The organism is Nonomuraea phyllanthi (genome assembly GCF_006334985.2).
Lineage (GTDB): Bacteria > Actinomycetota > Actinomycetes > Streptosporangiales > Streptosporangiaceae > Nonomuraea > Nonomuraea phyllanthi.
Genome location: NZ_VDLX02000040.1, coordinates 1 through 44,390, shown reverse-complemented (window position 1 = coordinate 44,390; position 44,390 = coordinate 1). Strand labels below are relative to the sequence as shown.

Genomic DNA, 44,390 nt, shown 5'->3' with positions numbered 1-44,390 from the left:
GCATACGTCATCACACTCCGACCCACAACGAAGGACACCAGCAAGGCAGCACTCGCCACTCCCCACCACGCCCCCACAGGATCACGCAGCTCGGAGCTGATCACGTTCTGAAGATCAACCTAAGAAAATCCGACGATCCCGACAAGGCGACCAATCATCACAAATCAGAAACTACGCCTATTCGTCATGTAACGCTCCGTTATAGGCCAATGGTTTTGAGGCCTACGCTGACTGGAGAATCAGTAGCTCTGCCTTATCCGGTGCAGTGCCAACGATGGGAGGTAGGGCTCAGACTTCTTGATGGCCTTCATCACCGTCCCGGTAGGCTCTGCCGATCAAGAAGCAGAGACAGGAGGCGCAGCAGACGCGCGAATGGCGACTCCAGTGGACCGGGCCGTAGTACCGCCACACCAACCACCACGAGTGCCGCCGTCACCGCGACGGCGAGCACACCGGCGATCAGCCAACCGACAGCAGGATGAATGAACACCCCGCCCACCCCAGCACCGGCAAGGGAGACTCTGCCCATCCAAGGCCAGGTGGGTCTATGCCTCGCCTTGAGCCGGCGGGCCGAAGCCCGCGGCTCACCAGAGGGGGCGTTCATGATGGGCGGCGGGCACGACACCGTGCCCGTCAGGATGGGGATGATCTTCGAACGCCTCGGGTACCCTCTCCAATGCTGGGCTCTCTTCCGGTAGAAGGGCAGTTCATGCAGCACCGACGGCCTCCTGTTGGCGCAGGGGGCCGTCCGCGTTCCCAGGGAGAAATAAAGACTGCCCACAGCCGTCCCCGTCGTATATACCTGGGCCGCGGCGATCAGTGAGCAACTCCGTGAAGATGTACATCCCGGGTTCCGCAGTTGGTAGTCACACGTGAGCGTGAAATTGGGGGTTGACCTGGGGGAACGCGTGCAGGGCCGTAGAGGGTCGTGTGCTTACGCCCTCCGCAGTCGGGTGCCGGTCGGGTCAGGCGGGTTCGAAGACGGAGACCCGGGCCGGTGGCGTGATGGAAAGTGCCTGGTAGATGGCTCGTTGTGCGGGTCGTAGCGGGGTGGTGTGGATGACGGTTCCAGCCGGTCCGGCGAGGGTGACCTGGGACAGACGGGACAATTCGCGGTTGATCGGGGGCCATCTTTGCCCGCATCCGCGTTCGGCTACCCGGGTCAGCAGCAGGGCCAGCCAGCAGATCAGCACGTGCGCGCGGATGCGGTGTTCGAGCCGGTGGAAGACCGGGCGCAGAAGCAGTTCGGACTTCATATCCCGGAAGCCTCGCTCGGCTTCGAGGAGGTTCTTGTAGCCGAATGCGGCGTCTTCGGTGCTGATGTCGGGATCGCTGGTGGCCAGCAGGTACTTGCCGTCCAGTCGTTCTTCGGCCTTGACCTTGGCCCGGTCGATGACCAGGCGTCCGTTCTTCTGCTGGCGGATCCACCGCTTGAGGGTGGGATGGTCGCGTAGCGCGCACTCGGCGCGGACGTGGGCGGCCTCGGCCTTGTCGCGGGCCTTGGCGTTCAGCTCGCGCCCGGCTTCCCGCGCGCGCTGAGCCTTGATCCGCTCCAGTTCGGCCTCGATCCGGGCGATGGCCTGCTCGCGGTGCTGCCGGTCGCGCTGTTCCTGGTCGGGGTTGTGGCAGATGATGAACCTGACGTCGCCGGCGCCGTCGAGGCGGACCTCCTTGATGCGCAGGTTGTCGCGCACCTGCTGGTAGCGGCCCTGACGCGAGAGTGCCTGCTCGACCAGGGCGCCGCCGTCGCGCATGCGCATCCCGGCGATGTAGTGGCCGCCCGCGCGGCGCAGGTATGCCAGGTTGTCGGCGCTGGAGAAGCCGCGGTCGACCACGGTGATCACGCGGCCTAGCTTCCAGGCGCGCATGTCGTCCTTGATCTCGGCCAGCACGCTCTGGTCGTTGGTGTGGCCGGGCCAGCACCACACCCGCACCGGGATGCCCTCGCGGGTGACTGCCAGCCCGATGACGATCTGCGGTAGGTCGTCGCGATGGTCTTTGGACTTGCCGTAGGTGCGGAACGCCTGCTCGCCGTCCTCTTGCTCATCGCGTTCGAAGTAGGTGGAGGTGGTGTCGAAAAACAGCAGGTCGACTTCGAGGTTGAGCAGGTGGGCGACGGCGAAGAACACGGCCTCTTGAACCTCGCCCTGGGTGTCGGCCTCCACCAGCAGGTCCATCGCCCGATAGGCCTGATCGTCGTCCATCGCCGCCAGGTGGGGGATGATCACGTCCTGGCTGGCCCATTCGGCGGCCGACAGCTTGCTCATCGGCGCGATCGCACGGTTGGCGACCAGGGCGAACAGCACCCGTTCCATGTTGGTGGTGAAGCGCCGGCCGTCGGCCGCCTTCTTGATCGCCGAGGCGACGGCCAGCTGCCGCCACAGGCCCTCCAGCAGCCAGACGGCGCCGACCGGGCGGGAATCGACCACCTCGATCGGCGCGCTGCCCGCATGCCGGCCGACCTCGACGGCGTCATCGGCCGCGTCATCGATCTGGCCGGAGTCGTCCAGACCGCCACCGAAGTGCTTACGGATGGAGGCCGCCAGCCCGAGTAGCCCGGTCACGTCCAGGCGGTCCACCCGGCCCAGGTTCATCAGCACGTCCGGCTTGATCTTGCCGTCCACGCGCCGGTTGTGCGCCAGGGCGACGTATCGGACGACGCTGCCGTCGGCGTTGGCTCGCTGCGTGAACCGCAAGTACATGACTACACACAACCACGACCCCTGAGCTCACGTACCAGAAATATTCAAAGTCGTGTTACTACACTCTCAGTCCTTCGCGGTACCTCGACGCTCGCTACAGGTCATCTACCTGGAGATTCTCGCTGCCCACTCGCTTCGTGTGACTACGAACTGCGGAACCCGGGTACATGATCGCTACCCCAGGGCAACAAACACCTACCACCTCACTCCGGGGTTCCGCACAATTCGCGCGCCCTAGAGGCTCAAAACGGCGCTTGAGCTGGGAAAACGCGCATGGCTACCGGGTGTGTCCAGTCAGTGGTGTATCTCGATCTTGTTTGATTAGCGGGTGGTCGGGGTCAGGCGGCCTTCGAAGGTGATGGCGAAGGCGTTCAGAGCGGCTTTCCAGCGCGTGACCCAGCGTTTGCGGCCCTTGCCGGTCGGGTCCAAGCTCATGATCGCCATGTAGACGCACTTGAGCGCGGCCTGCTCGTTCGGGAAGTGGCCACGGGCCTTGACCGCCCGCCGGATCCGGGCGTTGACCGACTCGATGGCGTTGGTCGAGCAGATCACCCGGCGGATCTCGGCATCGAAGTTGAGGAAGGGCACGAACTCGGCCCAGGCGTCCTCCCACAACTTCACGATCGCCGGATACCTGCCGCCCCACAGTTCGGCGAACTCGTAGAACCGTTCCAGGGCGGCGGCCTCGGTCGGCGCGGTGTAGACCGGCTTGAGCGCCTTGGCGATGGCGTCCCAGTGCTGGCGGGCCGCGTACCGGAACGACGCGCGCAGCAGATGCACCACACATGTTTGAACGACAGCCTGCGGCCAGACGCTTTCGATGGCCTGCGGCAGCCCCTTCAGGCCGTCGCAGACCACCATCAGCGCATCAGTGGCGCCGCGGTTCTTGATCTCGGTCAGCACATGCAGCCAGAACTTCGCGCCCTCGCCACCGTCGCCGGCCCACAGCCCGAGGATGTCGCGCTCGCCATCGACGGTGACGGCCATCGCCACGTAGATGGGCCGATTGGCGACCTGGCCCTCGCGCAGCTTCACGTGGATGGCGTCGACAAAGATCACCGGATAAACCGCATCCAGAGGCCGGTTCTGCCATTCGGCCATGCCCTCCAGCACCTTGTCGGTGATGGTGGAGATGGTCTGCTTGGAAACCTCGGCGCCGTAGACCTCGGCCAGGTGCGCGGAGATCTCCCCGGTGGTCAAGCCTTTGGCGGCCAGCGAGATGACCATCTCATCGACGCCGGACAGGCGGCGTTGCCGCTTACGCACGATCTTCGGTTCGAAGCTGCCGTCCCGATCGCGTGGCACAGTGATCTCGACCGGCCCAACATCGGTGATCACCGTTTTGGACCGGGCACCGTTGCGGCTGTTGGTCGTCTCGCCACCGGAGCGCTGGTGCTTGTCGTAGCCCAGATGGTCGGTGATCTCGCCTTCCAGCGCGGACTCCAGCACCAGCTTGGTCAGCCGGCCCAGCAGTCCGTTCTCGCCGACCAGTTCCACGCCCTCGGCGCGGGCCTGGTCGACCAGCCGCTCCACCAGCTCCCTATCCGACTCCTTGGCCTTGGTCTCCTTGGGCTGCTTGCGCGCCACGCCGGCGTCCTCCAGGTCGATCTCCGTCGATGCCTGGATCACAGTACTCATCAGGTGCGTTCTCCTTGATCAGGAGTTACACCAGTGACCGTACAGACCCTGGCTACCCGGCGAGGCGTTTCTCTAGGGCAGGGTTTATGCAGCTCAGCGGCTGCCGCCATCACGCCGGAACTCCGATGCACATGCGAGCTGCCCTGGTCAGGGGGCCAGCGGTCGACTCCTTCGGAAGAACCACTGGTCAGCATGCAGTTCTCCAGAGGTTACACCAGCGCCAGCAGCTCCGTCGGCAGTCCGCCTGCAAGGCGTTTCCCTAGACGAGTAAGTCCTATGTCCTGGGCCTGATGATCAGGCATGAGAGGGCGGTTCGCGAGCTGATGTCCCTTTGATCGCTTGTGCTGTATGTGGAGGGCTGGTCACGGGCTTGTTGCCGGGCTATGGACGCGGCTGGGCGAACAATCCTGGCTCGATCTCCATGAGAATGCCCAGGCTGACCAGGCGCTTGAGCTTGGCGCGGGTGTTTTCGATGTTCTTACGCGCCAGGGGCAGGTCCAGGGCCAGGCAGAGGTCACGCGCTCGTGAGGGCTGACCGATGTCGGCCATGAGGGTGAGAATCTGCTGGTAGGCGGGATGGCCGGGCACTGCGGGAGCCGGTGGTGGCGGGGATGCCGGAGCCGGCTCGCCGGCCAGGACGAGCAAGGTCTTGCGGGTGATCCGCAGATGATCGAGGTCCTGGTCGAGGTCCCGCAGGCGGGCGGTCAACTCCGCGATCTGAGCTTGGATCTGTTCGATGTGGCTGGTCAGCGTCTTCTCGCGGGCGTCGATCCGGTCCAGCAGCCACGCGCCGGGGTCCGGGGTGCTCACGTGTCGCGCCAGGCAGGGGTGGAAGGGCTGGTCAGCCGGCGGGTCATCACGTCGGTCATCGCCCAGTACACCCGTGACTCGGAACTGGCCGGATCGTGTTCGTAGTCGCGTACCAGGCGCCGGTGCAGGGACATCGTGCCGTAGGTCTGCTCCACCACCCACCGCTTGGGCTGAGGGACGAACCCGGCCTCGGCGGCGTTACGTTCGACGATCTTCACGTTGATGCCGTGAGTGGCGCCGTGGGCGACCACCGCGTTCTTGAATCCTTGGTCGACCAGGGCAGTGCGGACGCTGCCGGGCGCAGTGGCGGCGGCGACTCGGTCCAGCAGAGCGTTACCGATGGCGTTGTCGTGGATCGAGGCTGCCGCGACCACCACCGCGATGACCAGGCCCAGCACGTCCACGGCCATCCCGCGCTTGCGACCCGGTACCTTCTTGGCCGCATCCCGTCCGGTCGTGGCCTTGGGGACGCCGGCTGCGGCGCGCACGCTCTGGGTGTCGAGCACCACCAGGCTGGGGTCGGCTAATACTCCAGTGACACTTCGCGATCTTGAGGGTTCGGGGTCACATGGCAACGGCCACCGCGTGATCATTCGGAGTTTGTGAAGACAACCAAAGATCGTGCGGTGGCCGCGGACCACAGCGTAGACCCTGACGGCTGGATGGTCATCTTCAACGAGTTGATGGCCCGGATCGCCGGCCGATTCGGCCGCGTCGAACCACGCCGCGCTGCCGGCGCCTACGTGCGCGGGCTGCTGGCCGACATCGACCGCAAGAACTGCTGGAACCTGGCCGAACACGCCGGACTGCTTGGCCCGCAGGCCCTGCAGCGGCTGCTACGCACCTCCCGCTGGGACGCCGACGCCGTACGCGATGACGTGCGCGCCTTCGTCGTTGACCGGCTCGGCCCGGGCGGCGTGCTGATCGCCGATGAGACCGGCTTCGTCAAGAAAGGCACCCGCTCGGCCGGGGTGCAGCGGCAATACAGCGGCACCGCAGGCCGGATCGAGAACTGCCAGATCGGGGTGTTCCTCGCCTAGGCCACCCCACGCGGCCGGGCCCTGCTGGATCGGCGGCTCTACCTCCCGAACACACCTGGCTGGCCGACCCCGACCGGTGCCAGGCAGCCGGCGTCCCGGACGAGATCGCTTTCGCCACCAAGCCCGCGCTGGCCACGCAGATGATCCTGGCCGCGCTGGACGCGGGCGTGCCCGCCTGCTGGGTGACCGGCGATGAGGTCTACGGGCAAGACCCGTGCCTGCGCGCCGCCCTGGAAGCGCGCCGCATCGGGTACGTGCTGGCCATCGCGGGCAACCGGCGGGTCGATCTCGAAGGCGTCCAGGTCAGCGCGGCCGAGGTCGCAACAAGGGTGGCCGATCGGCACTGGCACCGCTACTGCGCCGGTCAGGGGGGCAAGGGGCCGCGCTGGTATGCCTGGGCCTGGGCACGCATCGACGAGAGTGAGATGGAGGGATATCGGTGGCTGCTGATCCGGCGCAACCTGACCACCGGCGAGCTGGCCTTCTACCGCTGCTACGCGCCCACCCGGCAGCCCCTGATGACCCTGGTCAAGATCGCCGGAAGCCGCTGGGCGGTGGAGGAGTCTTTCCAAGCTGCAAAGAGCCAGGTCGGGCTGGACCACTACCAGGTGCGCGGTTGGACGGCCTGGCACCGGCACATCGTGCGCCACGAGGCGCTGAGGGATCGAGTGGAGGTGGGAGACCTTCGCCGCTGCGCTGTCGCAGCAGCGTAGTGAAGCTGGGGGTAGCCCGAGCCGGGAGACGCCGGTGAGGGTGGCAAGCGGCCCCGACAACGACGGAACGTATCGGTACTGCCAGACGGTGCGGGTCCGGCAAGCGAGACAGGACGGTGTACGTGAGGAACCGGCGTGTAAAGCTTCTCAAGAGTGCCACCAGCTCGAACCTGGCGGATAGGGGCTGGATCGCGGTGCGCACCTGCCGGGTGATCCGGCGGGGAACTTCTGGGCCGGTTGATGTGGCCGGTCGGGAGGCCACGGGGAATGCCTGCGGCGTACTCGTGGCGAGACCGCAGGGGCATAGCCGGGCACCACGCCTGTTGATCGATTCCTTGGTGAACGTGGGAACCACCCGGGTGCCTCCCTCTCCTCCGGCCGGCCAGGTCGGTGGTGGGCAGGTGCGTCGTCCACTAGCAGCATCCGGGCGGGGCGGAGCCGTCGTAGTAGTCCGAGATCGGGAGAGCCGGTCGCATGGCGAAGGACGGCAGCGAATCCGCAGACGGAGGACTGGAAGACCAGGAGCGCAATGGTGAATACCGTTGATCCGGACGCCCGGCTGGTTCGAGCCGAGCGGCGGGTACTGGAGATCCAGACGAAACTGCACCGCTGGTCGGGCGAGGATCCCGGCCGCCGGTTCGACGATCTGTTCAACCTCGTGCACGATCCCGCCTTCCTGTTGGTCGCGTGGGACCGGGTACGCGGCAACCGGGGTGCCCGCAGCCCAGGGGTGGACGACATCACCGCCCACGCCGTGCGACTGTCGGGCCGGGAAGAGACATTCCTGGAACGGCTGTGCCTGCAGATCAAGACGCAGACGTTCTCCCCGCAACCAGTGCGGGAGGCGAAGATACCCAAGGCGAACGGGAAACTCCGCCGTCTGGGCATCCCGACCGTGGCCGACCGGGTCGTGCAAGCGGCCCTGAAACTGGTTTTGGAGCCGATCTTTGAGGCGGATTTCGTCCCGTGTTCCTACGGGTTCCGCCCCCAAGCGCCGGGCTCAGGACGCCATCGCCGAGATCCACCTGCTGGGAACTAGCTCTTATGAGTGGGTCCTGGAGGCGGATATCGAGGCGTGCTTCGATGAGATCTCGCACTCAGCCCTGATGGAGCGGGTGCGCGGGCGCATCGCGGACAAGCGTGTCCTGGCCCTGGTGAAGGCGTTCCTCAGAGCCGGTGTCATGCGCACCGACGGCAGCGAGGAGCACACCTTGACCGGCACGCCGCAAGGGGGCATTCTCTCCCCGCTCTTGGCCAACATCGCGCTTTCGGTGCTCGATGAGCACTTCGAGCAGCACTGGCAGCGCGAGATGGCCACGAACGCGCAGCGCAAGAAACGACGCCGCAACGGGCTCGGAAACTGGCGCCTGGTCCGCTACGCGGACGACTGGGTGATCATGGTCTCCGGCGCCCAGGCGCACGCCGAAGCACTGCGCGATGAGGCGGCCTTAGAGGTCCTAACAAAGGACTTATCGGATGAGGCGTCGCCAGCAGATGATCGCGGCGGCGAGGGTCATGAACGCCTCGTGGATGTCGTCGCGGATCTCCCAGCGGATGCGCAGGCGGCGGAACCAGTGCAGCAGCGCGATCGTCTGCTCGATCACCCACCGGTGGACGCCCAGGCCAGAGCCGTGCTCGGTACCCCGGCGGGCGATGACCGGCTTGACGCCGGTGGCCCAGACCATGCGCCGGTACTTGTCATGGTCATATCCCCTGTCGGCGTACAACATCTTGGGTCGCCGGCGGGGTCGGCCACGCCGCCCTCGCACCGGCGGGATCGAGCGGAGCAGCGGCATGACCTGGGTGACGTCGTTGCGGTTGCCGCCGGTCAGGCTGAGGGCGAGAGGGATGCCGTTGCCGTCGGCGATGACATGATGCTTTGAGCCCGTCTTTGCTCGATCGACCGGGCTCGGACCCGTTTTGGGCCGCCCTTCAGCGCCCGGACGTGGGAACTGTCCATCACCGCCTTGGACCAGTCCAGCCGACCGGCGGCGTGCAACTCCGCCAGCAGCAGTTCGTGCAGCTTCTGCCACACCCCGGCGGCGTGCCAGTCCCGCAGTCGGCGCCAGCAGGTCATCCCCGAGCCGAAGCCCAGCTCCTGCGGCAGGAACTCCCAGGCGATCCCGGTGTAGAGCACGAACAAGATTCCTGACAGCACCTTACGGTCATCCAGCCGCTTACGTCCTGGGTGATCGGCCCGGCGGGGCACCACCGGCAACAGCGGTTGGATCCGCGCCCACAACTCATCCGGGACGATCCACGGTGGCTGCTCGCCCTTCCTCACGCCGTGATCAACTCGGAACCGATCACCAGTATTCCTAGATCATTTTGTTAGGACTTCTTAGCCTTGGCGCCGATGGGCCTGCGCCTGTCAGCGTCCAAGACACACGTGGTCCACCTCGATGAGGGCTTCGATTTCCTGGGCTGGCGCATCCAGCGTCGACGGAAGCGAGGCACCAATCGTCACTACGTCTACACCTATCCGTCGAAGAAGGCGCTGGCCTCCATCGTGGACAAGGTGCGGGCGTTAACCGGCAGATCCAAACACCGGCACCTGTCCAACCTGCTGCGCCAGCTCAACTCAACGCTGCGGGGATGGTGCGCCTACTTCCGGCATGGAGTGTCCGCCGCGACCTTCCGCTATGTGGAGGAATACGCCTGGCGGCGAGTCGCCGCCTGGCTTCGCAAACGACACCCCGGCATCTCGTGGGCACGGCTGCGCCGCCGACACCTCTCAGGAGGACGACCGGCGCAGAGCGGGATCACCATGTTCGACCCCAACACGGTCGCGATCACACGCTACCGCTACCGAGGCCGACAGATCCCCACACCATGGACAACCTCGGCATACGCCTGATCCAGCGGCATGGCTTCGTGGAGAGCCCGCTGCGGTGAGAGTCGCACGGCGGGTTCGGCGGGCGGGCCGGGGAAACGGATCCTCAGAAACGAAGACACCGCGCCCCGGCTCGACCCAACACCCTGGCCATGCTCGCGCTGGCCCTGCTGGCCGCGATCGCCGCGGCCCAGCCAACCAGCACCCCTGACGACCGCATCCCCCTGACGCTGCCCGAGATCCGCCGGTTACTGGCCACGCTCGCGCTGACCACAGCCCACACGGTCACGGCCATCATGCGCTGGTCGGACTGGCGCCGCCGTCACCAAGCGAGAGCCCGACACTGCCACTACCAGCGCAGATCCGAACCATGATCGAGAAGTGTCACTGGAGTACTAATCGTGCCTTCTTCTCCCGCACCTGGAAGCGCAGCAGGTCGTGGATGGCCTGGTCGGTGCCGTCCTTACGCCAGGCGTTGTAGTAGCACATGACCGCGCTGCGAGGTGGCAGGTCATGGGGCAGCAAGTTCCACTGGCAGCCGGTCCGGCTCTGGTACAGGATCGCGTTGACGATCTCCCGCATCTCGTATTTGCCCTGGTGGCCGCTGACCGAGGGGTGCGCGGCCTTCCATGCCGTGATCACCGGCTCGATCAGGGACCACCGCTCATCGGATAAGTCCGTCGCGTACGGCTTGCGTTCGCTCACCCGGCCATCTCAGCATGTCCACGCCCACCAGCAGGGCATAACGCTACAGATTCACTCGATCACACTGCGACATCAACGACATAGACCCACGGACCGCCCTCTGAAAGGTGCAGTCGATCCGCCCCTGCTTCCTTTGCCGGATCACATCGCGGATCTTCTGTCGGATCTGGGCAGCCCGCAGCGGCTTGCGGCGCACCTGCGGGCCGTTCACGATGTCGCGCACGAGTTGGTCGAGTGGGTGGAGGGGCGCTACCTGGCCTTGTCCTTCGACCGCGAGGCGGTGTTGTTCGGGGCGGCGACGCACGATGTCGGGCAGGCCGTCCATGTTTCCGAGCTTTCCGGTCCCGGATCGGCTCATGAGGACACCGGTCAGGCCCTCCTGCTGTCCCGCGGCGTCTGCCCGGACCTCGCCCGCTTCGCCGCCACACACGCATCATGGACACGATCCGATGCCGGCCTGGAAGATCTCTTGGTGAGCCTCGCCGACAAGATCTGGAAGAACAAGCGCGTGCCGGATCTCGAGGATCTGATCGTGGCTCGGCTGTCCGAGGCGACCGGTCAGCCGGCGTGGGAGGAGTTCATCGCGCTCGATGAGGTGCTGTCCCGTATCGGTGACCGGGCCGATGAACGCCTGGCGTTCCAGGCGTCTTTCCCCATCCATAGCTGAAGAAGCCGGCGACGCACGATGACGATGAACTCCGACGCCTCCAGCCAGATGCCGAGCATTCCGCCGAGGCCGCAGCTTCCCAACCTTGCCGCTGCGCGTCTGCGCGGCCCGACCGAAGCCGTTGCGACCCGCTGGCAGCAGCTGCTGCTCGTCTGGCGGTGGGATCGCGAGCGGCACCAGGCCGTACATCCCGGCAGGGCCTATCCGGACGTGGTGGCTTTGATCGAGGCTGCCGGAGCGAACCGACACTCCGGCAGCTCTACCCCTTCACCAGCCATTTCCGGCTGTGCTTCAGCAGCCGCGCGAGCCATCCCTGGTCGGTCCGGGCGCCTTCGATCGAACCCCTTCGTGACGGCCGGTTCCGCGTTCTTCATCCTCGAAGTCCCGAGGTCATCGGGGTCACCGACACCGCGGACGCCGCTGTGGCCTTGGCCGTCGCCAACCTTCCGGCCGGGCTCGGCCCAGCGGTCGACAGCGTGGAAGAAGGCGCTCGTGATCAGTAAGGGCGGCTCCACAAAACAGCGGTTCCTGATCTTGCACGACTACGGCATGGGCGGTTCGTGGTGGTGGGTCCGCGCGCGATCAGCTCGTGAGGTGCTGGGGACGTTCGCGGAAGTGGAGGTGATCGAGACCTCTGAAGCGATCGAGCAAGCCGCGGCCTGGAACCTCGAAGAAGCCGATGTCGATGCGCCGAGCATGCCCGCGGGCCTGGACGACCTGCACGCCAAGCGGCAGAAGCAACGGCATCTGCCCGGCTTCGGCGCGTTGGCCGACCGCACCATCGTGTACCTGCGGCGCCGATGGGACGGCGATGACGGTGTAGATCCGGCCGTCTACCTGATGGAGATCGGATCCGACGGGCGCCGGCTGAGACAGGTCGAACTGACCGAAGACGGGGACACCCTCAAGAGCGATCCGGATGACTGGACCTTCAACCCGCCCGTCGTGGACCTCTTCGACCCCGAGCTGAAGGACCTGGAGATCAGCAGAGACGAATTTGAGGCCGCGTGGCACCGCGCCAGCAAGGACGGCCGCGACCTCTGAGTTGTCCATCGCAGACCGGACGTCGAGCACCAACCGCCGTTGACCTGCTGCTAACCCGACTCGCGGCCCGTTTCTGCCGTATTCCGGTGGCACCTGTAGACGATCCGCACCGGCACTCCTCGGGGAAGGGACGGAACCCCCTTCTATCTGTTGGGAAATCCTGTCGTCAATCAGCGCTCGAAATCAGCCACCCGGAGCGAGATTTCATCCCGTAGTGTCCTGTTTCCGGGGCCTCGGGAGCCGGTCGAGCGGCCTGTCGGAAAACCTTCATTTGAGGACACCGAAGGCTTCGGCCCGTGTGCACTTGGCTAGGGCCGCGACCTCCAGGTGTAGGGCGCAATGGTCGCAGTGTCCACGTCGGTGTCGGGCCAGCAGCGGCGCAGCACCTCGGCCGTCGACCGGCACCAGGCGGCGAAGTGGGGCAAGACCCCGTAGGCGTCCGCGGTGCGCGCCCCGGCTTCCAGGCCCGCCACCAGCTGGATCCGGGAGTCGTCGCCGGGCTCGCGCGCTTCCCGCTTGCGCAGGTCGTTGGAGCGGATCGCCGTCCAGACCGCAGCCGCCGAGGCGAGGCCGAACCCGAACCGCCGGTCGTCCTCGGCTTCGGGGATGCCGCGCGCCAGGGCAGTGCGGAACGCGGCGATCTGGCGCTCCCCGCAGACCGCCATCCACAGTGAGCCGGGGACGGCGAACCCGGCCGCGGCAGTGAGCGCATGGCGGAAGCCCGCCCCCTCAAAGTCGATCAGCCGACCGTCGCCGTCCGGCATGGTGAGATAGTTGTTCGCCTCGGGGTCGCCGTTGGTGAAGGCCAGGAACGGCCCGGGCTCGGCGAGTTCGGCCCCAGCGGCCCGCAGGTCGCGCTCCGCGGCGTCCGGCATCGGGACGCCGAACTCCGCGGCCCGCTCGGGCGCGGTGCGCCACAGCCCGGTCCAGGCGTGCTCTCCGTCGTCGAGTCCCTGCGCCGGGGTGCCCAGCTCGGCGCGGCGCGTGGCGAAGTCCGCGGCGCGGCTGGCGGAGGCGGCGGCGATCTCGCCCTCGGCGGCGGCGAAATCGGTGAGCCGGTCGTCCAGCTCCGGGGTGAGGCCGTTGTGGCGCAGCAGCCGGGCAAGCTCGGTGCGTGGGCCGAGGTCCTCGATCACCAGCATCTGGGTGTCGGGCTCCGCCGCGAGCAGCCGCGGCCCCAGGTGGGCGAGGCCCAAGTCCTTGTCGAGCAGCTCCAGCGCGGCGCGCTCGCAGCGCATCAACTCCGCGGCGGAACGCAGGCCGTAGCCGCCGGGACGCAGGCGCTTGACGATGATAGGGGAGCCGTCGGCGAGGTGGGCGCGGAGCACCCAGGGGTGCCCATCCAGCTCCTCCAAGCGGGCGACGGGGACGGCGAGCAGATCCTCGATCTCGGCGGCGACGACGGCATCCACGGGTGAAGGCATCGGCGGATTATCGCACGCTTGCGTCATATTCAAGATCACCCACGCTAACCTGCTGGGCCTTCGTGAGCGGAGGGCCGATCAGAACCTACTTTGGGGCTGGGGCCATATTCGGGAGTGGAGGGCCGACACGATCCTCCACGACCTCTAACCCGACGCTGGCGGCGTTGGCCGCATATCCCGCGCGCGGGCTGAGCGTGCGCTTCAGCGGTGCGGATGAGGGTCCGGAATCGTGGCTTTTGCCGGGATGGCCGGGTTTGCTGACGACCTTCAGACTGCGGGGTGCAGCCAACCGCGGGGAGGTCCCGTTGAGCGAGACGCCGCCGAACGAGCCGCGAGGTTCGCGGTTACTGCTGGCCCTGCAAGGCGCGGGCGCCGTGATGGGCACGGTGCTGATCGTGTGGCTGTCGTTCCCCGACGTGCTGGCGTGGGCGCGCTCCCCCGAGGGCCTGGACCAGTCGACGTTCTGGGCATGGCTAACCGCGGTCTGGGTGGCCGCCAGCCCCGCCATGCTAGCGATCTCGGCGTGGCTGGCCTGGCGGGACGGCCGAAGCGCCCGCGCCCTGATCGCCGTGGCGTTCATCCCATGACTGCTCGATGGTTGCTCGTCCGTGTTCAGCTGCGGTGAGGGTCGAGGCATGGTCACGGCACATGGCCGTGACGAGAAAGGGACAAACGGCACATAATGGTGATGGTCAAGAACACATGGTTGCTCGGTGGTTGCTCGCCTGTACGCGATACAGCACGGCATCCATCATTACTTCCCGACACGACGGCGGGGAGAATTCCGTCCACAGCGATAGAAAATGTCACTCCGCGACACTGAGCGACATCGAGGGAACCGACTCATAATCCGTGGGTCGTGGGTTCAAGTCCCACCCGCCCTACTCTTCAATACCGCGTTCGACCTGGGGTTTCTCGGTTCTCACCGGCCTCCAATCTCGTTGTTGATCACGGTTGGTTGCTCGGTGGTTGCTCTTGTGTACGAACCGTGTAACGCGGTAGATCATTAAGACCCGTCACTGTCAACTCAGGCCCCAAAGACCACCATACGAAGGTCAAGCCAGAAGGCCTGCACAGCACCGCTGGTCAACGGGGTCCCATGCCCGGTCAAGCCTTGTCCAAGCCGGCTCGTCGTGCCGGCCAGGCCGCTGCTGACCAGCAGATAAAAGATCCGCTGCATCTCGTAGCGAACCGCATCGGCGAACTCGACGCCCGGATCGCGCAGGTCAGCAGCCGCGTCGACGAGTGCATCCCGCCGTTCACCGACCAAGCCCGCGGTTCCACCGGGAAGGGTAACCCGTGGCTGGCCGCCACGCTCGGCGAGGTCGTGGCCGCGATCTCCCATACCGCAGCTTCCTAGGTGAACGCTGCCGGCGACTGTCCAAACGCCGGGCCCTGCACGCGTTCCTCCAGGTCAACCCTCAATTTCGGGCTCACGTGTGACTACCAACTGCGGAACCCGGGAAGAACCACGCCTTGACAGCACCGCGAAAGCCTTAACTACCTGGCCTTGGTGGAAGCCCCACCAGCCGACCGACCGGATCGGCCAGGACCTGCACGTTCACGCCGTGGCGTCGGTGTTTGCCGGAGTGGTACGGCCGTTCTTCGGCCAGCCGGTCGATCGGTATCAGGGTGCCGTCCAAGATGGCGTAGGCCAGCAGGCGCGCGCGTAGGTGTCGCCATTGCTCAGGTGGGTCAGGACCAGCAGGGCTTGCCGAGACGGATTCAGGCGCCGCCACCGGCAGCGGCGCTCGGCCCGCTGGGCGCGGATCAGCGCGGCCAGACGGATCAGGGCTTGGTTGGACAGCGGAATCGCAGCACGGTCTGACAGCAACGAGGCTCTCCGGTAGAGGCATCGGATCTTGGTCGACTGCTGTCTTATCGACAGCCTCTTCTCATGCCGACCGGTCCCGGCGTCGCCCCTGCTGACCTGCACACTGATCACGAGATGGTGGCTTCGAGGACGGCCCAGCCTGGTTCGGCACGGTGATACTTCGGGTTCTGAAGGCCGAGGCAGCCGGCGCCCTGTGGGACGCCTTCCCTGCGGTGGCGGACACGCCCAGCTTCCACGAGGTCAAAGGCCCGGGTCGCTCACTTCCGCTCCGTCCACGGCTCGTACGCGTCGTCGTCCGGGAGCACCCAGACCGCCGCCTTGGGCCGCTCGATCTCCTTCAGCAGCTTCACCGCACCCGTCTTCGGCGAGAGCTGGTAGACCGCCACTCCCGTCGCGGTCTTCGATCGCACGACCAGCCGCCCGGACCGGTCGAAGTCAATGTCGTCGATGTACTGCCCGCGCGGCAGCTTCACACTCACCACGGCACCCGTGCGGCCAGTGTGCAGGTTCAGCAGGCGCACCTTGCGGTACTCGCCCCCCTTGCCGACCAGCACGGCCGAGGTGGTGTAGTCCCCCGCCAGCGCGCTCGGCGCCAGCCGCGTCTTCAGCCACAGGCGAGACCGCAGCGCCCGGTCGAACACGACCATCCGCTCCCCGTTCAGCAGCAGCCGCTTGCTGTCCGGGCTGAACCCGGCCAGGCCCCATGCGTCTGTCTTCTCCGGCGTCCCCATCGCCTTGCGCTTGCGCAGGTCCACGAAGGCGCCTAGGCCCGGCCCCGAGGTCCCGGTGACCACATAGCTGCCGTCATAGGACACGAACGGCCACTCCTCACCGATGGCGTACGCCGTGATGCCCTTGGCAACCACCCGCTCCTTGCCGTGCACGGTCCGCTCCACGAACAGGCCGTCCTTCTTCCGGTAGTAGAAGATGTGCCGCCCGTCCCCGCTGATCAGGAACGGCGCGCGCTCCCCACCGTTGACCGCGTCCTTGGGCGCTACGGCGAGCGCCTCCGGCACCTCTACCACCTTCCCACTGGTCAGCACCACTTCCCAGGTCTGCGTCCGCTGCGCGTAAGCGATTGTGGCCGGTGTTTCAGCGGCCGCGGGCTGGGCGGTCGCCGTTAAGCCGGTCAGGGTGAGTGCCGCGAGTGACGTACGAAATCTCATGGTTCATGGGATGCCGCCAGCGCGGGGAAAGTTGTCCACGCGGACCAGACTCGGGAGAAGGTCCGTCGATCGGCGCCATCGTTGCCTTGGGTTACTGAGGTGCCTCCGCAGGTCAGCGCGTTGTTGATCAGTAAGGCCTGTCATCCTCGGGCCAACTCGTAGTTCTGCAGGACGGCGATCGCCTTGCAAAGCCAGTGGCTCGTCACCGAACGTTGGTCGGGTAATCGATTCTCCCGAACCAGACGCAGAATGAGGGCACGGATGGAGCCGACCGTGGGTGGGCGCCCACGTCGCTTTGGCCGGCAGATATGGGCGTGACGTCGTTTCATCCGATCGCGGTGCCAGCGCAGGACGGTGTCCGACCGGAGGAGGAGCCGCAGCCGACGAAAGACCTCGCGCGGCAGCGAGGTCAGGAGCGCGGCGAACGCGTTCGTGACGGTCAGATAGGCCAGGCGAAGGAGCACGGCGGATCATCCTGCCGTACGCGCTTCCGCCTCCCAGGTGACCAGAGCTCGCGAACGCCACGCGAAGCCCTCACAGGGCCATGACCTGGGCGGATGTAATTATCGGCAGGCGCAGGACGCAGAGCCCGTAGTACTTGCTGGCGCAGAGCGCTTTGTAGTGCAAAGCGCTCTGCGCTACCGTGGAGGTCGATGGCGTCAAGAACGGAGGCACGCGTGCAGAACCACCCCGTGCGCGATCTAGAACGAGTCCGCTTCGTCACTGCGCATTACGAGATGCTCCAAGGACTCGTCGTCCTGCCCTTGCTGACGGTGCTCGGCGTCCTGTTCGTAGTGGACCCCCGCTCCGGCAGCCAAGGCGATGCGGTGATCTGGTGGGGCATGGCCACGGTGGGGCTGATGGCGGCACTCGCCGCCATACCGGTGCTGAGCGGTTACTACCGGCGCAGGTACGGCGCGGTCCGGGCTCAGCGGCAGCAGGGGCGCTCGGCTTTGGTGGCCACGGGCGTGGTGTTCGCCACGGTCGCCGCCTTGCACACGTTCACGCCCGCCTTGCCGTTCAGCCCGGAGGCGGTAGCCGTGGGGGCGGGAGTACTGGTGGCGGGCTGGCGGCTGCGCCCGCTCGCACCTCCGTTCCTCCTGACGGGCGTCGCCCTCATCGTGGGTGGGCTACTGCCCTTCCAAGGCGTCGGCCATCCCCTGTCCGATTTGTCGATCTTGCTGGGAGTGTGTTGTGGCGCTGCCGTTCTGCTGGGGATTTGGAGCCACCTGCTGCTCAGACGAGTGCTAGGCGGGAATGAGTCCGGTGAGTGAGCCCTATCAGGAGTTGGCCAACCTGGACAAGCTCGTCCATGAACCTGCCAGGCTGGCCATCACCGCCGCCCTGGAATCCTGCAGGGAGGCCGATTTCCTCTACCTGCAGCGTGTCACGGGCCTGTCACCGGGCAATCTCTCCTCCCATCTGACCAAGCTCGAGAACGGCGGGATCGTCCAGGTGCGCAAGGAACTTGCAGGCAAGCGGACTGAGACCTGGATCCAGCTGACCACGAAGGGAAGAGCAGCGGTGATGGAGCACTGGCGCCGCCTGGAACGGTTGCGCCCCAGAGGCGGCCCGGGCCGGCCTTCCAGGTATTCCGTCGACTGAACGTCTCTTCGGCGGACACCGCGCGCTGGGTGGTCCGATCGGTGCCGGTGAACCCGAGCACGACCAGGCGCTTGCGCACCTGGTCGGCGCCGATCTTCTCCTGCGACTGCTCAACGAGCTCTTCGATCTTGGGCACGAAACCCTCGTTCAGCTTGGCACGCCGGGCGAAGCTGACGTAACGGGGCACGGTGTGCTGATCGCAGCCGACCAGGACCGCGGCTCTGCGGTAACTGCCGGTCAGATCGAAGGCGGCCAGAATCTCCACGATCTCCTCATCCGTCTTCACCACGAGTCGCCGACCGGCCTGGCCACCTCCGCAGGGCGTTACTTCTCCAGTTGCACTTGGAAGATCGCTCGGTTGAAGGAGGCCCCCGGCCTCGCGGATGAGCCCGTCCTGGTCCAGGCCGTAGATGTTGATACCGGACCAATTGACCGAAGTGCCGTCGGCGGCGATGGCGCCGCCGCTCCAGGCAACGGCAAGCCGATGGGGTTTCGGGTTCAGTCCCGCAGAGCGGCGATGGCCTTCTCGATGCGCCGCCAGCGTGTTTCGGGCTTCTTCGCGCTCTCGATGGCGCGCACATGTTCACGCTTGCGGCTGTCGGTGAGATCGTCGTAGGCAGCACGGGCGGCCGGGTCGTCGTCGAGGGCTCGGGCGAAGTCCACGGGTTCGACGACGGTGCGCGGCTCGGTGTCGAGTTCCAGCTCGACCTCGACCTCCTCACCTGTCACGACACCGGCGGCCTGCCGGTTGCCCTTGCTGAGGCCGAGCAGATGACGGCCGCGCAAGATGGCGACGCGACTCTTCCAGCAATGCTCGTTGACGGTGATCGTCACCAGCGGTCGCGCGCCCCCGCCGAGCGCCTCGACCACCTCGGGCGGAACTTCCAATCCCCGCATGGGCTCGGGAGGCTCGACAATGGTGCGAAACTTCACAACGTGCTCCTCTACTCCGCGTAGGGCTGGTCCGTGGCCTGCTCGCTGTAGCCGAGACTCCAGATGTAGCCGTCCGGGTCGGCGAACGTGCCGCCGTACCCGCCCCACGGCAGGGCGCCGGCGGGCTTGAGGATCGTGGCGCCGGCCTTCTCCGCCTCCGCCATCACCTCGTCCACCCGCGCCTCACTCCGCACGACGTAGGTGAGCACCAGCCCGCTGAAGCCGCTGCCCTCCGGGCTCGTGCCCGCCAGGCCGGCCAGACCCTCGCGGCCGTAGAAGCCGACGGGCGAGGCGCCGTCCGACTCAAAGAACACCGAGATGCCGAAGTCCTGCCCGACCTTCCAGCCGAGCCCCTCGGTGTAGAACTGCTTGGCCCGGTCCATGTCCCGGACGCCAAGAAGGATCGAGCTGACATGTGCCTTCATGTCTTACTCCTTATGTAGGGATGGTTATGCGGTGCATGGGTGATCATGTGCCCGGCCGGCCATCCAGGCAGGGCTCGGACGCCGCGCGGGCACGGGTGTGCGCCGCTGAAACCGGTCGCGAGCGCGATGCTCATTACTCCTCGCCCTGCCTGAGGACGGTCCTAGCCCCATCTCTGGCCGGCCGGCTCCTTGACGGTGACGTTGAGGCGGTTGAAGAGGTTGGTGATGCCAATGCTCATGAGGAGGCCGGAGATCTCCGCCTCGGAGAAGTGGTCGGCGATCTCGTCCCAAAGGGTGTCGGGGATGGCCTCGCCGGAGCGATCGGCGACCCGGGTGACGTGCTCGGCCAAGGACAGGGCGGCCCGCTCGGCGCTGGAGAAGTACGGGGCCTCTTGCCAGGCGGCCACGGCCGCGATCTTGTCCTCGTCGGCGCCGGTCCTCCGCATGCTCTTGGCGTGGTTGACCACGCAGGCGCTGCAGCCGTTGATCTGGCTCGTGCGCAGGCCGACGATCTCCTGCAGTTCCTGGGAGATCCCGCTGCTGTTGATGCCCTTGAAGATCGCCTGAATGCCGGTCATGACATCGGGGAGGACGTAGGCCGGGTTCGTCATGCGAGCTTCCATCGTTCTTCCTCTTTCTCGTCGTTTCTGCTGGCGGTCTGGTCTGAGGTATGAGACGGATGTCGAGGTTCAGTCGCCGGGCCGCACGAGGGCCAGGTAGGCCTGGCGTATCGGGTTCGGGGCGTTGAGCGAGGATCGTGGTGATGACCTGTTCGCTCGCACCATCCAGGAGCCACGGCAGGATCCGGGACGCATCGCGGCCGATCCACTGGGTGTGGATCTGCCCGAAGTGTGCACACGACTCTTGGGTGATGACTGCCTGGATCGCCGGCAGCGTCTGGTCCTCCTCGTGTCCGAGGCGGCCAGCGAGGCCGGTAACCAGGGAGTCGGTGAGGTCGCCGAGCTGTTCCATGCCGATCTCGGAGTGGGCCAGTGCCGCGCCGATCGCCTCGATGACCTGGTTGATGGCGACGTGCAGGAATGCCTTGAACAGGTCCCAGCCAGCCGTGGTGCGCAGGAGGGCGCGGGGGTCGCCGTCGACCCGAGCGGTGATCCTGGCTAGGTACTCGGCCTCGCGACGCAGCGCGTCATGCATCGCCTACATCGTCGTCATGTCGAGCGTCGTGCTCACGGCCTTCTCCTTCGAGCGGTCAGCTCCGGCACCGCCCTCGCGTGCGGTTTTGGACGTCTCCTACCTTGGAGCGGTCGCGCGTCTACATCAACGCGAGATTCCGTATGATTCGATAACTTGGAACTTATGACGCAAATGAGGATAAAGTGGAGATTCGGGATATCGAGATCTTCCTGACTCTGGCCGAGGAGTTGCACTTCGGCCGGACCGCCACCCGGCTCCACGTGTCCCAGGCCAGGGTCAGCCAGGCCATCAGCCAGCAGGAACGTCGCATCGGCAGCCCGTTGTTCGACCGCTCCAACCGCCGCCAGGTCCGCCTGACCTCAGTCGGACGGCAGTTGCGCGACGACCTACGACCGGTCTACTCGGGGCTGCAGCAAAGCCTTGAACGCGCCCGGATGGCCTCCCGAGGCATCACAGCGCGCCTGCGTGTGGGCATGCTGCCCTTCAACGTCCACGACTTCCACCCGTACTGGCAGGCATTCCGTGCGCGGCACCCGCAATGGGAACTACAGCTACGCCGCGCCCCCTTCGTCGACCCGTTCGCCGCCCTCCGCGACGGTGAGATGGACGTCCTGATCGCCTGGCTACCCGTGGAAGAGCCCGACCTGACCGTAGGCCCGTCGTTGCTCACCGACCGCCGGGTGCTCGCCGTCTCCGGCGCCCGCGAACCGGCCGGACGGTCCTCAATTCCGCTGGAAGCGCTCGGTGACTTCCAGCACGCCATCGCAACCGACATGCCGGACTACTGGCAGGATAGCTACCTGCCCTTCCACACCCCGCGCGGGCAGACGATCGAACGCATCGCCTCCATCACCAACACCGACGAACTGATCGATCTCGTCGGCACCGGCGAGATCGTCCACACCTTTCCCGCCCACGTCACCCGGTATTGGTCGATGCCCCACCTCTGCTGGCTGCCCATCCCCGACATGCCGCCCCTGACGTACGCCCTGGTGTGGCAGACCGACACCGACAATGACCTTGTCCGCGCCCTCGCCCAGACCGTCCACGACCTAGGCGCCACCACCGGATGAGCAACGCCCGCAACCGCGAGCTCGGCGAGACACCCTGGTCAGCCCTCTATCAGCGCTGACGGCAGGGTCCCTGACCGTCATCTTCGCGCAGGCTGAGGTCCTGGTCGCGGGTCCTCCCACGGCAGCAACGACCGCGCCTTCGCCAACGTCCTCGAACAGATTCAGGTCTCGGCAGAACCGGCAGCGGGGCCGCCACCCAACTCGACGGGTCACCCACCACAGCGCGGCCGATATCACCGTGTTCGAGTTCGACGCCGCCGTCCTCAAGCAGCCGGGAATGAGAACTGGTCATGTCTGCGAGTACGAACCGCAGCCATTGTTACGCAGAGCTACATTGGGGCTGGTGGCATGAACCCGAGCGGGGAGCCGTGCAGCCTGACCGTCATGAGCTGGATCGCGACTGGCCTGAGACTGGCACGATTCACCGAGGCGTGGAGGGCGCCGCCATCCGTGTCGACCTCGAGCCATCGCCGCTGGGCATCAGCCCCGCCCAACGTCGTCGGCGTTATGGACTGAACGGCCTGCCAGGCACGCCACGACCTCATCCGGATCGGCGACCATCACGCCTACGACCGACTGCTGCACCGGTACGGCAGCCAGTTTCGGCCGATCCCGCTCCAGGCCGCCTGGAGCGGGTTCTGGATCAACCACCGGCGTCGCGCCCGGCCTGCCCCGAACCGGAATGGATCCCCACACGTCGGCGGCTGATGGCTCACGCCATGCGCGCGAACTGGCCCTCCTGGCGTCGGAGGTTCCCTGTCGATGGCGTCACGTTCACCAGTGAGCCACTGCCGGAAGTGGCAGCATGGCCGCCGCCCTTGACGCCGCACGCGCCTACCTGCGCGCTCCGCCGCCCTACGGCCGGATCCGCAGCTACCCTGCTGATGCCGAACGGTCGGAACTGGTGCGTGCTGAAGGCCGAGGGTGGAGTCTGATCGGCGAGTTGAGACGCGATCCGGTGGCCTTTGTCCTCCTTGACGGGAGGTGGTGAGGTTTCCCGTAAGCGTCACAGCCGGGCGACCCACTCGGCGCCCGTGAGGATGTCGGCTCCCCGGGCCGGGAAGACGCGGTTGACCAGGAAGTCGTGCACGTCGGGTTCAGCGTCGGCGCAGGCGTCGCTGAGCACGGTCAGGCGGTAGTCGCGGTCGGCGGCGTCGTAGAACGTGGCGGCGACCATGGCCCCGGTCGCGACACCGGCCAGCACGAGCGAGTCGATGCCCTGGGCGTGCAGGATCCGGTCGAGGTCGGTCCCCGCGAACGCGCTGGCGCGGCGCTTGAGGACGACCGCCTCGCCCGGCAACGGCTCGATTCGCGGGTGTACGAGCGTCTCGGCGGAATCTTCGTGGAACAGCGTCCCGGCGCCGTGCAGGGCGTGGATCACCTGGTTGCCCGCTGCCACGTCAAGGCCGGAGGCCCGGAGCCCGAACCGGATGAAGATCACCGGGATTCCGGCGGCCCTGGCCGCGGGGACGACCTTTTCCACGACGGGTAGCACGCCGGCGGCGAAGGGGTAGTTGTCCACGATGCCCGCCTGCAGGTCACCGACGATCAGGGCGGTGGTGGTCATGCGGACTCTCTCACTGTACGACGTACCATCGGCCATCCTCACGCTCGTGTTGTCGATCTAGTACGACGATAGTGGGACATATCCGTACCTGCGGCGTCAGTCACGTTCGCCATCGGCCGAACGGCGAATCGCCGGCTCACTCGGTGGAACGGTTCTCCGCGGGCTGCCCGCCAGGGCGCGCCGACTGTCCTCCACGCGCTCGGTCAGTTCGTGACCGGCCGGGGCCACGTACACGTCGACGCCCCAGCCGTCGTCGAGGTTCTTGCCGGGCGTCAGCAACCCCTGCGCTGGGTGCGGTCAATGAAGCCGGACATCGTGGATTGTCCAGGCCGAGGTAAGCGGCCAGCTCGGTCATGCGGAAGCAAAGCCAACGAATGTTCCCGTCCGAGCCATGACGGTCGCATCGAGCGCACGGGCGATCCCGAAATCGACAAGCTTCGGGCCTGTCGGCGACAGCGTTGCGCGCCCGCAGCGCCACAACCGGCGCGGATGTGATGGCCGCGCGGATCAGGGAGGCCGCGGCCGACGCCTATCACTTCATGGAGGCACTCATGAAATCCCTCAATCGCGTGGCCATCGCCCTCGCGGCGGCGCGCTGCTGACCGCCGCGCTGGCGGCGCCCGCAGCCGCCGGCCCCGCGCCGGCCGCTCTCACCGGCCCGCTGGTCGCCCGGCTGACCACCATCAGCGCCTCGCTCCTGAGCGGAGGCGGCCCCTCCACACCATCCTCCCGAACGGTGTGGTCGGCGACTAAAGACGCGGCCCAACTCCCCCCGCTTCACGCGGCCGGCGGGACGGCATCTCCATGCTCTCCGGCCCGCTAAGCGCCCGTCATGGGAGCTTCAGCACCAGTCGCGCGGTCGCCTTGTCGCTGTCGTGATACAGCTGCGGCAGCACCGAGACGTAGGTGTCGGCGGTCAGCACGATGCCGGCATGCCCCAGCGTGCCCTCACCACCTTCAACTCCGTGCCCGACGCCAGCGCCAACGTCGCAGCTCCACGACGCAGGTCGTGCAACCGCACCGGCGGCAGCCCGCTCGCGGCGACCAGCTTGCGGAAGCGGTGGGTGAGGTAGCTCCGCTGCACCGGCGCTCCGCTGCCCAGGGTGAAGAGCGGGCTGGTCGGTAACCACCGCTCCCCCGGTAGACGGCGCTGCGCACGCTCGTGCCGGCGCAGCAGCCGCACGGTCTCCGGATCAAGTGCCAAGGTCCGCCGGCTGGCCGCGCTCTTCGGCTCGCACAAGACCAGCCCCTCGTCGGTGTGCACCAGCTGATGGGCGATGGTGAGCTCGCGCCGCTCCAGATCGACATCCACCCAGCGCAGGCCCGCAACCTCCCCGCGCCGCAGCCCGCGCAAGGCCACCAGCCACCAGCCACCAGCCACCACAGCACGAACAGCGAATCCTCACGCGCGAAGCGCAGAAAGGCGGCCAGCTGCTCGACGGTCCACACCGCCACCGCCGGCCGCTCTCCCCCGCGCCGCCAGGCCGCCTCCCGACGCGCCGTCCACACCACCGGATGCATCCGCACCGGCACCGGCTACCGGACGCCCTGCGCGGGGTTACTCGGGATCAGGTCCTCACGCACCGCGTGATTCAGCGCCGCCCGCAACGTCGCCCGAATCCGCTCCAAGGTGGAGGCGCTGATCGGCTGGCCGTACCGATTCCGCCGCCGCCCCAACGCCACGAACATCCGCGTCACGTCCTGCCGCGACAACTCCGCCAGCTTGACCCGGCCCAGATACGACACCAGATGCAACCGCACATGATCCCGATAGGCCCGGTGCGTGGTCGGCCGCAACCGCACCCCCACCACCGACAACCAGTACCGCAACCACTGCCCCACCGTGCACCCGGCAGACAGCGGCCCATCCACCTCTGCAATCAGCAGTTCACGGCCCGCACACCGCGCCGCCTCAGCGCTCGCGAAGCCACCGCGCCGAACCCGCTCCGGCCGACCCGACGCCTCCACAACCTGAACCGCGAAATACCAGCTCCCATGCCCCACCTCGGTCAAACGGCCACAACGACCACCCAGTCGCCTGCCGCTGACCTCGTCGCTGCACCCGCACCGCATGGACGCCACCGGCAAGACGTTGACCTTCACTCCCGGTCAGCTCTTGAAGGCCGGTGACACGTACAAGGCCGAGGTCCGTGACGGAAGAGACGCCTCTCACAACCGCATGGACGAGTACCCGTGGTCTTTCACCGTCGGCGGCCTGGTGGCGAACTGGACGTTCGACGAAGAACCGGAACCTCAGCTGCCGACTCTTCCGGCAGCGGCCACACCGCGACGCTCAACAAGACGGCGTCCTGGATCACTGGAAAGAACGGCAACGGCATCTCCAATACGCCTGCCCAGGCGCTCGCCGCCGCCTCGCGCGAGGCGGAACGCCAAGGAAAGGCCGTCGAGGTTGCTGACGCGACAATCGCGACGAGCATTACGTATGCCCAGCCGGACGGGAGGACGTTCAAGACCGAGGTCACGGCGGGTCCGGTGCGGACCAGGCAGGGCGGCAGGTGGGTGCCGATCGACACCACCTTGGCCGAACAGGGCGGCAAGCTGCGGCCCAAGGCCCTTGCCGAGGGCGCGGCCGTGGAGCTCTCCACCGGCGGCACGGACCCGTTCGTAACCATGCGGGCTGCCGGCGGGTCCCACGCGCTGCGCTGGCCGACACCGCTGCCCAAGCCGACCGTCAAGGGCAGTGTGGCCACCTACACCGACGCCGCCGGAATCGGGGCTGACCTGGTGGTGACGGCGTTGCCGGCCGGGTTCCGGCACGAGGTGGTGCTGCGCCAACGGCCGTCCAAGCCGCTGAAGCTGCGGATAGGCGTAGACGACGAAGGCCTGGCCCTGTCGGAGGGCAAGGGCGGTCGGCTGCTGCTGAATGGCAAGGAGCTGCGTTAAGGACCGGGAGTAGAACGCCGATATGCGTGGTCGGTCGATGTAGACGCCGGGGAAGAGGGCCAGCTCGCCATGAGGCCGCCTCTGGCACCTCCGGTCGCATGACCCAGGGGTTGGTGCTGGTCATGAGAAGTGCATGGCGACGGCCAGCCCGACCGTGTGCATCAGCACCATCACGGCGATCAGTGAGATGAAGACGAACTTGGCGGGGCCGTGCTCGAAGTGCTTGCCCTCCTTTAGAGGCTGCATCTGGGCCTGGCGCTCGGCGATGCGCTCCTCCAGCGGCTTGCGATGAAACACGGCGAGACTCCTTCGCATCGTTTGCGCACCGTATGTTTGCGCCATAATAGTTTGTACACCAAGTAAGTTAACATGCGCGCACGGAGGAGCCCACCGATGGAGCCTGTGACAGAAACCACAGACCTGCTGGCATTGGACCGGCAGGTGTGCTTCGCCCTCAGCATCGCCTCGCGCAGCGTGATCGCCCTCTACCGGCCCCTGCTCCAGCCCATGGGCCTGACCCATCCGCAGTACCTGGCCATGCTCGCGCTCTGGCAGTACGAACCCTTGTCGGTCAAGGAACTGGGCGAGCTGCTCCAACTCGACCCGGGTACCCTGTCGCCCCTACTCAAACGGCTGCAGGCGCTCGGCTACATCAACCGTGAACGTGACAGCAAGGACGAGCGGGCACTGTGTGTGACCCTCACTCCGGCCGGCCGGGCGTTGCGGGCTGAAGCCGAGAAGATCCCTCCGGCCATCGTGGCCCGTCTCGGCATGAGCCTGGAAGAGCTACAGGACCTGCACCGGTCGCTGACGCGGGTGATCGCGGCGGCCCGAGGTACCGCAGGAGTGCACGCAGGCTGAAGACGTGTCCTGCACGCGATGGTGTTGAGTCGTCAGGAGGCCGGCGTGGCGAGGTGGTCGCCGTGCTGCGGTCGATGCCGAGCACGGCGGCGGCCTTGGCGCCGGCCACGTTCCGGGCGGTGATGCCGCCCAAGAAGCCGAATACTTCCACCTCGATCACCCCGTCCGGGCCCTGCAGACTCCACTCCCCATCCTCACGCCACCGGCACAGGTCGCTCTCGTCCCAGTCCCGCCCCGCGAGCCCGGGGACGGCTGCGCCGGCGGGGACTACCAGCCGGTACGCGCAACCAAGACCAGCTCGTTCTGCTCCCGTCTACTCGCGGACCCGATGCCCCTCCGCGCGCGCCGGCTCTTGGAGGCTTAGCGGGACTTTCCGGCCCGATATGGCCAGTACAGGACCCGGACGTGTACGCCACCGGCCTCACGCCCGGGTCACGCGCGGCATCGGTTCCTTCTGCCACGTCAAGCACGATGAGGGCCGCACCGGCGTCGATCACTGCCTGGGAGGAGCGGAGGTCGAGGCCGGTGAGGGCTTCGATGCGGCGCAGGCGCTGGCTCACCGTGTTCGGGTGCAGAGTGAGGGCGCGGGCCGCGCGGTGGCGGTCCATACCGGAGTCGAGGTAGGTGCGTAGGGTCCGCAGCAGAGCGGCTCCGTGGTCGCGGTCGTACCTGATCAGGGTGCCGAGCGTACGGTCGGCGTACGCGCGCAGCCGCACGGGATCCCCGAGCTGCAGGAGAAGCCCCGCGACGCCGAGATCGTCGAGGGTGATCGTGCTGCCGCTCCGCCCGGCATGGCCGGCGACAGTGAGCGCGCCGCGTGCCGTGCGGTAAGCGTTCAGGAGGTCGCGCTGGGCCGGGTCGGACACGGCGACGATGACGTCGCGGTAAACCGCGACGAGCTGTCGGGGACGCACGCCGGACGCGAGCGCGACGGCCTCGGTCAGCGCGCCGCTGGACGGCGCCCGCCGGAGCCGGGCCCCGCCCGTGGTCACTAGGAGTTCCGGGCCGTGACCAGCGCTGTCCTGCCGTCGAGGTCTCCTACCTCCACTCAAAGCACAGCGCCTCACGGCGCACGCCACTGACTGGACACACCCGCTCAGCGGTAGTACCGAGGCAGTGCACCTGACATGCCTGACATGCCTGAGAACCCTGGATATCACTGAGGCAAGTACGCGATAACGTTACTCAACGAATATGCCTTACTGCGAAAAGTCACCTAAGGTAGCGTTCGCCGCCCGGCCAGGGCGCGACGGTCCGGCGTCCGCGCGAACGGGTCCCCTCCTCAGCGGGGCGAGGCCGACGAGGTTGAGCAGGGCGCTGAGCGGAAGGAGATCCCTGTCGACGACCACGGCGCCGACGCCGAGGGCGATGAGCGCCGGGCTCCACCATCCGATCCGCCCGGCAACGGCCTGCATGGCGACCAGGGTGATCAGGCCGGCGTAGAAGAATGTCGGTACCACGGCGTAGACCACGAGTTCCACCCCGGGGACCTGCTGGACCTGGTCGAAGAGCCGCCCCATCTCCGCCCTGTCCGCGGCGATGAACCCGACGACCAGGTCGATGACGAACTGGACGCCGCCGGCCGCCACACCGATCAGGCTGAACACCGCGATCGCGGTGGCGGCCCGCCGGTTCGCCGCCCGGTGGGCGAGCTCCAGGACGAGCGGTACGAACAGCGCCAGGGCGGCCAGGAAGGCGAGGTGACCCGCCGTCCACGCGAGGCCGGGCCCGTGGCTGCCGTCGAGCCCGTCGAGCAGGTGGATGGCGCCGTAGGCCAGTGCGAGGAGCGGAGCGAGGACGAACGACGTGGGAGTGAGGTTCATGGTGACCAGGGTCGCGTCCCGGCCGTGAAATGTGATCACCGGCGCGGGGGATTCTCCCTCTCGGTCCCCAAGGCGAGTGTCGTCCAGGGAAGTCCCTCTCGCCGGTGATGTGCTCGGGTGGCGGCTGTGGTTATTTGTCCATATGGCGCTTCTGGACAGACTTCGTGTGCTGCCACCGGCCCTGGTGAACGTGGCGCTGACCGTCGGCGTGCTCGCCGCTCAGCTCGCGCCGTTCACGCTGGCCGACGGGGAGTGGTCGCTCGTGCTCCTGCTGCCTGTGCTGGCGGCCTCGCTGCCACTTCTGCTGCGGCGCCGGATTCCGCTGACAGTGATGTTCGCCGTACTGAGCGCGATCCCGTTCTACGACATCATCGGGAACGGGCCGGATCAGCCGATCTGGTACGGCTGGTTGGTCGCCGTCTACACCGTCGCCTATCGGTCGCCACCACCACATCGGCTGGTGGCGATCGTGCTCACCGCGGTGGGGACGCTGTTCTTCGCGGGATCGGTGGACACCTACGTACGGACGCTGGCGGTGTGGGTGGCGGCTTACGCTCTGGGGCGGGTGGCGGTCTTGACCCGGCAGCAGTCGCTCGCGCTGCGGGAGCGGGCGATGCGGGTCGAAAGGGAGCGTGAGCTGGCTGGGGAGCGGGCGGCCCAGCAGGAGCGTGACCGGATCGCCAGGGACATGCATGACATCCTGGCCCACGCAGTCAGCCTCATGGTGGTCCAGGCGGAGTCCGGCCCGCTCGCCGTACGCACCCAGCCGGAGCGGGCGGAGGCGGCGTTCGACGCGATCGCCGCCAGCGGCAGAAACGCCATGGGACAGCTGCGCGGGATGCTCGGGCTGCTCAAGGAGACGGGAGGAGCGCTCGATCCGCAGCCCACGCTGGACAGCGTCCCCGACCTGGTGGACCGGGTCGCCCAAGCAACCCTCGTCGAGACGGGTACGCGGCTCGACCTGTGCCACAACGTCGAGGTCGCCGCGTATCGCATCATCCAGGAGTCCCTCACCAACGTCGTCAAGCACGCCGGCGCCCGCTCGGCCGAGGTTCGTCTCACCTGGGAGGCGGAGTCCCTGCGGGTCACCGTGACCGATGACGGTCGCGGGCCTGATAACGGTGAGGGCGGCCAGGGGCTGATCGGCATCAGGGAACGGGCCACTGCGTGCGGCGGGACCGCTTCTTTCGGCCCTGCCCCTTCCGGCCGGGGTTTCCAGGTCTCGGTACGGCTCCCGCGCGCGGTCGCGGAGGTCGCCGGATGACGATCGACGTGGTGGTCGCCGACGACCAGGAGCTGGTCCGCAGCGGATTCGCGCTGATCCTGGACACGCAGCCGGACATCTCCGTGGTCGCGGAGGTGGGCGATGGCTTCGCGGCGATCGAGGCTGTACGGGCGCATCGACCTCAGGTGCTCCTCCTCGACATCCGGATGCCGGGAATGGATGGCATCGAGGCCGCGCGCGTGGTGTGCGGAGAAACGGACACACGTGTCCTCATGCTGACCACCTTCGACCAGGACGACTACGTTTACGACGCCCTTTGCGCCGGGGCGAGTGGCTTCCTGCTCAAGGACGTACGCAGGGACGACCTCGTGCGTGCCGTCCAGGTGGTGGCCGCCGGGGAGTCGCTGCTCGCGCCGTCCGTGACGCGACGGCTGATCGATGACATGGTGTCCAAGCTGCCGCGGAAGCGGCCGGCTGGGCTTGACCTCCTCACCGGCAGGGAGCAGGAGACGCTGGTGCTGCTCGGTCGCGGCCTGTCGAACGCGGAGATCGCGGTGGCGCTCGTCGTCAGTGAGCACACAGTGAAGACGCACGTCAGCAACGTCTTCGCGAAGCTGGGGGCCAGGGATCGAGTGCATGCGGTTATCGCGGCATACGAGTCGGGCCTGATCCGGCCCGGCGATTGAGGCCGGCCATTCACGGCCACCTTCGGGGCGGGCGCTTTCCGCGGGGCGATCCTGCCTCTCCGCGCAACCGCAGGTGCCACCCGAGCACGCCCGTGCCCGCTGGCCCCGCGCGGCTGTCCGGTCTTGCCGCCGCGGTCATCGACGTCGCCCTCACCGAACCGCACGTCACTGCCGTTTGCCCGGGCAGTTCCGGGGGCCGACGTGCTGCCTGGCGCCGACGACGGTGACCTGGGCAGGGCTTTGCGGCGTCGTGACGGCGGCGGTAGTACACACGATCTGCTGGATGGCCAGTGTGGACAGTTCGCTTGCCGGAGTGGAAGGGGTCACCTCCACGTGGTCGGCCGATTGGGGGGTCACCTCGAACGGACCGGCTTCGGGCGGGACTTCGGTGGTGAATCCGTCCGCCTGTTCCATCGTGGTGGGTCCGGCTGCCAGCAGCGCCAGCGTGTCCGTGAAGAACATCGGACGACCACCGTGCCGCGTCACCGCGCTGACCCGGCCGTTCTTCACCAGGTAGAGAGTGATCGTCATGGTCGGTGCGACCCCTCCGCTCGGCGGGTGGCCGACGGGGATGACGTCGCTGGGTTGCACGCCGCAACCGGCAACGGCGATGAACGATACGAGGCCCGCGGCGAGCATGCGGCGGGCGAGTCGGGTCCTCACTCGGGGCTTCCGTCCGGGTCGACTGCCTGGCGTGGCAGGCGCAGCGTGAACATGGCGCCGCCGTCCGGGGCGTTGGTGACGGTGAGGTCGCCTCGGTGCAGACGCGCGTTCTCCCGCGCGATGGCGAGGCCCAGGCCGCTGCCCTCGGACCTGGCCCTGGCCGCGCTGGCCTTGTAGAAGCGGTCGAACACGTGCGGCAGCACCGCCTCGGCCAGCCCCGGTCCGTGGTCGCGGACCTCGAGAACGATCCAGTGCGCGTCGGCGCGAAGCCGTACCGAAACCGGCGGCTCGCCGTGCCGCAGGGCGTTGCCGACCAGGTTCGCGAGGACGACGTCCACTCGGCGCGGGTCCAGCCGCGCCGTCACTCCGGGGGCGAGCTCGGTGTGCACCGACTCCGACCAGCCCCGAACACGCAAGGTCGCGCGCACGAGTTCGGCCACGTCGACCTCGTTCAGCGCGAGGGCCGCGACGCCGGAGTCGAACCTGCTGATCTCGATGAGGTCGTTCACCAGAGCGGTGAGGTTGAGTGTCTCCTGGCTGACCAGCATGGCGGCCCTGCCGGCGGGCTCGGGCAACCGGGCCGCCTCCTCCTCCAGGACGTCGGCGACCGCGGCGAGCGCGGCCAGCGGGGTGCGCAGCTCGTGGGACACGTCGGCCACGAACCGGCGGGCGTCGGCCTCCATCTCGCGCAGCTGCTTGACGTGCCGTTCCAGCTCTGCGGCGGCGGTGTTGAACGTGCGTGCCACGTCGGCCAGCTCGTCGGAGCCGCGGACCGCGATCCTGGTCCTCATGTTGCCCTCGCCCAGCAGGCGTGCCGCCCGACCCAGCTCGCGCACCGGGCCCAGCACGCCACGGGTGGCCAGCAGCGCCAGGACGACCGCGAACGCCAGGGCCGCCCCACCGGCGAGCCAGGCGCGTCCGGCGAGCTCGTCGATGCTGCGTTGTTCGGGACCCAGGCTGCGCGCGGTGTAGACCTCGATGCCGGACACCCGTGTCGTCCGGTCCTCCCCGACGACCAGCAACGGCGCGCCGATGATCAGGTAGGGCTCGCCCTGCCACACCACGCGTTGCCACGCCATGACGCCGTCGGCCACCGTCTGCCGCAGCCGCGGTGGAATCACCTTGGGATCCAGGATCTGCCACTTCCAGTCCGGCCTCCAGCGCCCCGGCGCCGGGCCGGACAGCGAGTGCACCTCGTGGTAGACGGCGACGGCGCGGTTGTCCCCATCTGTCATGGTGCCAGCGATCTCGCGGAGTTCGTCTGGGCCCGGCGCCACACTACGCAACGGGAAGAGCTGCTCCATGCGCCTTTTCATGGCCTGCACCGCGGCGTCCTGGGTCCGCTGAAGGATGGCGTTGCGGGCATCGACGTACATCCCGCCGGTCACCGCCGCCGCGGTGACCACACACAGCAGTGCGAACGCGAACAGCAGCCGGGCACGCAGCCCCAGGCTCGCTCGAGGTGCCACCGGCGGCTCACACCGGCCCGAACCGGTACCCGAACCCACGCACCGTCTGCACGTAGACGGGCGCCGCCGAGTCGTCCTCGATCTTCGCGCGCAACCGCTGCACGCACGCGTCCACGAGACGCGAGTCGCCGAAATACCCGTGCTCCCACACCGACTCCAGCAGCTGCTGGCGGCTGTGCACCCGGCCCGGCGTGCCGGAGAGTTCGAGCAGCAGGCGCAGCTCCGTCGGGGCGAGGCTGACCGGCACGCCGCGGCTGGCGACCACCAGCCCGGCCCGATCGATGGTCAGGTCCCCGTACCGCTCCAGCTCCGCCTGGTCCCGGCCGATCCGCCGGAGCACGGCGCCGATGCGTGCCTCGAGCACCCTGGGCTGCACCGGCTTGACCACGTAGTCGTCGGCGCCCGCCTCCAACCCGGCCACCACGTCCATGTCGTCGCCACGCGCGGTCAGCATGATGATCGGCACTTCTCCGGCGGCCCGGATGCGGCGGCAGACCTCGAACCCGTCCATGCCGGGCAACATCAGGTCGAGCACGACGACGTCGGGCAGGTCCGTTCGAAGGCGGTCCAGCCCCTGCTCGCCTGACTCCACCGCGCGCACGCGGTGCCCATGCCGGGTCAGGGCCAGCTCAAGGCCCTCTCGTATGGCCGGGTCATCCTCGATCAACAACACTCGCGACCCGCCGCCGGGTTTCACAGCACGCCCCCGTAACTCGCCCATAGCTCGCCCGCCGGTCAACACCCCTCCACTGTCGGCCGGCCGTGTCCCCGCCTCGTCCGCGCCATGTCATGGTTGTGTCACGGTCGCGCCGGCGGTGGCCGCCGTCGAGAAACGGTGACATGCGGCGGACAACGCGGACATATTCCGCACCAATCGTAGTTCGTCATGAACGAGCCACGCACGATCCCACCTCAGCCCCGTGACCGGCTGTACGCCGCGATCACGCTGGTGCTCGCCGTTCTCCTGCTGCCCGCGGCGTTCGTTCGCCATCCCGGCCGCTCCCGCGAACTGGCCTGCCGCTGGGCGTTGGGGATGCGATTCCCCGCCGAGGACCTCACCGGGCTCACCGACGGCGCTCTGGCGGCGTTCACCGCGGCGCGCACCGAGGCGCTCTGGCGTCACGGCCAGCTCATCGGCCTCACCTCGGGATACCGCGATCCCCTTGTCCAGCAGCGCATGTTCGACGAGGAGGTGCGCCGCGCCGGCTCCCCGGCCCTGGCACGGATGCTCGTGCTGCCACCGGCGGAATCCAACCACGTCAAGGGCATCGCGCTGGACGTGCGCCCGCACGAAGGCGCGCGCTGGCTCGAGGAACACGGCGCCCGCTACGACCTCTACCGCATCTACGACAACGAGTGGTGGCACTTCGAGCACCGCCCGGACAGCGGCGGCACGCCACCACGACGGCGACCCCACCCCGGCGTGGGTGGGGTGAGCGAGCGCAGGGACCGGATGTAGCCCAGGTCCGGGCCCGCTCATGAGTGCGATGGGAGACGCTGACGGGCCCGGGCATTCGACAGTGGCATCGACCGATGCGTGCAGAGAGGGATGACGCGATATGTCGCCGGGGGCCGAGGATGTGTCAGTCGGCCAGCGCGAAGTCGGCCGCTGCCTCCGCGTGCAGCCGGGCGCTCGGCAGCACCGGGATGGCGGTGTCCTTGTCACCGATGAGGAGCTCGATCTCCGTGCAGCCGAGGATGACCCCTTCGGCGCCGTCGTCCGCGAGATCGGCGACGATCCGGGCGTACACGTCCCTGGACGGTTCCCGGATCACCCCGCGCACCAGCTCGTCGAAGATCACTTGATGGACCAGTTCCCGCTGCTCACGCCGCGGGACGACCACGTCGAAGCCGTGGGCGGCCAGCCGATCCCGGTAGAAGGGCTGCTCCATGGTGAAGCGGGTGCCCAGCAGGCCGACCTTGCGCATCCCCCTGGCGCGGACCTCAGCGCTCACGGCGTCGGCGATGTGCAGCACGGGCACGCTCACGGCCCGCGCCACGTCGTCGCTCACCCGGCTGAAGGTGTTGCTGCAGATGAGCAGGACCTCGGCGCCGAGATCCTCCAGTTTCCCGCCCGCACCGGTCAGCAACGTGCTCACCTCGTCCCAGCGGCCGTCGAAGATGAGATCCTCGACGGTCGTGTAGTCGACCGACCAGATGAGGCTGTCGGCGGAATGGCTGCCGCCGAGTCGTTCGCGTACCCGCTGGTTGATGACCTGGTAGTAGATCACCGTCGATTCCCAGCTCAACCCGCCGATGAGACCGATAGCACGCATGGAACTCCGTTTCGTTGGCCTGTGCCGGCGGCGGCGCCGGCCACGGTGATGGTGCCGCCGCCGGCCTGGTCGAGTCCGGCCCTGCAGTGCGTCGGCATGAACTTGCCCGATCCGCTCGGGCCTCGGCGACGCGCCGGCGGTCAGGCGCCGGCCAGCGCACGGGCGCAGGCACCGAGCCCGATCTCGCTTGAAGCCTTGACGAACACCACGTCTCCCGGTTCGAGAAGCGCGGTGGCCAGCCTGAGGGCCCCTGCCACGTCCTCGGCGGCATGGACGGCCACGCCCTGGTTCGAGGACTGCGCTGCCTCCGCCATCGCGAGCGGATCTCCCGCTCCGACCGCGATCAGCACGTCGAAGCCGAGGTCGGAGACGAGCCGGCCCATCTCGGCGTGCCGGGCGCGGGAGGCGTTCGCCTGCTGCCCCATCGCGCCGAGCACGGCGACGGTACGGCGCGTGCCGGCCAGGGCCTTCACCGCCCGCAGCCCGGCGCGCATGGATTCGGGGCTGGCGTTGTAGGCGTCGTTGACGATGGTGATGCCGTCAGGTCGTTCGACGATCTCCAGCCGGCCCGCGGAGCGCCGCCGTGCGGCGTTCAGCCCGTCGGCGATCTCGGCGACGCCCAGGCCGAGTGCGGTGGCGACGGCGGCGGCGGCCAGGGCGTTGCTCACCTGGTGCTCGCCTATGAGCCGAAGCTCGACCGGGGCGCGACCTGAGGGCGTCACCAGCTCGAACGCGATTCGCGCCCGGTCGCCCATCCGCACGTCTTCGGCTCGCACCTGCGCCCCCGACGACCTGCCGTACAACAGGATGTGGGCCTTGGTGCGGCCGGCCATGCCCATGACGTACGGGTCATCGGCGTTGAGCAGGGCGAACCCGTCCGCCGGAAGTGCCTCGACCAGCTCGCCCTTGGCCTCGGCCACGTCGGCCGGCCCGGCTCCCATACGCTCCACGTGCGCGGTGCCGACATTGAGCACCAGCCCGACCTGGGGCGGTGCGAGCCCGGTCAGGTAGGTCAGGTCGCCCTTCCTGCCCGCACCCATTTCCAGCACCAGGTATCGGGTGGTGGCATCGGCACGCAGCACGGTGAGCGGCAGCCCGAGCTCGTTGTTGAACGACCTGTCGGTGGCGACCGTCGTTGCGTGCCGTTCGAGCACCTGGGCCAGCAGGTCCTTGGTCGTGGTCTTTCCCACGGAGCCGGTCAGGCCGATCACGGTCGGGCTGATGTGTTCGAGCAGGTGGCCGGCCAGCAGGCCGAGCGCGAGCTGGACGTCCTCGACCACGAGTGCGGGCACGCCGACGGGCCTCGAGGCCAGCGCGGCGACGGCTCCGTCCGCGACGGCACCGGCCGCGTAGTCGTGACCGTCGACGCGGGCGCCGACCGTCGCGACGAACAGGCCGCCAGGCACCACCTCGCGGGAGTCGACCGCCGAAGGCGCCGTCACCAGTGCCTCCGGGTCGCGCACGTCGTACAGGCGTGCGCCGACGACCTGCGCGATCGTGTTCAGCGTCATGGGGATCACGAGCCGCTCCTGCCCAACGCGAGGTCGATGAGGCGACGCAGCAGGTCCGGGTACGGAACACCGCTCGCGGCCCAGGCTCTGGCGTAGACGGAACGGGAGGTGAAGCCCGGCATGGTGTTGATCTCCAGCACGTACAGGCGTCCCGTGTCCTCCTCATAGAGGAAGTCGACACGGGCCAGACCGTAGCCGCCGATCGCCCGGAAGGCGCGCACGGACAGTTCACGCACCTCCCCGGCCACCCGTTCCGGCAGCACGGCGGGGATGGTGGCGATCTCGGCCTGGCTGAGGTACTTGGCCTCATAGTCGAGCCAGTCGCCGGGCACGATGAGCTCGCCGGGCACAGAAGCCTCCGGCGTGTCATGTCCGCCGAGCACGCCGCAGATGAGCTCGCGCGCGGTCAGGCCCTGCTCGACGATGACCACCCGGTCGTGGGCCAGCGCCAGATCCACACCGGCGCGCAGCTCCTCCATGGAGGTGACACGAGAGATGCCGATGGAGGAGCCCATGCTGGCCGGTTTGACGTACATCGGCCAGTCGAGCGACTTCACCAGCCCCCAGTGGTCGGTGGTGGTGCGCCATTCGTGCCCGGTGAACCACACGTGCGGGGTGACCGGAATGTCCTCCGCCAGGAACGTGCGCCGCATCGCGACCTTGTTCATGCCCACGGCCGATGCCAGGACGCCGCAGCCCACGTACGGGATGCCGAGCGCCTCCAGGTGACCCTGGATGACGCCGTCCTCGCCGTACGGCCCGTGCAGCACGGGGAAGACCACGTCGGCCAGATCGCGTCTCAGCTCCACCGGCCACCTGCCCTGCCGGTCGATGATGACGGCGACGGGCTCGTACAGATCCCTCGGCAGAGCCTCGAGGACGGCCTGCCCCGACTGCAGCGACACCTCATGCTCGGCGGACGGCCCACCCGCCAGCACCGCCACGCGCACGCGTTCGGTCACGATCTATCAGCCTTCCTCAGTGGCACAGAGACAGCCGGACCCACCGCGAGGGAACAGGTGCCGGTCAACCCCGTCCACTGTCGGCCGATCGTGTCCCCGGCTCGTCAGCGCCATGTCATGGTTGTGTCACGGTCGCGCTGAGCATGAACAGCGCTGCCACCAGCGGCGGGGCGGGTTCTGGTAGCGCTGGTGCGCGGCGAGGACACGCTGGGCGAGAACGAGGTGGTGGCCACGGGCGGCTCATCGACGCCGTACAAGGCTCGGTGCTGCAAGTGATCGTCAAGAGTTCAGCAATTGCGGGTCCTTACCCTGCCGGTATGAGTCTCGGTCTCAGCGAAATCATCTCGATCCTTGTCTTCCTGGCGGCGTTCTGGGTCGTCATCTACACCGCTGTACGGGCAGCGATCCGCCACAGCAAGTGACACTCACCGCAGGTTCGCGTCGTCGGAGACCTTGAGGGTGGTCCGGCTGCACGCGGCACCGATCATGCTGGCGGCGAACATGCGCAACTATCGCTCGCTGGATGACATCCGGGAGACCGCCCGCCGCGCCACCAAGGTAGCGGAGTCCGGTCTACGCGCGCTCGGCTAGCCCAATCTGCGGCTCTTTGCGAGTCTGCCCCCACAACCAGGAGTGATGAGGAGAGCGGATGTCTCGGAGAGCTCGGCCGGTCGGCCTCGTCCTGCTGGCCCTGGGGCCGGTCCTGGTCGCGGCGTACGCGGGCACCAGTTATCTGGCCGTCCGCAGGGGGGTGCGCGCCCATGTCGACGCCTCGGGGATGACCACGCTCGGGGTGGACGGCTGGGGTGTGACCTGGTGGACTGCTCTCTTCGTCGGCGTGGTGGCGCTGGCCTACACGGTCATGGGGATGTTGTTGCGGCGTGGCCGGGGCGGGATGCCCCTGCTGGTGATCTCGGGCGTCCTCATCGTCCCGTACGCGCTGGGGTTCTTCATCGCGCTGATGAACCCTGTCAGGGGTTTGGCGGCCCTGTCCGACTCCACCGAGTTCCTTTCCGCCCTGCCCCCATGGCAATCCGTCCTGGCCTACCTCCTGCTCGTCGCCGGGCTGGTCCAGGCCGTCGGCATGTCGATCGCCTATTCAGAGGGCAAACGCCCGAAGCCACTCGAGTCCGCCGGCCAGGACGCGGCATCCGGCCCTTGAGCCCGGCTCAGCCCTGTACGCCGGCCCTTGACGGCCGCCGCGATCAGGCCGAGCACCGGCCGCGGCGCGTCCTGGGCTCGATGGGTGGCGGCCTTTCTCGCGCGCGCCGGCCGCGTGTCGCGATCAAGGGTCGGCCTCGGCGGTTGTCGGGCGCCAGGGTGCGCCGGGGTCCACCGGGCGGGCGTGGTCGCCTCGGCCTCCGTAGGCGCGGCCGGTAACGGACACGGCCGCCGCTCAGCGCAGCCCTACCTGATCGCGGCCAGGTCCCGGATGTACGTCCCGTGCTTGATCGGGTAGGTCAACAGCCGGTCGAGGCGGCCTGCGGGAATCGCCGTGATTCCTTGTCGGCCTTGACCACGGCGTCGCGCCGCACACCGGTCTCAACGTTGAGCAGCTCGCGGAAGATCACCTGTCCGATCGCATCGTAGACGGTCTTCTTTGTGGTGGCGTAACTGACGAATTGCGTCAGCCAGGTCACGAGGGCCTCCCACGGGCCGCGATTGCCGAGTTCGGCGGCCATCTTCGCCAGGGCCTCGACCTCGTCGAGGTAGACGGCCTCGAACAGGTCCCTCGGTGGGAAGGTTGCGGTACAGCGTGGCGATGTTGTTCAAGTGGATCACTCGCTACAACACCCGCAGGAGGCACTCCACCATCGGCCATCTCAGCCCGATCGACTTCGAGCAGCAGACCATCGTTAGGGTGCTGCTCGCCGCATAACGATCGGTGTCCACACTTCGGGGCGGCCCCCGACGGCCCCTGGCCCCGGTCCGCGCCGCAGCGGCGGACGTCTTCGGCCCCAGCACCGACGGCCCGCACTGGACCGACCTAAGTTCGGTGGCCCCCGCCGTGAGACGGCCGATGCGGGTCGGCGTGTACGTGCGTACGCATCCCTTGCGGGTCGAACAGGATAAGGAGTTCCACCACGCCGCCGTCGGCGCTGCCCAGCCAGTGCGGCACGGACGTGTCGAACTCGGCCGCCTCACTGGGCGGCAACGTCAGGTCGCGCTCTCCGAGGATGAGCCGCAAGCGTCCGTTGAGCACGTACAGCCATTCGAAGCCGTCGTGGGTCTGCAGGGTAGGTACGAGCGGTTCCGGCTGGGCAGGGATGATCATTTTGAACGCTTGCACCCCGCCCGGCCGGCGGGACAGCGGCACGAAGGTCATCCCGAACCTCCGGATCGGCGTCAGGTGGACCTGGGGGTCGCCGGTGCGCGGAGCGCCTACAAGGTCGTCCAGCGGAACGTTATACGTACGGGCCAGCGGCAGCAGCAACTCCAGGGTCGCCCGGCGCTGCCCGCTCTCCAACCGGGACAGCGTGCTCTCCGACACGCCGGTCGTCGTCGCGAGCTCGGCGAGGGTGATACCGCGATGACGACGCAGCGCCCGAAGGCGCGGCCCCACAGCGCCGAGCACCTCGTCCATTTCAAGGCCCACGGGGCCATCTTGCCAGAACCGCAAGATTTCGTGCCAGATCGGTGTGGGCCTGGCGAGACTGGCCGGACACAGACGGAAGGAGCCTTGATGAACGGGACCGAGACGGTCATGTTCTGGGACGGCGTGTACGCGGCACGACCGGCGGCCACCGATCCGCAGCCGAATGCCCGACTCACCGAAATGGTCGCGAGCCTGCCGCCCGGCGACGTGTTGGACCTCGGATGCGGCGCCGGCGGTGACGCGCTGTGGCTCGCCAGGCAGGGCTGGCACGTCACCGCCGCCGACATCTCGGCCGTGGCGGTCGAGCGGCTCGCGGCACTCACCCGCGCACACGGCCTGGGCGATCGCGTCACCGCCGTGCGGCACGACCTGCGCGGGTCTTTCCCGTACGGCGAATTCGACTTGATCTGCGCCCACTACCTGCACACCCCCTTCGACCTGGACAGGGTGGCCGTCCTGCGCTCGGCCGCGCACGCGTTGCGCCGGGATGGGCGGCTGCTGGTCGTCGACCACGGCTCGACCGCGCCGTGGTCGTGGAACCAGGATCCCGACGTCCGGTACCCGAGCCCGAGGGAGGTCGCGGCGGGTATCGATCTGGACCCGGCGACGTGGACGGTTGAGCGGGCCAACACACCCCGCAGGATCGCGACCGGGCCGGACGGGCGCACCGCGGAGGTCACCGATCACGTGCTGCTCATCCACCGCACCGCCTGACACGGCGAACAGCGCCACCCCCACCCCACGAAGGGAGAGCAGACCACCATGGCTGACACCGTGCGCCGCCGCCGCGATACTCCGCCGCCCCGGACCGGGGGCAGCGAGGCCGAGGTCCTGCGTGGATTCCTCGACTACCTCCGGGCCTCGGTCGCCGCGAAGGTCGACGGTGCACCCGAACCGCAGGCGCGAACGACCGCGGTGCCATCAGGCACGAACCTGCTCGGCCTGCTCAACCACCTGACGTTCGTCGAACGCTCGATCTTCCTCGGCGACGACGTCACCGACTGGCAGGCGACGTTCCAGGCCGCACCTGCCGACAGCGTGGCCGATGTCGTCGCCCGCTACCACGAGACGGTCGAGCGCGCGAACGACGTTCTCGACGAGTGCACCGATCTCGGCGCCCCGCTCCCTCGACCGCGGCCGGACCGCCCCGCTCCCAGCATCCGCTGGGCACTCACCCACATGATCGAGGAAACCGGCCGCCACGCCGGCCACGCGGACATCCTCCGCGAACTGATCGACGGCACGACCGGACGCTGACCCCACCACCTTCTCCAGGTTAAGAACACATGATCACCGCAAGCCGGCCGATGTCGCGCCGCTTCCTCCAACCCGCTTCACATCAAAAGGACTCGTACGTCCCATGTCTCACAGAAGTCTGACAGAAAAGGAAACCGCCGATCTCTTCGGCGGGCCTGTTTCAGCCCGTCGATCTCCAGACTGCGCTGGGACGGGCCGCGAAGAGCGCCGCGCGGAGCAGCGGATCTTTGAGGGGATTGACACACAAGGCGGCATCGTTCAGCAGACTCCCCCTCACGGCCGTGTAGCGATCGGCAGCGACTCGACACCGCACATGATCACTCAAGGCCGTCTTGCTGTCCGCGAAACGATCAACCCGCCGCTCAGCACAACAATCCGGAGGTCAAGGAACAAGCTTCAGTGGGCGGTCCAGCCGCCATCAACGGGCAGGACGGCACCGGTGATGTACGACGCGGCGGGACTGGCCAGCAGCAGGGCGGCTGCGGTCAGTTCGCCGGTCTCTGCCCAGCGGCCCGCAGGTACTTGGTGCTCGAGAAAGTCACGCACGCGAGGATCGTTGTCGGCGTCCGCATTGAGTGGGGTGCGGAACGGACCAGGAGCGAGAGCGTTGACGCAGATGCCGGTGCCGGCCAACTCGACCGCCAGGCTCCGGGTGAGTTGGACCACCGCCCCCTTGCTGGCAGCGTAGCCCGCCCGGCCGGCCGCGCCCACGAGGCCGAGAGCGCTGGCCAGGGTGACGATGCGGCCGTATCCTGCCGTCCGCATCAAGGGAACGGCCGCCTGACACGCCAGGAAGGTCCCGACGACGTTGACCTCAAGGCAGTGCCGAAGCGCGGCCGCTCCAAGGCGGTCGAGTTCACCTCTGGCCTGGACCCCGGCACTGGTCACCAGGATGTCCAGCCTGCCGTACCGGTCGGCAACCTGGTCCACGACTCGGCGAACACCGTCGTCGTCGCTGACGTCGCAGGCCATGGCAGAAGCCGGGCGTCCGGTGAGGGCGGTGATCTGTGCGGCGGCCCGTTCGCTGCTTTCCCGTCGCCGACCGACGACTGTGACTGCCGAGCCGGCCTGGGCGAGGGCGAGGGCAATGGCGTGGCCCAGGCCCGAGGAACCGCCGGTGATGAGTGCGACATGCCCGGTCAAGTCGGCACCGCTTGTGCCGCTGACCGATGGTGCATTGGTCACGGCTCGCCTACCGAGGGCGGCAGCCGAGATAGGCCGCCCCGTTGGCCCAGTTCTGGGTGAGCTGCCGTGCCGCCTCGTTGAGGTCCTGAGCACGAATGGCAGCGAGGATGCGCCGATGCTCGTCCAGGCTGCGCCGCGCGCGTTCCGGTCCACCGAAGTAGAGCACATCGTAGCGTTTGAGCAGTGGCTTGGTCTGAACGATGAGCCGCATCAGGTGGGCGTTGGCGCAGGCGGACAGCAGCAGCCCGTGCCAGTTGTCGTCGAGAACCGACAGGTCGCCCCCGCCTTCCAGGACGGCCTCCATCTGCTCCGCCTGCTGTTCGAGCCGGTCGAGGAGCCCGAGGAGGTCCTGCGGCGCCGTCCAGCGCAGCGCGAGCGCCTCGAGCTCACCCACCAGTGGATAGAGCTTGCGCGCCTCGTCCAAATCCAGAGGCGGCACCCGGAAGCCGCGATTGGGCTCGGCGACCAACAGACCGCGGTCGGCGAGTTCTACCAGGGCCTCCCTCAGCGGTGTCCGGCTCACTCCCAGTTCCGCGGCCAGGTGGACCTCGTTGACACGGGCGGCCGCCGGCAGTCGGCCGTCCACGATGCGCCCGGTGATGTGCTCGGCTACGTCCCGCCGAAGCGGCGCCCCACTCTGGCTCACAGCCTCACCTACTTGCACTCAATTCGATTCAACTGTATTCAGCTTCCATGAAAAGTATACAGTGGTGGAAGAGAGCCCGCATGGAGACGCCCGGTTGCGCAGAGGTTGTCCATCTCGACAACGCTGGAGCTGCTCTCCCGCCTGCGGTCGTGACCGACACGGTGATGGCTCACCTGCGCGCCGAGGCGCTGCACGGCGGCTACCGGGCGGCGGCAGAGGCCGCGCCACGGCTGGCCATGGTTCGCGCCTCCATCGCCGCCCTACTCAACGCCGACAGCCGCGACATCGCTCTGGCTGACAGTGCCACCAGGGCGTGGCAAGCCGTGTTTTACGCCCTTCCGTTCGAGCCCGGCGACCGCATCCTGACCTGCCGGGCGGAGTACGCCAGCAACGTCATTGCCTATCTGCAGGTCGCCGAGCGGACCGGTGCGCGAGTGGAGGTGGTTGGCGACGATGCGGACGGGCAGTTGGACGTCAAAGATCTGCGGCGCCGCATAGACGAGCGAGTGCGCCTGATCGCGATCACTCACGTGCCCACCCAGGGCGGTCTCATCAACCCGGCGGAAGAGGTGGGGAAGATCGCTGAAGATGCCGGCGTCCCGTTCCTGCTGGACGCATGCCAATCGGCCGGCCAACTGGACCTGGACGTCGAACGGTTGTGTTGCGACGCCCTGAGCGCGCCAGGCCGGAAGTACCTGCGTGGCCCCCGGGGCACCGGCTTCCTTTACGTCCGGCCCCGGCTGCGCGAGCGCCTGAAACCCGCCGTACTCGACCTGCACTCCGCCACCTGGACCGCCCCGAACCAGTACCAGGTCCAGGAGACGGCGCAGATGTTCGAGACGTGGGAGAGCAACGTCGCCGCGGTCCTAGGCCGTGTTTCGAAAGATCACGTGTGAGGCGTGTCGGTGATCGTTGAACGAAGAGGTCTCCGGTAGATGGTTCAACGACCAAGAAGAACGAAATACCGGAGACCTCGTGGCCAGCGTAGTGGT

Annotated in this window: 52 protein-coding genes and 5 pseudogenes; 27 read left to right on the top strand and 30 right to left on the bottom strand. The window is 67.8% G+C overall.

Annotated features, from left to right (window positions below; all coding sequences use genetic code 11):
• Window positions 1-965: 965 nt before the first annotated feature.
• The 4 genes from FH608_RS50165 to FH608_RS50150 all read right to left on the bottom strand — a co-directional run bounded on the left by FH608_RS50165 (window position 966) and on the right by FH608_RS50150 (window position 5,659).
• Window positions 966-2,702 carry an IS1634 family transposase gene (locus tag FH608_RS50165; RefSeq protein WP_139638290.1) on the bottom strand — a complete coding sequence of 579 codons (1,737 nt, stop codon included), beginning with the start codon at window positions 2,700-2,702 and terminating at the stop codon, window positions 966-968.
• 321 nt (window positions 2,703-3,023) lie between these two features.
• Window positions 3,024-4,340, bottom strand: coding sequence for an IS256 family transposase (locus FH608_RS50160; protein WP_394367752.1), 1,317 nt, complete (start codon window positions 4,338-4,340; stop codon window positions 3,024-3,026).
• A gap of 381 nt (window positions 4,341-4,721) precedes the next feature.
• Window positions 4,722-5,150: a hypothetical protein gene (locus tag FH608_RS50155; protein WP_139638289.1), complete on the bottom strand. Its 429-nt coding sequence runs from the start codon at window positions 5,148-5,150 to the stop codon at window positions 4,722-4,724.
• Window positions 5,147-5,659 (bottom strand): transposase, encoded by a 513-nt coding sequence (locus FH608_RS50150; protein WP_264372967.1) that lies wholly within the window; start codon window positions 5,657-5,659, stop codon window positions 5,147-5,149. The genes FH608_RS50155 and FH608_RS50150 overlap by 4 nt, the downstream gene beginning before the upstream one ends.
• A 174-nt stretch (window positions 5,660-5,833) precedes the next feature.
• On the opposite strand from FH608_RS50150, the pseudogene FH608_RS54110 reads away from it, so the two are divergent.
• From FH608_RS54110 to FH608_RS53645, 3 genes and pseudogenes are all read left to right on the top strand, one after another.
• Window positions 5,834-6,903 (top strand): annotated as a pseudogene (locus FH608_RS54110) (IS701 family transposase).
• Between the two features lie 529 nt (window positions 6,904-7,432).
• Window positions 7,433-7,942, top strand: a complete 510-nt coding sequence (locus tag FH608_RS53650) for a reverse transcriptase family protein (protein WP_226900680.1) — start codon at window positions 7,433-7,435, stop codon at window positions 7,940-7,942.
• Window positions 7,851-8,279 (top strand): annotated as a pseudogene (locus FH608_RS53645) (reverse transcriptase domain-containing protein); the annotation flags it as partial. The gene FH608_RS53650 and the pseudogene FH608_RS53645, both read left to right, overlap by 92 nt.
• A gap of 93 nt (window positions 8,280-8,372) precedes the next feature.
• On the opposite strand, the gene FH608_RS50125 reads toward FH608_RS53645, so the two are convergent.
• A protein-coding gene (locus FH608_RS50125; RefSeq protein WP_226900691.1) for an IS5 family transposase occupies window positions 8,373-9,160 on the bottom strand; the annotation gives its coding sequence in 2 pieces (ribosomal slippage) (window positions 8,373-8,827 and window positions 8,827-9,160; 789 coding nt in all).
• A 99-nt stretch (window positions 9,161-9,259) separates the two neighbouring features.
• On the opposite strand from FH608_RS50125, the gene FH608_RS50120 reads away from it, so the two are divergent.
• Both FH608_RS50120 and FH608_RS50115 read left to right on the top strand, forming a co-directional pair.
• Window positions 9,260-9,760, top strand: coding sequence for a group II intron maturase-specific domain-containing protein (locus FH608_RS50120; protein WP_139638286.1), 501 nt, complete (start codon window positions 9,260-9,262; stop codon window positions 9,758-9,760).
• A 128-nt stretch (window positions 9,761-9,888) separates the two neighbouring features.
• A complete protein-coding gene (locus FH608_RS50115; protein ID WP_139638285.1) occupies window positions 9,889-10,110 on the top strand; it encodes a hypothetical protein in 222 nt (73 codons plus the stop codon).
• Window positions 10,111-10,120: 10 nt separating this feature from the next.
• On the opposite strand, the gene FH608_RS50110 is transcribed toward FH608_RS50115, so the two are convergent.
• Window positions 10,121-10,441, bottom strand: a complete 321-nt coding sequence (locus FH608_RS50110; RefSeq protein WP_226900678.1) for a transposase — start codon at window positions 10,439-10,441, stop codon at window positions 10,121-10,123.
• Window positions 10,442-10,574: 133 nt separating this feature from the next.
• Between FH608_RS50110 and FH608_RS50105 the strand changes: the two genes are divergently transcribed.
• From FH608_RS50105 to FH608_RS54665, 3 genes are all read left to right on the top strand, one after another.
• The gene (locus FH608_RS50105; protein ID WP_226900675.1) at window positions 10,575-11,108 is read left to right on the top strand and encodes a phosphohydrolase; all 534 of its coding nucleotides are present in this window, start codon (window positions 10,575-10,577) and stop codon (window positions 11,106-11,108) included.
• A 158-nt stretch (window positions 11,109-11,266) separates the two neighbouring features.
• Entirely contained in the window at window positions 11,267-11,611 is a 345-nt protein-coding gene (locus FH608_RS54670) for a DUF6193 family natural product biosynthesis protein (RefSeq protein ID WP_226900672.1), read from the top strand.
• Window positions 11,601-12,152 carry a hypothetical protein gene (locus FH608_RS54665; protein ID WP_226900671.1) on the top strand — a complete coding sequence of 184 codons (552 nt, stop codon included), beginning with the start codon at window positions 11,601-11,603 and terminating at the stop codon, window positions 12,150-12,152. Before FH608_RS54670 ends, FH608_RS54665 begins: the two co-directional genes overlap by 11 nt.
• A gap of 308 nt (window positions 12,153-12,460) precedes the next feature.
• Here FH608_RS54665 and FH608_RS50095 read toward each other — a convergent pair whose 3' ends face one another.
• On the bottom strand, window positions 12,461-13,576 hold the full coding sequence (locus FH608_RS50095) for a hypothetical protein (RefSeq protein WP_139638284.1): 1,116 nt from the start codon (window positions 13,574-13,576) through the stop codon (window positions 12,461-12,463).
• A gap of 305 nt (window positions 13,577-13,881) precedes the next feature.
• Between FH608_RS50095 and FH608_RS50090 the strand changes: the two genes are divergently transcribed.
• Window positions 13,882-14,163: a hypothetical protein gene (locus FH608_RS50090; protein ID WP_139638283.1), complete on the top strand. Its 282-nt coding sequence runs from the start codon at window positions 13,882-13,884 to the stop codon at window positions 14,161-14,163.
• A gap of 440 nt (window positions 14,164-14,603) precedes the next feature.
• Here the strand turns inward: FH608_RS50090 and FH608_RS50085 are convergent, their stop codons facing one another.
• The 4 genes and pseudogenes from FH608_RS50085 to FH608_RS50070 form a co-directional block, all read right to left on the bottom strand.
• Window positions 14,604-14,921, bottom strand: a complete 318-nt coding sequence (locus FH608_RS50085) for a hypothetical protein (protein ID WP_139638282.1) — start codon at window positions 14,919-14,921, stop codon at window positions 14,604-14,606.
• A gap of 154 nt (window positions 14,922-15,075) precedes the next feature.
• Window positions 15,076-15,410, bottom strand: a pseudogene (locus tag FH608_RS50080) (IS5/IS1182 family transposase); the annotation flags it as partial.
• A gap of 257 nt (window positions 15,411-15,667) precedes the next feature.
• The gene (locus tag FH608_RS50075; RefSeq protein ID WP_139638281.1) at window positions 15,668-16,426 is read right to left on the bottom strand and encodes a hypothetical protein; all 759 of its coding nucleotides are present in this window, start codon (window positions 16,424-16,426) and stop codon (window positions 15,668-15,670) included.
• A gap of 290 nt (window positions 16,427-16,716) precedes the next feature.
• Complete coding sequence (locus FH608_RS50070; RefSeq protein ID WP_226900670.1) at window positions 16,717-17,040, bottom strand: hypothetical protein; 324 nt, start codon at window positions 17,038-17,040, stop codon at window positions 16,717-16,719.
• A 213-nt stretch (window positions 17,041-17,253) separates the two neighbouring features.
• Here FH608_RS50070 and FH608_RS50065 point away from each other — a divergent pair, with 213 nt between their 5' ends.
• On the top strand, window positions 17,254-17,850 hold the full coding sequence (locus FH608_RS50065; RefSeq protein WP_139638280.1) for a hypothetical protein: 597 nt from the start codon (window positions 17,254-17,256) through the stop codon (window positions 17,848-17,850).
• Window positions 17,843-18,181: a transcriptional regulator gene (locus FH608_RS50060; RefSeq protein WP_193319094.1), complete on the top strand. Its 339-nt coding sequence runs from the start codon at window positions 17,843-17,845 to the stop codon at window positions 18,179-18,181. Before FH608_RS50065 ends, FH608_RS50060 begins: the two co-directional genes overlap by 8 nt.
• Before the next feature lie 498 nt (window positions 18,182-18,679).
• Here the strand turns inward: FH608_RS50060 and FH608_RS50055 are convergent, their stop codons facing one another.
• From FH608_RS50055 to FH608_RS50045, 3 genes are all read right to left on the bottom strand, one after another.
• Window positions 18,680-19,114: a YdeI/OmpD-associated family protein gene (locus FH608_RS50055; RefSeq protein WP_226900669.1), complete on the bottom strand. Its 435-nt coding sequence runs from the start codon at window positions 19,112-19,114 to the stop codon at window positions 18,680-18,682.
• 11 nt (window positions 19,115-19,125) lie between these two features.
• Window positions 19,126-19,539 carry a VOC family protein gene (locus FH608_RS50050; RefSeq protein WP_139638278.1) on the bottom strand — a complete coding sequence of 138 codons (414 nt, stop codon included), beginning with the start codon at window positions 19,537-19,539 and terminating at the stop codon, window positions 19,126-19,128.
• Window positions 19,540-19,700: 161 nt separating this feature from the next.
• On the bottom strand, window positions 19,701-20,162 hold the full coding sequence (locus tag FH608_RS50045) for a carboxymuconolactone decarboxylase family protein (protein WP_139638277.1): 462 nt from the start codon (window positions 20,160-20,162) through the stop codon (window positions 19,701-19,703).
• A gap of 121 nt (window positions 20,163-20,283) precedes the next feature.
• Here FH608_RS50045 and FH608_RS50040 point away from each other — a divergent pair, with 121 nt between their 5' ends.
• Together FH608_RS50040 and FH608_RS50035 are read left to right on the top strand one after the other, a co-directional pair.
• A complete protein-coding gene (locus FH608_RS50040; RefSeq protein WP_139638276.1) occupies window positions 20,284-20,661 on the top strand; it encodes a hypothetical protein in 378 nt (125 codons plus the stop codon).
• Between the two features lie 215 nt (window positions 20,662-20,876).
• Window positions 20,877-21,767, top strand: a complete 891-nt coding sequence (locus tag FH608_RS50035; RefSeq protein ID WP_139638275.1) for a LysR family transcriptional regulator — start codon at window positions 20,877-20,879, stop codon at window positions 21,765-21,767.
• 1,006 nt (window positions 21,768-22,773) lie between these two features.
• Here FH608_RS50035 and FH608_RS50030 read toward each other — a convergent pair.
• Window positions 22,774-23,334, bottom strand: coding sequence for a cysteine hydrolase family protein (locus tag FH608_RS50030; RefSeq protein WP_139638274.1), 561 nt, complete (start codon window positions 23,332-23,334; stop codon window positions 22,774-22,776).
• A 458-nt stretch (window positions 23,335-23,792) separates the two neighbouring features.
• Between FH608_RS50030 and FH608_RS52325 the strand changes: the two genes are divergently transcribed.
• The gene (locus FH608_RS52325; RefSeq protein ID WP_193319093.1) at window positions 23,793-23,936 is read left to right on the top strand and encodes a hypothetical protein; all 144 of its coding nucleotides are present in this window, start codon (window positions 23,793-23,795) and stop codon (window positions 23,934-23,936) included.
• Between the two features lie 314 nt (window positions 23,937-24,250).
• Here the strand turns inward: FH608_RS52325 and FH608_RS50020 are convergent, their stop codons facing one another.
• A complete protein-coding gene (locus tag FH608_RS50020; RefSeq protein ID WP_139638273.1) occupies window positions 24,251-24,718 on the bottom strand; it encodes a site-specific integrase in 468 nt (155 codons plus the stop codon).
• Window positions 24,719-24,870: 152 nt separating this feature from the next.
• Window positions 24,871-25,437, bottom strand: coding sequence for a tyrosine-type recombinase/integrase (locus FH608_RS50010; RefSeq protein ID WP_139638272.1), 567 nt, complete (start codon window positions 25,435-25,437; stop codon window positions 24,871-24,873).
• Between FH608_RS50010 and FH608_RS54660 the strand changes: the two are divergent.
• Both FH608_RS54660 and FH608_RS53630 read left to right on the top strand, forming a co-directional pair.
• Window positions 25,406-25,480: pseudogene (locus tag FH608_RS54660) on the top strand (hypothetical protein); the annotation flags it as partial. The gene FH608_RS50010 and the pseudogene FH608_RS54660 sit on opposite strands and share 32 nt — an antisense overlap.
• Window positions 25,481-25,527: 47 nt before the next feature.
• Window positions 25,528-26,238: a hypothetical protein gene (locus tag FH608_RS53630; RefSeq protein WP_139638271.1), complete on the top strand. Its 711-nt coding sequence runs from the start codon at window positions 25,528-25,530 to the stop codon at window positions 26,236-26,238.
• A gap of 120 nt (window positions 26,239-26,358) precedes the next feature.
• On the opposite strand, the gene FH608_RS52310 is transcribed toward FH608_RS53630, so the two are convergent.
• Window positions 26,359-26,535 carry a hypothetical protein gene (locus FH608_RS52310; protein ID WP_193319089.1) on the bottom strand — a complete coding sequence of 59 codons (177 nt, stop codon included), beginning with the start codon at window positions 26,533-26,535 and terminating at the stop codon, window positions 26,359-26,361.
• 96 nt (window positions 26,536-26,631) lie between these two features.
• Between FH608_RS52310 and FH608_RS50000 the strand changes: the two genes are divergently transcribed.
• Window positions 26,632-27,099, top strand: coding sequence for a MarR family winged helix-turn-helix transcriptional regulator (locus FH608_RS50000; protein ID WP_139638270.1), 468 nt, complete (start codon window positions 26,632-26,634; stop codon window positions 27,097-27,099).
• A gap of 194 nt (window positions 27,100-27,293) precedes the next feature.
• Here the strand turns inward: FH608_RS50000 and FH608_RS54655 are convergent, their stop codons facing one another.
• Entirely contained in the window at window positions 27,294-27,815 is a 522-nt protein-coding gene (locus tag FH608_RS54655; RefSeq protein ID WP_226900689.1) for a PucR family transcriptional regulator, read from the bottom strand.
• On the opposite strand from FH608_RS54655, the gene FH608_RS53625 reads away from it, so the two are divergent.
• Window positions 27,753-28,094: a hypothetical protein gene (locus tag FH608_RS53625; RefSeq protein ID WP_226900696.1), complete on the top strand. Its 342-nt coding sequence runs from the start codon at window positions 27,753-27,755 to the stop codon at window positions 28,092-28,094. The two genes, FH608_RS54655 and FH608_RS53625, sit on opposite strands and share 63 nt — an antisense overlap.
• Before the next feature lie 204 nt (window positions 28,095-28,298).
• On the opposite strand, the gene FH608_RS49990 is transcribed toward FH608_RS53625, so the two are convergent.
• Window positions 28,299-28,961 (bottom strand): hypothetical protein, encoded by a 663-nt coding sequence (locus tag FH608_RS49990; protein WP_226900667.1) that lies wholly within the window; start codon window positions 28,959-28,961, stop codon window positions 28,299-28,301.
• A gap of 127 nt (window positions 28,962-29,088) precedes the next feature.
• On the opposite strand from FH608_RS49990, the gene FH608_RS49985 reads away from it, so the two are divergent.
• On the top strand, window positions 29,089-30,186 hold the full coding sequence (locus FH608_RS49985) for a sensor histidine kinase (protein WP_226900666.1): 1,098 nt from the start codon (window positions 29,089-29,091) through the stop codon (window positions 30,184-30,186).
• Window positions 30,183-30,833 carry a response regulator gene (locus FH608_RS49980; RefSeq protein ID WP_139638268.1) on the top strand — a complete coding sequence of 217 codons (651 nt, stop codon included), beginning with the start codon at window positions 30,183-30,185 and terminating at the stop codon, window positions 30,831-30,833. Before FH608_RS49985 ends, FH608_RS49980 begins: the two co-directional genes overlap by 4 nt.
• Before the next feature lie 165 nt (window positions 30,834-30,998).
• Here the strand turns inward: FH608_RS49980 and FH608_RS49975 are convergent, their stop codons facing one another.
• From FH608_RS49975 to FH608_RS49965, 3 genes are read right to left on the bottom strand one after another with little or no spacing between them, the layout of a single operon-like run.
• Window positions 30,999-31,496 (bottom strand): hypothetical protein, encoded by a 498-nt coding sequence (locus tag FH608_RS49975; RefSeq protein WP_139638267.1) that lies wholly within the window; start codon window positions 31,494-31,496, stop codon window positions 30,999-31,001.
• Window positions 31,493-32,965: a sensor histidine kinase gene (locus tag FH608_RS49970; RefSeq protein ID WP_226900664.1), complete on the bottom strand. Its 1,473-nt coding sequence runs from the start codon at window positions 32,963-32,965 to the stop codon at window positions 31,493-31,495. The genes FH608_RS49975 and FH608_RS49970 overlap by 4 nt, the downstream gene beginning before the upstream one ends.
• A gap of 7 nt (window positions 32,966-32,972) precedes the next feature.
• Window positions 32,973-33,686, bottom strand: coding sequence for a response regulator transcription factor (locus tag FH608_RS49965; RefSeq protein WP_139638266.1), 714 nt, complete (start codon window positions 33,684-33,686; stop codon window positions 32,973-32,975).
• Window positions 33,687-33,851: 165 nt separating this feature from the next.
• Here FH608_RS49965 and vanY-N point away from each other — a divergent pair, with 165 nt between their 5' ends.
• Window positions 33,852-34,424, top strand: coding sequence for a D,D-peptidase/D,D-carboxypeptidase VanY-N (gene vanY-N / locus FH608_RS49960; protein ID WP_139638265.1), 573 nt, complete (start codon window positions 33,852-33,854; stop codon window positions 34,422-34,424).
• Between the two features lie 124 nt (window positions 34,425-34,548).
• Here the strand turns inward: vanY-N and FH608_RS49955 are convergent, their stop codons facing one another.
• From FH608_RS49955 to FH608_RS49945, 3 genes are all read right to left on the bottom strand, one after another.
• The gene (locus FH608_RS49955; RefSeq protein ID WP_139638264.1) at window positions 34,549-35,241 is read right to left on the bottom strand and encodes an aspartate/glutamate racemase family protein; all 693 of its coding nucleotides are present in this window, start codon (window positions 35,239-35,241) and stop codon (window positions 34,549-34,551) included.
• A 140-nt stretch (window positions 35,242-35,381) separates the two neighbouring features.
• Window positions 35,382-36,752: a UDP-N-acetylmuramoyl-tripeptide--D-alanyl-D-alanine ligase gene (locus tag FH608_RS49950; RefSeq protein WP_226900686.1), complete on the bottom strand. Its 1,371-nt coding sequence runs from the start codon at window positions 36,750-36,752 to the stop codon at window positions 35,382-35,384.
• Between the two features lie 5 nt (window positions 36,753-36,757).
• Window positions 36,758-37,714, bottom strand: coding sequence for a D-alanine--D-alanine ligase family protein (locus FH608_RS49945; protein ID WP_139638262.1), 957 nt, complete (start codon window positions 37,712-37,714; stop codon window positions 36,758-36,760).
• Between the two features lie 459 nt (window positions 37,715-38,173).
• On the opposite strand from FH608_RS49945, the gene FH608_RS54100 reads away from it, so the two are divergent.
• Window positions 38,174-38,305 carry a hypothetical protein gene (locus FH608_RS54100; protein WP_264372965.1) on the top strand — a complete coding sequence of 44 codons (132 nt, stop codon included), beginning with the start codon at window positions 38,174-38,176 and terminating at the stop codon, window positions 38,303-38,305.
• 58 nt (window positions 38,306-38,363) lie between these two features.
• Window positions 38,364-38,876 carry a hypothetical protein gene (locus FH608_RS49940; protein ID WP_139638261.1) on the top strand — a complete coding sequence of 171 codons (513 nt, stop codon included), beginning with the start codon at window positions 38,364-38,366 and terminating at the stop codon, window positions 38,874-38,876.
• Window positions 38,877-39,174: 298 nt separating this feature from the next.
• On the opposite strand, the gene FH608_RS52305 is transcribed toward FH608_RS49940, so the two are convergent.
• Window positions 39,175-39,396, bottom strand: a complete 222-nt coding sequence (locus tag FH608_RS52305; RefSeq protein WP_193319088.1) for a hypothetical protein — start codon at window positions 39,394-39,396, stop codon at window positions 39,175-39,177.
• A gap of 51 nt (window positions 39,397-39,447) precedes the next feature.
• Here FH608_RS52305 and FH608_RS54095 point away from each other — a divergent pair.
• Window positions 39,448-39,593 (top strand): annotated as a pseudogene (locus FH608_RS54095) (IS3 family transposase); the annotation flags it as partial.
• A gap of 108 nt (window positions 39,594-39,701) precedes the next feature.
• Here the strand turns inward: FH608_RS54095 and FH608_RS49930 are convergent.
• Window positions 39,702-40,298, bottom strand: a complete 597-nt coding sequence (locus FH608_RS49930) for a helix-turn-helix domain-containing protein (protein ID WP_394367753.1) — start codon at window positions 40,296-40,298, stop codon at window positions 39,702-39,704.
• Window positions 40,299-40,397: 99 nt separating this feature from the next.
• Here FH608_RS49930 and FH608_RS49925 point away from each other — a divergent pair, with 99 nt between their 5' ends.
• Both FH608_RS49925 and FH608_RS49920 read left to right on the top strand, forming a co-directional pair.
• Window positions 40,398-41,024 carry an SAM-dependent methyltransferase gene (locus FH608_RS49925; protein WP_139638258.1) on the top strand — a complete coding sequence of 209 codons (627 nt, stop codon included), beginning with the start codon at window positions 40,398-40,400 and terminating at the stop codon, window positions 41,022-41,024.
• Between the two features lie 48 nt (window positions 41,025-41,072).
• Complete coding sequence (locus FH608_RS49920) at window positions 41,073-41,567, top strand: DinB family protein (protein ID WP_139638257.1); 495 nt, start codon at window positions 41,073-41,075, stop codon at window positions 41,565-41,567.
• Between the two features lie 396 nt (window positions 41,568-41,963).
• Here the strand turns inward: FH608_RS49920 and FH608_RS49915 are convergent, their stop codons facing one another.
• Window positions 41,964-42,710, bottom strand: a complete 747-nt coding sequence (locus FH608_RS49915) for an SDR family NAD(P)-dependent oxidoreductase (protein ID WP_226900662.1) — start codon at window positions 42,708-42,710, stop codon at window positions 41,964-41,966.
• 49 nt (window positions 42,711-42,759) lie between these two features.
• The gene (locus FH608_RS49910; RefSeq protein WP_139638255.1) at window positions 42,760-43,398 is read right to left on the bottom strand and encodes a GntR family transcriptional regulator; all 639 of its coding nucleotides are present in this window, start codon (window positions 43,396-43,398) and stop codon (window positions 42,760-42,762) included.
• Window positions 43,399-43,445: 47 nt separating this feature from the next.
• Between FH608_RS49910 and FH608_RS49905 the strand changes: the two genes are divergently transcribed.
• Window positions 43,446-44,294 carry an aminotransferase class V-fold PLP-dependent enzyme gene (locus tag FH608_RS49905; protein ID WP_317135627.1) on the top strand — a complete coding sequence of 283 codons (849 nt, stop codon included), beginning with the start codon at window positions 43,446-43,448 and terminating at the stop codon, window positions 44,292-44,294.
• The last annotated feature ends 96 nt before the right edge of the window (window positions 44,295-44,390 follow it).

Bases quoted from the DNA above. Each gene is read 5' to 3' on its own strand.
- FH608_RS50030 (WP_139638274.1), bottom strand. From the start codon at position 23,334: ATGACCACCACCGCCCTGATCGTCGGTGACCTGCAGGCGGGCATCGTG.
- FH608_RS50160 (WP_394367752.1), bottom strand. From the start codon at position 4,340: ATGAGTACTGTGATCCAGGCATCGACGGAGATCGACCTGGAGGACGCC.
- FH608_RS49955 (WP_139638264.1), bottom strand. From the start codon at position 35,241: ATGCGTGCTATCGGTCTCATCGGCGGGTTGAGCTGGGAATCGACGGTG.
- FH608_RS50050 (WP_139638278.1), bottom strand. From the start codon at position 19,539: ATGAAGGCACATGTCAGCTCGATCCTTCTTGGCGTCCGGGACATGGAC.
- FH608_RS50115 (WP_139638285.1), top strand. From the start codon at position 9,889: ATGCTCGCGCTGGCCCTGCTGGCCGCGATCGCCGCGGCCCAGCCAACC.
- FH608_RS49950 (WP_226900686.1), bottom strand. From the start codon at position 36,752: ATGACGCTGAACACGATCGCGCAGGTCGTCGGCGCACGCCTGTACGAC.
- FH608_RS49930 (WP_394367753.1), bottom strand. From the start codon at position 40,298: ATGGACGAGGTGCTCGGCGCTGTGGGGCCGCGCCTTCGGGCGCTGCGT.
- FH608_RS49965 (WP_139638266.1), bottom strand. From the start codon at position 33,686: ATGGGCGAGTTACGGGGGCGTGCTGTGAAACCCGGCGGCGGGTCGCGA.
- FH608_RS50085 (WP_139638282.1), bottom strand. From the start codon at position 14,921: ATGGGAGATCGCGGCCACGACCTCGCCGAGCGTGGCGGCCAGCCACGG.
- FH608_RS49905 (WP_317135627.1), top strand. From the start codon at position 43,446: ATGAAAAGTATACAGTGGTGGAAGAGAGCCCGCATGGAGACGCCCGGT.
- FH608_RS50165 (WP_139638290.1), bottom strand. From the start codon at position 2,702: ATGTACTTGCGGTTCACGCAGCGAGCCAACGCCGACGGCAGCGTCGTC.
- FH608_RS49980 (WP_139638268.1), top strand. From the start codon at position 30,183: ATGACGATCGACGTGGTGGTCGCCGACGACCAGGAGCTGGTCCGCAGC.
- vanY-N (WP_139638265.1), top strand. From the start codon at position 33,852: ATGAACGAGCCACGCACGATCCCACCTCAGCCCCGTGACCGGCTGTAC.
- FH608_RS49920 (WP_139638257.1), top strand. From the start codon at position 41,073: ATGGCTGACACCGTGCGCCGCCGCCGCGATACTCCGCCGCCCCGGACC.
- FH608_RS50000 (WP_139638270.1), top strand. From the start codon at position 26,632: ATGGAGCCTGTGACAGAAACCACAGACCTGCTGGCATTGGACCGGCAG.
- FH608_RS50045 (WP_139638277.1), bottom strand. From the start codon at position 20,162: ATGGAAGCTCGCATGACGAACCCGGCCTACGTCCTCCCCGATGTCATG.
- FH608_RS50095 (WP_139638284.1), bottom strand. From the start codon at position 13,576: ATGCCTTCACCCGTGGATGCCGTCGTCGCCGCCGAGATCGAGGATCTG.
- FH608_RS49925 (WP_139638258.1), top strand. From the start codon at position 40,398: ATGAACGGGACCGAGACGGTCATGTTCTGGGACGGCGTGTACGCGGCA.
- FH608_RS50120 (WP_139638286.1), top strand. From the start codon at position 9,260: ATGGGCCTGCGCCTGTCAGCGTCCAAGACACACGTGGTCCACCTCGAT.
- FH608_RS49940 (WP_139638261.1), top strand. From the start codon at position 38,364: ATGTCTCGGAGAGCTCGGCCGGTCGGCCTCGTCCTGCTGGCCCTGGGG.
- FH608_RS53650 (WP_226900680.1), top strand. From the start codon at position 7,433: ATGGTGAATACCGTTGATCCGGACGCCCGGCTGGTTCGAGCCGAGCGG.
- FH608_RS52305 (WP_193319088.1), bottom strand. From the start codon at position 39,396: ATGGCCGCCGAACTCGGCAATCGCGGCCCGTGGGAGGCCCTCGTGACC.